Source organism: Ruegeria sp. J8, from assembly GCF_056531925.1.
The window spans coordinates 171,287-214,951 of the sequence record NZ_JBQFMR010000008.1 but is presented as its reverse complement, the minus strand read 5'-3'; the positions used below and the strand labels follow the sequence as shown (position 1 = coordinate 214,951).

The 43,665-nt window shown below is 54.3% G+C and carries 39 protein-coding genes (1 of these 39 running past the window's edge); 30 read left to right on the top strand and 9 right to left on the bottom strand.

Translation table 11 applies throughout. The features are described from left to right. Positions 1–648: 648 nt before the first annotated feature. Positions 649–882, bottom strand: a complete 234-nt coding sequence (locus tag ACR0L1_RS17360; RefSeq protein ID WP_010442296.1) for a hypothetical protein — start codon at positions 880–882, stop codon at positions 649–651. A gap of 135 nt (positions 883–1,017) precedes the next feature. Between ACR0L1_RS17360 and ACR0L1_RS17355 the strand changes: the two genes are divergently transcribed. The 11 genes from ACR0L1_RS17355 (at position 1,018) to ACR0L1_RS17305 (ending at position 10,928) form a co-directional block, all read left to right on the top strand. After that, positions 1,018–1,770, top strand: a complete 753-nt coding sequence (locus tag ACR0L1_RS17355; protein ID WP_480860063.1) for a Crp/Fnr family transcriptional regulator — start codon at positions 1,018–1,020, stop codon at positions 1,768–1,770. 445 nt (positions 1,771–2,215) lie between these two features. After that, entirely contained in the window at positions 2,216–2,524 is a 309-nt protein-coding gene (locus ACR0L1_RS17350; protein ID WP_170336653.1) for a hypothetical protein, read from the top strand. Between the two features lie 3 nt (positions 2,525–2,527). Then, a complete protein-coding gene (locus tag ACR0L1_RS17345) occupies positions 2,528–2,881 on the top strand; it encodes a hypothetical protein (RefSeq protein ID WP_170694906.1) in 354 nt (117 codons plus the stop codon). Then, on the top strand, positions 2,871–3,725 hold the full coding sequence (locus ACR0L1_RS17340; RefSeq protein WP_480502706.1) for a hypothetical protein: 855 nt from the start codon (positions 2,871–2,873) through the stop codon (positions 3,723–3,725). The genes ACR0L1_RS17345 and ACR0L1_RS17340 overlap by 11 nt, the downstream gene beginning before the upstream one ends. A gap of 92 nt (positions 3,726–3,817) precedes the next feature. Then, on the top strand, positions 3,818–5,017 hold the full coding sequence (locus tag ACR0L1_RS17335) for an N-acetyltransferase DgcN family protein (RefSeq protein WP_480502707.1): 1,200 nt from the start codon (positions 3,818–3,820) through the stop codon (positions 5,015–5,017). Beyond that, positions 5,014–6,135: an alanine/ornithine racemase family PLP-dependent enzyme gene (locus tag ACR0L1_RS17330; protein WP_480502708.1), complete on the top strand. Its 1,122-nt coding sequence runs from the start codon at positions 5,014–5,016 to the stop codon at positions 6,133–6,135. Before ACR0L1_RS17335 ends, ACR0L1_RS17330 begins: the two co-directional genes overlap by 4 nt. Before the next feature lie 165 nt (positions 6,136–6,300). Next, positions 6,301–6,435 carry a hypothetical protein gene (locus tag ACR0L1_RS17325; RefSeq protein WP_269149748.1) on the top strand — a complete coding sequence of 45 codons (135 nt, stop codon included), beginning with the start codon at positions 6,301–6,303 and terminating at the stop codon, positions 6,433–6,435. Positions 6,436–6,514: 79 nt separating this feature from the next. Beyond that, positions 6,515–7,087 carry a hypothetical protein gene (locus ACR0L1_RS17320; RefSeq protein ID WP_170521931.1) on the top strand — a complete coding sequence of 191 codons (573 nt, stop codon included), beginning with the start codon at positions 6,515–6,517 and terminating at the stop codon, positions 7,085–7,087. A gap of 556 nt (positions 7,088–7,643) precedes the next feature. Continuing rightward, positions 7,644–8,276 carry a tyrosine-type recombinase/integrase gene (locus ACR0L1_RS17315; RefSeq protein ID WP_170769014.1) on the top strand — a complete coding sequence of 211 codons (633 nt, stop codon included), beginning with the start codon at positions 7,644–7,646 and terminating at the stop codon, positions 8,274–8,276. A 1,639-nt stretch (positions 8,277–9,915) separates the two neighbouring features. Continuing rightward, positions 9,916–10,605 carry a hypothetical protein gene (locus ACR0L1_RS17310; protein ID WP_170717691.1) on the top strand — a complete coding sequence of 230 codons (690 nt, stop codon included), beginning with the start codon at positions 9,916–9,918 and terminating at the stop codon, positions 10,603–10,605. A 74-nt stretch (positions 10,606–10,679) separates the two neighbouring features. Beyond that, complete coding sequence (locus tag ACR0L1_RS17305) at positions 10,680–10,928, top strand: ParB N-terminal domain-containing protein (RefSeq protein ID WP_170353732.1); 249 nt, start codon at positions 10,680–10,682, stop codon at positions 10,926–10,928. Here ACR0L1_RS17305 and ACR0L1_RS17300 read toward each other — a convergent pair. The 3 genes from ACR0L1_RS17300 to ACR0L1_RS17290 form a co-directional block, all read right to left on the bottom strand. After that, positions 10,920–11,933, bottom strand: coding sequence for a fatty acid desaturase (locus ACR0L1_RS17300; RefSeq protein ID WP_480502710.1), 1,014 nt, complete (start codon positions 11,931–11,933; stop codon positions 10,920–10,922). The two genes, ACR0L1_RS17305 and ACR0L1_RS17300, sit on opposite strands and share 9 nt — an antisense overlap. Positions 11,934–12,005: 72 nt before the next feature. After that, a complete protein-coding gene (locus ACR0L1_RS17295; RefSeq protein WP_170430361.1) occupies positions 12,006–12,212 on the bottom strand; it encodes a cold-shock protein in 207 nt (68 codons plus the stop codon). Positions 12,213–12,716: 504 nt separating this feature from the next. Next, positions 12,717–13,106: a MerR family transcriptional regulator gene (locus tag ACR0L1_RS17290; RefSeq protein WP_170499190.1), complete on the bottom strand. Its 390-nt coding sequence runs from the start codon at positions 13,104–13,106 to the stop codon at positions 12,717–12,719. Positions 13,107–13,204: 98 nt separating this feature from the next. Between ACR0L1_RS17290 and ACR0L1_RS17285 the strand changes: the two genes are divergently transcribed. Beyond that, positions 13,205–13,528, top strand: coding sequence for a hypothetical protein (locus tag ACR0L1_RS17285; protein WP_170499188.1), 324 nt, complete (start codon positions 13,205–13,207; stop codon positions 13,526–13,528). Positions 13,529–13,532: 4 nt separating this feature from the next. Beyond that, positions 13,533–13,751 (top strand): GDCCVxC domain-containing (seleno)protein, encoded by a 219-nt coding sequence (locus ACR0L1_RS17280; protein WP_480502711.1) that lies wholly within the window; start codon positions 13,533–13,535, stop codon positions 13,749–13,751. Positions 13,752–14,105: 354 nt separating this feature from the next. On the opposite strand, the gene ACR0L1_RS17275 is transcribed toward ACR0L1_RS17280, so the two are convergent. Then, on the bottom strand, positions 14,106–14,675 hold the full coding sequence (locus ACR0L1_RS17275; protein WP_170773681.1) for a TetR/AcrR family transcriptional regulator: 570 nt from the start codon (positions 14,673–14,675) through the stop codon (positions 14,106–14,108). A gap of 124 nt (positions 14,676–14,799) precedes the next feature. Here ACR0L1_RS17275 and gntH point away from each other — a divergent pair, with 124 nt between their 5' ends. The 3 genes from gntH to ACR0L1_RS17260 are packed head-to-tail and all read left to right on the top strand — an operon-like array spanning position 14,800 to position 19,089. After that, a complete protein-coding gene (gntH, locus tag ACR0L1_RS17270) occupies positions 14,800–15,993 on the top strand; it encodes a guanitoxin biosynthesis MBL fold metallo-hydrolase GntH (protein WP_480860060.1) in 1,194 nt (397 codons plus the stop codon). A gap of 53 nt (positions 15,994–16,046) precedes the next feature. After that, on the top strand, positions 16,047–17,813 hold the full coding sequence (locus ACR0L1_RS17265) for a hypothetical protein (protein WP_480860058.1): 1,767 nt from the start codon (positions 16,047–16,049) through the stop codon (positions 17,811–17,813). 52 nt (positions 17,814–17,865) lie between these two features. Beyond that, positions 17,866–19,089, top strand: coding sequence for a HupE/UreJ family protein (locus ACR0L1_RS17260; RefSeq protein WP_480860056.1), 1,224 nt, complete (start codon positions 17,866–17,868; stop codon positions 19,087–19,089). 488 nt (positions 19,090–19,577) lie between these two features. Here ACR0L1_RS17260 and ACR0L1_RS17255 read toward each other — a convergent pair whose 3' ends face one another. Further along, positions 19,578–20,078 (bottom strand): RES family NAD+ phosphorylase, encoded by a 501-nt coding sequence (locus tag ACR0L1_RS17255; protein WP_480595245.1) that lies wholly within the window; start codon positions 20,076–20,078, stop codon positions 19,578–19,580. A 151-nt stretch (positions 20,079–20,229) separates the two neighbouring features. Between ACR0L1_RS17255 and ACR0L1_RS17250 the strand changes: the two genes are divergently transcribed. Then, entirely contained in the window at positions 20,230–21,771 is a 1,542-nt protein-coding gene (locus tag ACR0L1_RS17250; RefSeq protein ID WP_480860054.1) for a M81 family metallopeptidase, read from the top strand. Here ACR0L1_RS17250 and ACR0L1_RS17245 read toward each other — a convergent pair. Next, entirely contained in the window at positions 21,768–22,679 is a 912-nt protein-coding gene (locus ACR0L1_RS17245) for a LysR family transcriptional regulator (RefSeq protein ID WP_170387145.1), read from the bottom strand. The two genes, ACR0L1_RS17250 and ACR0L1_RS17245, sit on opposite strands and share 4 nt — an antisense overlap. A 181-nt stretch (positions 22,680–22,860) precedes the next feature. Between ACR0L1_RS17245 and ACR0L1_RS17240 the strand changes: the two genes are divergently transcribed. The 8 genes from ACR0L1_RS17240 to ACR0L1_RS17205 all read left to right on the top strand — a co-directional run bounded on the left by ACR0L1_RS17240 (position 22,861) and on the right by ACR0L1_RS17205 (position 32,910). After that, positions 22,861–24,441 carry an ABC transporter substrate-binding protein gene (locus ACR0L1_RS17240; protein WP_480860053.1) on the top strand — a complete coding sequence of 527 codons (1,581 nt, stop codon included), beginning with the start codon at positions 22,861–22,863 and terminating at the stop codon, positions 24,439–24,441. 60 nt (positions 24,442–24,501) lie between these two features. After that, on the top strand, positions 24,502–25,479 hold the full coding sequence (locus tag ACR0L1_RS17235; RefSeq protein ID WP_480860051.1) for an ABC transporter permease: 978 nt from the start codon (positions 24,502–24,504) through the stop codon (positions 25,477–25,479). Further along, positions 25,476–26,399 carry an ABC transporter permease gene (locus tag ACR0L1_RS17230; RefSeq protein WP_480860049.1) on the top strand — a complete coding sequence of 308 codons (924 nt, stop codon included), beginning with the start codon at positions 25,476–25,478 and terminating at the stop codon, positions 26,397–26,399. The genes ACR0L1_RS17235 and ACR0L1_RS17230 overlap by 4 nt, the downstream gene beginning before the upstream one ends. Continuing rightward, positions 26,396–27,373 (top strand): ABC transporter ATP-binding protein, encoded by a 978-nt coding sequence (locus tag ACR0L1_RS17225; protein ID WP_480860047.1) that lies wholly within the window; start codon positions 26,396–26,398, stop codon positions 27,371–27,373. Before ACR0L1_RS17230 ends, ACR0L1_RS17225 begins: the two co-directional genes overlap by 4 nt. Further along, complete coding sequence (locus ACR0L1_RS17220; protein WP_480860045.1) at positions 27,370–28,374, top strand: ABC transporter ATP-binding protein; 1,005 nt, start codon at positions 27,370–27,372, stop codon at positions 28,372–28,374. Before ACR0L1_RS17225 ends, ACR0L1_RS17220 begins: the two co-directional genes overlap by 4 nt. 20 nt (positions 28,375–28,394) lie before the next feature. Next, entirely contained in the window at positions 28,395–29,801 is a 1,407-nt protein-coding gene (locus tag ACR0L1_RS17215) for an amidohydrolase (protein ID WP_170482638.1), read from the top strand. 12 nt (positions 29,802–29,813) lie between these two features. Beyond that, positions 29,814–31,199, top strand: a complete 1,386-nt coding sequence (locus tag ACR0L1_RS17210; RefSeq protein ID WP_170555235.1) for a M20 family metallopeptidase — start codon at positions 29,814–29,816, stop codon at positions 31,197–31,199. Between the two features lie 400 nt (positions 31,200–31,599). Continuing rightward, on the top strand, positions 31,600–32,910 hold the full coding sequence (locus ACR0L1_RS17205; RefSeq protein WP_480860043.1) for an MFS transporter: 1,311 nt from the start codon (positions 31,600–31,602) through the stop codon (positions 32,908–32,910). A gap of 205 nt (positions 32,911–33,115) precedes the next feature. Here ACR0L1_RS17205 and ACR0L1_RS17200 read toward each other — a convergent pair whose 3' ends face one another. Further along, positions 33,116–33,667, bottom strand: a complete 552-nt coding sequence (locus ACR0L1_RS17200) for a 2OG-Fe(II) oxygenase (protein ID WP_170387162.1) — start codon at positions 33,665–33,667, stop codon at positions 33,116–33,118. A gap of 520 nt (positions 33,668–34,187) precedes the next feature. Between ACR0L1_RS17200 and iadA the strand changes: the two genes are divergently transcribed. The 5 genes from iadA to ACR0L1_RS17175 all read left to right on the top strand — a co-directional run bounded on the left by iadA (position 34,188) and on the right by ACR0L1_RS17175 (position 42,181). Beyond that, the gene (gene iadA, locus ACR0L1_RS17195) at positions 34,188–35,354 is read left to right on the top strand and encodes a beta-aspartyl-peptidase (RefSeq protein ID WP_170387164.1); all 1,167 of its coding nucleotides are present in this window, start codon (positions 34,188–34,190) and stop codon (positions 35,352–35,354) included. A 55-nt stretch (positions 35,355–35,409) separates the two neighbouring features. Then, the gene (locus ACR0L1_RS17190) at positions 35,410–36,300 is read left to right on the top strand and encodes a cyanophycinase (RefSeq protein ID WP_170608805.1); all 891 of its coding nucleotides are present in this window, start codon (positions 35,410–35,412) and stop codon (positions 36,298–36,300) included. A 20-nt stretch (positions 36,301–36,320) separates the two neighbouring features. Then, positions 36,321–39,122 carry a cyanophycin synthetase gene (cphA, locus tag ACR0L1_RS17185; protein WP_480536216.1) on the top strand — a complete coding sequence of 934 codons (2,802 nt, stop codon included), beginning with the start codon at positions 36,321–36,323 and terminating at the stop codon, positions 39,120–39,122. Between the two features lie 14 nt (positions 39,123–39,136). Further along, complete coding sequence (locus ACR0L1_RS17180) at positions 39,137–40,873, top strand: Mur ligase family protein (protein WP_480860041.1); 1,737 nt, start codon at positions 39,137–39,139, stop codon at positions 40,871–40,873. A 486-nt stretch (positions 40,874–41,359) separates the two neighbouring features. Then, complete coding sequence (locus ACR0L1_RS17175; RefSeq protein ID WP_480860039.1) at positions 41,360–42,181, top strand: ankyrin repeat domain-containing protein; 822 nt, start codon at positions 41,360–41,362, stop codon at positions 42,179–42,181. A gap of 900 nt (positions 42,182–43,081) precedes the next feature. Here ACR0L1_RS17175 and ACR0L1_RS17170 read toward each other — a convergent pair. Then, a protein-coding gene (locus tag ACR0L1_RS17170; protein ID WP_480860037.1) for a virulence-associated E family protein crosses the window boundary here: on the bottom strand, positions 43,082–43,665 show its 3' end. Its footprint extends 1,681 nt past the window's final position; the window shows 584 of its 2,265 coding nt (coding positions 1,682–2,265); its start codon lies off the right edge, out of view; the stop codon is at positions 43,082–43,084.

Below are 43,665 nucleotides of genomic sequence, written 5' to 3'. Positions count from 1 at the left end.
AAAGCTCTTAGCATTGTTGGTCCAAATTGGGCGTCGAAAGGTGGAGAAAACCCGCCTTCCAAAACGGGATAAGGCAGAGGTAATACAATGGTCTCTGCCACCGTATCGATCCGGCACGCGATGGATCACAATAGGCCGCTTTGGGCTCGAAGTGGACATTCGCCGCGCCAGGCATGAATGACTGCTCTGCGGGACAAACCGGACTTGTGCGATTGCGGCAATTGCTGACGCGGCATTGATTTGCTGTCGCAGCACATTCATCGCTGCGTTGCAGCTGTTGTCGCCAGACCGGTCATTCAAAGCTATGATGATGCGATACTATCAAACTGTAGTTTCGAGGCACATAGGATCAGCAACTTAGACGCCGAACAAAGCCAACGTTTGCGTTGTCGCAGGCAGTGCAGCAGGACAGGCCATGCGGGCCTTCAGCCAGTAAGAAAATTCTCGTTGTGGCTCATGCAGGTGGCGGGGAAGAGGGAGTAATTCGCGGTCGTGGAATTTTTCATTAAGTTGAGATATTGCAGAGATTGGATCTTTGGTTCTTGCTTCGTGTTTGAATTGATCGGGAACGAAGCACCAATAGTGCTTCTATTTGTTGTTATGCTTTTTTGACGAGCGTATTCTTGTTTTTCTGACAGGAAATTAACGTTACTGCCGAACGCGATAGCCGGAAGCAATGATCTTGTTTATCAGAACAGCGGCGGCCTGGTGCATGTCCTTTTCATCGTTATTGCCGACCGCTGTTTCGTGGACAGCAGCTGCGTCATGCAGAACTCCCACAATTTCATGTTCGGGCAGAAGCTCACGATCTTTAATTGCAAGCAAAAGCGCTTCACAAATTGAGAGTGCGGCCATTCCTGAGTGGTCTTGCCGGTCAGCCATGGTAGACGTCCTTTTTTAACAGGCGTCCAAGCAAGGAAGCGCCACAATGAATTGCATCATACTGGCATAGATTGCTGTATACTTAACTGATCGAAAGCAGTCTTGGCGTCGGATAGTTTCGCGGGCTGCTCATCGATGAAGGAAGAACACTTGCGCACTATCAAAAACAGTCCACTCACCCGAAAGCTTTCAAACTTCGTCGCTCTGACTGAGGTTGAACTTGCGGCATTGGCACGCCTGCACAAGCGTCGCGGAACCTTTGAAGCCGGACGTGACCTTGTGCATCAAGGGCAATCAGAGCAGGCTGCCTACATTCTGGCCTCGGGCTGGGTTTGTTCCTACAAAACCCAGACTGACGGGTCGCGTCAGATCGTCGATTTCCAAATACCGGGTGACTTTCTGGGCTTGCGAAGCGTTCTGCTGCACACCTCGGATCACAGCATAGAACCAATCATGGAAATCCAAGCCATTGAAGTAGTAGTGGATGATCTCCTGGAAGCATTTGCGCAGACGCCCCGGCTGGCGACAGCAATTCTTTGGGCGGTCTCCCGAGATGAAGCGATGGTGGTTGAGCACCTGGTCAACATAGGACGGCGCGATGCGGGTGAGCGCATGGCGCATTTTCTTTTGGAACTTGGTGTGAGGCTGACTCAGGTCGGGATGGCAAACAAGACGGGATACACTTGCCCCCTGACACAATACCACCTTGCCGATGCGCTGGGACTGAGTGCCGTGCATGTTAATCGTGTCCTACGGCAACTGCGGGAGAAGGGGTTGGTTACTTTTCAATCCGGGCAAGTGGTATTTGATGATTATGAAGGACTGGTGACGTTGGCCGGTTTTGACCCCACTTATCTGGATCAGGCCGGGCCACTGTTGAAGCAATAAGTTCACCCCTACAGCGATGCCGGGATTTTGATGATCGTTGCCTGTTAGAGACGGAATTCGCTTCGGCAGATTTGGGATTTCACTGAAAAAGAAGCGCAAGATAAATACAGTCCGATTGCGGTACTGGATTTCCTGCGCTTCTCAATTACTCGTTAAGAACACGCCAGCAAATATCCCGCCAACATACATCACGTTGCCGGAATCCAAACATCGTTGCACTGACGCAGGTTAGTCAATTTTTTACAGTACCTGATCCTCGGGCACCAAATGCATTTGAAATTCCAATAAAATCTCAGGTCATTGGTCGAAGACTAACATCGATCAGCGCGCGTCTGCCATTTGCACATTATTCTAAATTACAACGCCAGTACTACCGCAGCGCTTACGAGCGTGTACCGCGGCAGACTGCGCGGGGAAGATCCAACAAACTATATGGAGGACCAAGGTGAGCACGAGATCGTCCAGTTCTTTGGTGACGTTTTCAAATCCGTTCTCTTTGTCCGGCTACCCGGATGAACTTCCTGCAGGCGAGTATGAAGTAGTTGTTGAAGAAGAACTACTACAGGGCCTGAGTTTCGAAGCATATCGCAGAACCGGAACCTACCTGACAGTTCAGGGCAAAGGCAGCAAGCCAGGCCGCACGGAAATGCGCCCAATTGACCCAGAAGATTTTGAACTGGCGCTTAAGCACGACCAGACCTTGGCCACATCTAACAATGACAGCGATGCGGCGCTTTCCCCGCAGGAGGAATAGATTATGAACACGCCCGAATGGCTTAAACCCGGAATCTACGGTGCTCTGATCGGCGGGGTTTTCGTAGGCGTCGTTGGATTTTCATGGGGTGGATGGATGACCGGCGGTAGCGCGGACAAGATGGCCAACGCCATGTCCCGCGATAATGTAATCGCTGCGTTGGTTCCGATCTGCGTCGACATGGCGAGAACTGACACTCAACGCGCCGAAAAAATAACGACGATCAAAGAGGCTTCTTCTTTCAAGCAGAAGGATGCCGTCATGGCGGCTGGCTGGGCAACGGTGCCGGGATCCCAAACTCCTAACAAAGACCTGGCGCAGGCCTGTATCGAGGGGCTGAACCTGGATGGATCGTAACTCAATCACTCAACATTCGGACAACGCCGTTTGCATCAGGGCAAATCGAAAAAATCAGTACCGGTTTTGCGCTCACTTAATGGCTGCGTTGTTTGTTGTCGTCTTCAGCGGTTTGGCGGGCTCCTTTATCTCATCAAGTCCCGCATCGGCCGAAACAAATTCGATCCCGGATAACGCGCATCCCAAAAAGTATGGCGACGGTTGGGAATGCGATTTGTCCTATCGGTTGAAAGGCGAAGAATGCGTGGCCATTGTCGTGCCGGGAAATGCCTACCCCACAAACAGAACCTATGGCTCAGGGTGGGCATGTATGCATGGCTTTGTTGAAGTTGGCGGCACCTCATGCACTGAAGTGATTGTGCCTGAGGGTGGATATCTCGATCCATCAGGTGAGAGGTGGCGGTGCCTGCGTGGATACACAAGAGTAGACGATAGCTGCCAGAAAATCGTGGTGCCGGATAATGCTTACCTAACGAATAGCACTTATGGATCTGCATGGCGTTGCAACCGTGGCTACGAAAAAGACGGAGAAGCATGCGTGGCAGTAGCGGTGCCGGAAAACGCTTTTCTGAACGCATCAACCAGCGGGCGTCCCTGGACGTGCGAGCGTGGGTATTTTGAGCGCGACGGACGGTGCGATGCCGTGTTTGTGCCTGAAAATGCTTTCTACGATGACGCGATCCATGGAGTTGGATGGAAATGCGAACGTGGCTACGAGGCGTCCGGTGATCGCTGCAATGCAATCGAGCTACCGGCAAATGCCCATATCGACCGATCCGGCAATGGGTGGCAATGCCACAAAAACTATCATCGATCAGAAGGGCTGTGTGTTCTGAACCAGTGAGAATTCAGACAGAAAGCCCACTTTCCCAAACTTCACAATTTTTGCCCGTCCTTACCAAGGACGCGCGTTTCACACTCTAAAAAGGAACAAATATGAAACCCGTACCCATTGTGTCGGATGCCAAGCAGTTCATTGCCAGCGATGCGCAAAAGCTGGCGCCTGAACAAGCAGTTTTTCCAGAGCTTCACCGCAAGACACTCGTGACAGATACACCGACTGCAATTGTGTATTGCGAAGGAAACTTCGCAAAGATCGATGGCAAGACGGCTAATGGTCTGGTTCGACATTCACAGGCCTATCGCGTTCTTTCGGTGATCGACAGCACGTATGGCGGTTGTGACAGTGGCAAAGTGCTTGATAATTTCGCAAATCAGGTTCCCATCTTCGATGATCTTGATGCCGCCGTCGCTAATGAAGCTACGATCCCCGACACTTTTATTTACGGAATGGCGCCGGCCAGCGGCAGAATGTCCCTTGAGGATCGCGAAGTTGTTGTGGATGCGATAACGCTCGGAATGAACATCGTGAGTGGACTGCATGAATTTCTTAGTGATGATAAAGAGCTCGCCGGATTTGCCAAAATTCACGATGTCACGATACGCGACATTCGCAAGCCGCGGCCCAATCCCGACCTGCGCCTGTTAGATGGCAGTATTGGAGACGTCCAGGCGATCCGCATCGCGGTGTTCGGCACCGATTGTGCAATTGGAAAGCGTACAACCGCGACAATCCTGACATGTTCCCTTAACGCGCATGGGATCAAAACAGTTTTGGTCGGTACCGGCCAGACAGGATTGATGCAGGGCGCCAAGTATGGTGTCGCGATGGATTCGGTGCCGCCGCAATTTTGCTGTGGCGAGCTTGAGCGCGCTGTTGTTGCAGCATCTGAAGATGAACACCCGGATGTCATAGTGATCGAGGGCCAGGGGGCGCTAAGCCATCCGGCCTTTTGCACATCAGCATTCATTCTGCGAGGCAGTCAGCCACATGCAGTTATTCTTCAACACGCGCCTAAACGAAAACGTCGATGTGATTTCCCCAACATGACTATGCCCGACCCTTGCGATGAAATCACCCTGATCGAGGCTTTTGCGAACACAGAGGTAATTGGCATGACGATCAACCATGAAGGAATGAATGATGTTGAGATTTCAAAGGCCATCACAGATTATAACTGCAAATTGTACCTCCCGGTCACTGACGCTCTGAACCGTCCTTCATCAAACTTGGTGAACATGGTTCTTTCTGCCTTTCCGCGTTTGCAGCACGTACCTGTAACGACGATTGAATGAGCAAGCTGCGTATCGACATTGATCTGAGCAAAATTCTTTACAACACACGGTTCCTTGTCGATCGCCTTAGACCCCGTGGAATTACGGTTACAGGCGTGACAAAAGCCGTGTGCGGTCACCCTGAGATTGCGAATGCTATGCTTGAAGGCGGCGCGACAGGGCTGGCGGACGCGCGGATCAGCAATATCATGCGTATGCGCGATGCTGGAATCTCGTGCTCCATATCCTTGATCCGAACACCCATGCTGAGCCAGGTCGCGCAAGTTGTTGATTACTGCGATGTAAGCTTCAACACAGAGATGGACATTATCGCAAGCCTGGCCATGAGTGCGCTGGGAAAGAACATTACTCACAACATTATCCTGATGGTGGAAATGGGGGATATGCGGGAAGGAATCCCGCCTGAACACCTTGAAAGCACTGTGTTTCAAATTCTTAGAATGGAAGGTATTTCTCTGAAGGGGATTGGCGCAAATTTTGCCTGTCTGGGTCATGTGGCACCCTCTGCAGAAGCAATGGCATTGCTTTCGTCGCTTGCCGTCGATACCGAACTTGCAAGTGGACCCGCTCTGGAAACAGTGTCAGGCGGCGGTTCTGCCAGTTTACCATGGGCGCTTGGCAAGGGGGCGACCGGAAAGATCAACAACCTGCGTCTGGGTGAGGCTATCCTGTTGGGTACCGATCCTGTATCCGGGCACGCGATCGGCGGGCTTTATACAGATGCTTTCACTCTTTGGGCGGAAGTGATCGAAACGAAAGCCAAATCAAACCCAAATCCCGTGCGAATGAACTACCCTATACCTTCAATGCAGTGTGTGACTTTAGACGGTCCTTCGAATACTCGGTCGATCCTTGCGATCGGACTCCAGGACACCGATGCGGCGGGTCTTGTATTCCCTGCGGGCGTCACGTTCGTCGGAGCCACCAGCGATCATATCATTGTTGAAACCACTGATTGTCTGCTTCGCCCTGGTGGCGAGGTGAAGCTGAAATTGAACTATAGCGCGCTCTCGCGCGGCATGGCTGCACCCGATGTAGCAAAAGTCTTCCATGGTGATGGCGCATTGGTTGACTGCACCGCAGCGAACACTGATCGCCCATATTCGAAGCGAAAGTAGCGCGCCAGGGTTGCCGCCGCCTCGGTTCTGCTTCATCCACCCGTCTTATTCTACGGCTTTACGTAGTAAATTGGGCCACCAATACCTATATTGGTGGTACCCGCATTCACTTTTCACACCCTATCTGGGCTCGTGAGTGTTGCGGACAATCAAAGGATCAAAATGATGTCTTTCAAAGACCTTACGACCAGAGCGGCTGCCGCACTGAAGGAAAACGATGCGGACGCGTCAAAAAAAGAAGTGACTTCGAAAGGGCAGGACGCCGTCCCCGAAAAATCAAAGCCTAAACCTCAAAACTGATAATACCCTGCCGGGAGCGGGTGGCTTGTTCTTGTTTACATCTCCGAGCGAGCGGTATCAGCAAAGGAGAACTACCCAAATGAACCAACTAATCAGCAAGACAATCGCAGTCTTTTCCAGGCCGTTTACTTTCCCTGGCTTTGACGAATTACTCCCGGCGGGCGAATACGACATAGAAACTGAGCTTTCCGCACCACCAGATTATTTGGATCCAGAAGCCTGGAAAGCATCAGTGCTAATCTTTCTGCTTCCACGGAAATCTCACCCCGGTCTGGCGCGAACGTTGACCGTTTCTCTTACTGATTTGGAGAGAGCCCGCGCAAGGGATAAATTGTCTGCGAAGGAGTTGTCGCAATTCCTGCTCGACCAACTCTTGGCCGATCCGATGGTGCAACTGATCATGGAAGCTGACGGTGTGTCTGAGACTCAACTTCGGCACCTCTACTCGGAGTCGCTCATTTCTGAGGCAGACGACGGATCATCAGATCAACGAGCCATACCACGAGGATGCGCAAGCGGTTCTCGGTATGCTTTCGCTGTCCAAGCTGCTGAGAACGAAGGAATGCCAGTTCGTCCTATTAAAACCCCTCGGATTACAGGCCGTCCCATCGGACAGTCTGAACCAGGCAGCTCCTTCAATCTCAAGGCTTAGGGCTCGGAACTTTCTTTTCCAGTCGCTGTATAAACCAAAACAGAAATCGAGGCTAAGAACTGATGGAAGACTTCGACAACGACGCAGATACGATCATGGCTCGCGCCCACAATGACGTGCCGCAAGAACGCCCGTGTCTTCGTTGCAGAACGCCATTCTGGAGCGAAGGGTTCGGAGAGCGGATTTGTCGACGCTGCAAGGGGTTGAGCGCGTGGCGAAATGGCGTATCAGTAAGCCCTGGGTTAGCTCGGCGTCGCTGATAACCTGACGCCGGTCTTTCCAGCTTTTCTGATCATGTCTCATTTTATCTTATTAGTGCTGACCCGGGCCTTTTAACGTGGAACCCGATCGGTAATCGGTGCTGAAGACGAAGCGTACGCGCGGTTTGGACTCGAACCGTTCTTATGTGTAGTGATATGGGCTCAAGCCGCCTAATGCACACACTAAACCATGCCAGTATTCATAATCGGACAGCAGGCATTCACGCCGCTTGTACTATTCGGTGGTCAGCGCGGTGCTGTTGCTTGGGTGCGGAGGGTGGATCGGAGTGCAAAAAATGCCAAGAGTCCAACTACCTGCAGTCACCCCAAAACCCAGAGCTTGGAACAAGGGGCGGATCATCGGTCAGAAACGACCGCTACTCCCAAAACAGGTCTGGGCGATCCGTGCCCGGCTCGAACTTTCTGGAAATCTGCGTGATCTCACAATGTTCAACGTCGCGATTGATAGCAAGCTACGCGGCTGCGATCTGGTCAAACTCGCTGTGACCGATCTTGTCAAAGACGATCGCGTCCGTGAGCGTGTTTCGGTGATCCAGAGCAAAACCAAGCGATCTGTTCAATTCGAACTGACGGAAAACACGCGAGAAACTGTATTGGTATGGGTAAAATCACCGGAAATGTTTGCTAGCCGGTTCATGTTTCCAAGCCGATTCCATGATCGACCACACATCTCGACGCGCCAGTATGGCAGGCTGGTTCGAGACTGGGTGACCGGAATCGGATTGGAACCGAGCGGATATGGCACGCATTCGCTTCGCCGAACCAAAGTAGCTGAGATCTACCGCAAGACAGGAAATCTCCGCGCGGTCCAACTTCTGCTTGGGCACACAAAGGTCGATAGCACCGTGCGATACCTGGGCGTTGAATTGGAAGACGCGCTAAGCATTGCAGAGCGCATAGACATCTGAGACAGTTTGGCGAGCGGCGCTGTCGGTCGCCAATCCATAGTGGTTCTAGTTCTTTTAAGCAGGAGTGGGACGTAGCGTGCCCTGAGCGGAAGTGTCAAAATCTTGTTGCGTACGCTCGCAGCACAGTTTTCTCGGCTCAGGCGCAATTTACAGGGTGCGGGACCGAGCGGCCATTTGATCACGCCGCGAGCACTTGTGCAGAAGCGGCGCGAAAATCGCTGCGTTGCAGCCAATGTCATCAAGCCAGTCATTCCTAGTTACGGGGAAGCCTTGATCACATACTCCTCTTTCGCCGCACTCAGGCCAGACAATTTCTTTCGGTAGTTCACCAAGGATCTTGGTCACCGGCAGTTTCAAAAACTACCTGCCCTGGCGGTACTTGCATTGCGACAAGGGAAACTTCCTTGACTCTATTCTGGCTAAGGACCACAAAAGTGCATTGGTGAAAGTTACTCGTCGCCGCGATGCTGCCGGCTTCGATGATCCAATGGCCTTCAGAATAACTGTAGCATATGCCCCAGCATAGGAACGGGTTTCGCTGGGGTCTTCGCTATGAGCTCGTTCCTCACATGCATTCGCAACTGTCACCTGACATGCGCCAGCCATCGCGTGACCCATGAAAGAAAGCGCCGTATGAACAACACATGGCTCATAAATTGCGTGCTTGATGCCCGATAGATCAGGTCTCAGGCTCCGTTTCAATCAGTCATTCATCCTGTTTGCGCGCTGCATTCTTTGTTTGATCCCGACACTCTTGGTGTTGTTCTCAGGGACGCAGCTTCCTGCCCAAGTCGCAGGCAATGCCGATGGATCGGTTTGTGACCAAGGTTTCGAAAACAAGAACGGATCGTGCCAAAGAATAGACTTACCGGAAAACGCATATTTGACGGGTAGCTCCTTTGGCAGCGGCTGGGAATGCAATCATGGTTTTCAGATTGTCGGAGAACTCTGCGAGGAGATAAGAGTTCCTGAAAACGCCTATCTTGCATCAACCGGAGACCGATGGGAGTGCAACCGGCTGTTCCAGCGCGTCGAGGACGAATGTGAAGAGGTGATTTCACCTCAAAATGGGTACGTCGAAACCCGGTTTGGCGTGCAGGAATTACACTGCAACTGGGGATTTCGTAAGGAGAACCAGGATTGTGTTGCAATAGAAGTTCCAAAAAACGGTCGTCTGAGCGACAAAAGAAGCTCGGATGGGTGGGTATGCCTCAGAGGCTACAGGGCAGCTGAGAGCGGCTGTGAGCCTGTGGCCGTTCCACTGCATGCATACCTTGCACCTGAAACCTATTCCGGATGGAAATGCGAACGTGGTTTTCGCGCAAACCGGGACAGGTGCGTTGCGATCCTTGTCCCTTCAAATGCTCACTTAAATCGAAGAGGTGATGGTTGGGAATGCAAACGGCCATTCACACGACAGAACGATACGTGCACCGAAAATGTGCCGCGACAATAGGTTGGTGGAAATCAATATCGACCGACATATCCGGAAGGACCAAGCCGTGAACCATAACTCGATTAACGAAAACTTGGGTAAAAGCCTCAAGGCTGAAAAGGCGCGTCGCCGGTCCTACGGGATTAAAATATCTGTGGCGTCGGCGGTGCTTGTTGCGGCCATAATTGTGGCGGTGTTTCTCTGATGCGTAAAAATGCCCCTCAAGTAACTCTTCCCAGTTCAAAGATGTCAGCTCATGGTCTGGAACAAAGAGCGTTTCAGGACCGCAGTGTTCGTAAGTCGCGGAACGCTGACGTATCAGGAGTGATTGAGGAAGAATTTGGAAAGTACTTGATTAAGGCTGGCGTTCTGAGCGGCAATAGTGTTGCACGGGCATTTCCCAAGCCGCCGGCTAAAACGCAGGCAATGATTGCCGACGCAGTTGGAGAAACACCAGCATTGGCCATTGAGGCCTTAAAAGAAATTCTCGAAGAACGAGACAGAAAGCGTAGCGGTCAACGCCGTTTGGAGGGAAACTCCGGCACCTTCGTTCCTAGTGAAAGAGAATATGCAGAGGCATTACGCCAGATCAGGCTCACCGCCGCGCAGGTCACATTGCTCAAAGCACTTACAATCGCAGGCAAGGACGGTCTGACCATTGGTCACTTGTCTCAGGCGGCCGGTTACAAATCGCGCGAGGCCTCAATCAAGGTCTTTAAGAAAATCGGTCTATTGATTGCGGAGTATCTAGAGCTCGAACTTCCCGAAGGCGGATCGGTACAGAATGATGGCGCCGCTCAGGTCCTGGCATTTTCTCACATCGAAAGTGACGACGAGCCAGCAACTTGGATTATGCATCAGGAACTGCGCGACGCTGTTCGTTCGGTTCTATGACGTACGCTACAGCCCCAGCTCCTGTAGCGAACTTCGAACCGGAACAAATGCACGAAAGGTTGCTCACGTAGCTTATGTTGGAGAAAAGACCATATCCGCTCGACCTGATCTATGTACCTGTGAAACGGGCGAAAACGCTTGATCAACAAAAAGTTCTGACGCTGGCCGAAGATATCCTGAAGAATGGCCAGAAGACCCCGATCCAGATACGCGCTGACAACAAAAGGTTCGTGCTGATTGAAGGTCTTCACCGACTAGAGGCTATCCGCGCCCTCGGCGGTGATACTATTGAAGCCTATTTGGTCCGCGCCAGACTACACTAAGCTCTTTTTGGGATTGGCGTTTGACAAAGCCTCTGAAAAGGTCATCAGGCGCTGACTTTTTTCATCCCAAAGATGCAATCGCGCACAATGAAGGCTCTGATATAGAGTAATACGCTGGCAGTTTTCCAACTCAGAATGGTCACGCAAAACTTCGTTTAGCCGATAGAACGGTATGCGGCTGGCGAGGTGGTGAACATGGTGCACACCAATGTTGCCAGAGAACCACCGCAAGATGCCAGGCAAGGCATAGTGAGAACTACCATAGAACGCGGCGTTCTGAAGGTTCCAGCCCTCTTCCCGGTCCCAGGTCGTGTGTTCGAACTGGTGTTGAATGTAGAAAAGCCAAATACCAATCGATGATGCGACAATCACGGTTGGCAGGAAAACACACGCCACCACCTCAAAGCCTCCGGCCCATAAAATCAGAGCCAAGAACCCTGCAATTGCGGCGTTTGTTCCCATCGCACTTGCCCAATACAGCCAGCCCGACCGCATGAAGCCAACAGGTAAGCGGTATTGAATAAAGAACGTATAGATCGGCGCAACACCGAACAGGAAGACGGGGTTCCGGGTCAGACGATACGCGGCACGCCCGAACCAATTCCGTTTCAGGTATTCCTCAATGGTCAATGTAGGGATGTCACCCATACCACGCCGATCAAGGTTACCGGTTGAGGCATGGTGAATCGCATGGCTTTGCCGCCAAACGTCATAGGGTGTCAGGGCAAGAACACCCAGAACCCGGCCGGTCCAATTGCAAACAGTGCGACTTCTAAAGAAAGATCCATGACCGCAATCATGCATAATGATGAAGATACGGACCAGAAATGCGGCATTCAGGACGGCCAGTAAAAATGCGATCCAGACACTAAAATATAAAGCCATCCACGCTAGAGCCCATAGCGCGAATAAGGGGACAACGGTGATCGCAATTTCATAAATACTGCGCTTTGCATCGGCAACACGGTATTGCGCGAGCACCCGCGTCCAGTCTTTAGGTTGCAACTGACTTTTTCTCCAAGGGCTTTTAGCAGCCCATTGTGCAAACGGGCACCCCATAAGGGTGCCCGTAAAAGGTCAGGCCAGTGCCAGATTGGCGGCGCTGTCGCGTCCGTCACGGCCAGCTTCGACGTCAAAAGTGACCTTCTGGCCGTCTTTCAATTCGCTGATGCCGGAACGTTCAAGTGCTGAGATATGCACGAACACATCGCGCTTACCATCTTCAGGCTCGATAAAGCCAAAACCTTTGGTCGAGTTGAACCATTTTACTGTGCCATTTGCCATGGTCGAAGTCTCCTAATACTTGCCGCCCGCATTATTGCGGCGACTCGGCGTGGTCGGTCTGAATCGAAAGACTGAACGCCGAGTTTGGGAGACAGCAGGTCGAAAAAGAAAAACGTAAGCCTTGTGTATATGGACTTTGAGTACACACGATACAAGCCTTGATACAATGGAAAGCAACAGAAGATCTGAGTCTGCCTAGCCCAATTTGGGACAAAGATAAGCAGAACGCATTGCTCTGCGTTTCGGAAATCAGAGGTCGGCTTCTGATAAAACCTGCCGAATGCGTATGCAGCAAACTGATTGCTCAGGCACGGCAGGTAGGGCTCACTGTCCGAAATCGCCGCGTGCTTCAAGAACACCGTGGCCAGGCACAAATGTTCGTTGATTGATTGAAACATTACTAAATCAACGAGTTGACCTCTCTAACGAACGGTAGATTCTGCGCGGCCCGAATCTTGGGTCATGCTGCGTTGGCATAGGGCGACTGCGAGCCTCAAAGTGCCATTAGTAGGTCCGTATCTGCGTAAGCATCGGGCAAGAAACGTTACCGATGTTACAGTTGGCCGTAAGTTCATTCAGGGCGGCCTCCAATCGCTTAAGTTCGATTATCTTCATACGCACATTGGAGATATGAAGCTCGGCCAGTTCCTTAACGGATTGGCAATCCTCGCTATCACCTTCGGACAGGTTGAGAAGCACCTTTGCATCGGCAAGCGCAAAACCCAAGTCTCGGCACTTCCTTAGAAAACAAAGCCGTCCCACATCGTGCGCAGAGTACATGCGTCGATTATTCGATGCCCTTTCTGGTTTCGGCACGATCCCTTCGCGTTCGTAGTAGCGGATAGTTTCAATTCCGACACCGCTTTGCCGGGATGCCTCCCCAATCGCAAACATGTGAGATTTCCTGTCTTGATCCTGTAGTGGCTACAGAAGTTATACGAGAGGTTGTTGTCTCTACAACTCCGCGCGACGTAGTCCATCAGGGAAACAGAATGCAGAAGTATCTTAGCCTCAGCTATTTGGGATCGCTATCAGCGCTTGGCGTCGCGACTTGCTGCGTTTTGCCCATGATGATGATGTTACTGGGGCTGGGCGGCAGTTGGTTGGCAATCTTTGGGAAGGTTGCGGCAGCGAGTTACTATGTGCTGACGATTTCAACGGCACTCGTCGCGATATCGTGGCTGGTATCTTATCGGCGCGGTTCCTTACCGACGTTAAAATGGCGGCTTGCAGGAACAACTCTAATCACCGGCGTGGCTTGGGTCGTTGTGTTTAACGAGGCACGGATTAACGATTACCTGATCATGCAGATGTGAGACTATGACAAAACAAACTGTAGTCCTAGAAAGCACCCTGATTTGCCCGAAGTGCGGCCACAGCGAAACCGAGCAAATGCCAACGGATGCTTGCCAGTGGTTCTATGAATGCAAGTCGTGCAAAACAGTTTTGAAGCCGTTGGAAGGCTACTGTTGTGTTTACTGTTCATATGCGACGGTCCCGTGTCCACCAATTCAGCTAGGCGATAGCTGTTGCGGATGAAGTGAAGGACGGCTTTGTTGAGCAAACTGTGAACTGCCGCCGCGAGCATCGCTGCTATTTGCATGAATGACAGTTCTTTCCGCTGCTTGGCCGCACAAGATATTCGGCAGTTGCAATGTTGTTACTGCTACAAGCGCATGCAGCAATAAAATCCAGGGTACAGGTTGGACTCATAGCGGGCATTCGCCGCATCTAGCACCTAAGTCTGTTAAGCGGACGAAGCGGACCTTGATGGTCACAGACTGAACGTCGGCTTCTGGCATTGTTGCGTGATCTGTTTCTACAGGGCAATTAAAAATTGTCTGTCCGTTTCGAGCAAACTTACAATGCCGGGCAACTTTTTTGTTCTATCTTCTACTTTCCGACAAGAATTGCGTGTTCCCGTTCTATAACCTTTTCCCAATCGCCTTGCGTTTTCAGACCGGTCGAAGAGTCTCCCATTAGCGAAGTCACCATCAGTCTTCCGCGCGCTTTCGCTTCTTCTTTCGAAAACCCGGCCTGTTCAAACATCCAGGCGGCGAAGTGGAACCGTTTGCCGATGGTTCTTTGATACGATTCTTTCACCTTCTCATCGGTGTTCGCCCACACTGAGACAGCGTGATCCGGCAAGGCGGCGTCCTCTTCTATGACCTTTTTCATAAGAAGAAGAATGCGGTCTTCCGGGGGACCGCCAAATGTCTTTGCCTGTGCGATCACTTTGTCAGTCAGTTCCTGCTCCCAATATCTGAGAACCTCATCCAAAAGCTCTCGGACGTTCTTGAAATGCCAGTAAAAGCTACCGCTTGTCAGGTTCAGTCGCTTTGCCATTGGCACGACTTTTATCGCGGAAACGCCACCCTCGTTGAGGACTTTGTAGGCCAGCAATATCCAGTCTTCCTTGGTCGCGGCGTTTTTGGGTGAGGCTCGGGTGGCAGTTTCTGACATTCAGATTATAGCATTCATTATTTGACATAGAGTAGTCTATGGTCGTACCGTAGAGGAGTCTATGGGCAACTGGGAGTTCACGACATCGTGCTCTCAGAAACGCCATGCAGAAATGGGGGGATCAATGAAAAGCATTATGAATTCCACGACTGGCGCACTATTGGCTTTGGGTTTGTCGTTGGCTGGCACCGCTTCAGCGCAAAATGCGCTGCCGACTGGTCGAACTGCTTCTGTAATAGAAAATGGTGTTTATCCAGCGTCATACTTTCCCAACACTGAAATCCTTGGCGCGGATGAAATGCGTATCACGGCATTGGGGACGGGTATGCCAAACCAAACCAAGGCAGCCGTCTCGATTTCGTTTTATGTGGAACTTGGGAATGGGGACGTTTTTCTTTTTGACGTAGGAACTGGCGCAACGGGAAACCTGTTCTCGCTGCGACCGGACTTTGCGAAGATCGACAAGGTCTTCTTCAGCCATTTGCATGTTGACCACGTTGGAGATTTCATGGCCCTCCACGTTGGGGGGTGGCTTTCAGGCAGATATACCCCGCTCCGCATCTTCGGCCCGTCCGGATCAGAAGATGAACTGGGCACTAAAGCCTATGTTGATGGCATGTCCAAAGCTTACGCCTGGGATTTGGCCACGCGAACGGGCGCACTGCCCGATGACGGCGCCAAGCTTGAAGTCACTGAATTCGATTACATGCAGGAAAACGAGATCGTTTATCAGGAGAACGACGTCACGATCCGGTCTTGGCCTGCGATCCACAGCTTAGATGGCTCGGTAAGTTATTCTCTGGAATGGAATGGACTGAAATACGTCTTTGGCGGAGATACTTACCCAAACAAATGGTATGTAGAATATGCCAAAGGGGCGGACATCGCTTCTCACGAGGCGTTTCTTCCACCTGATGCTTTGGCCCCGTATTTTGGCTGGGACATGAAACAGGCGACCTATGTAGCTACGCGCGTTCATACCGAACCTGCGGCCTTTGGCAAAGTCATGTCTGCGGTCGAGCCGCGTATGGCCCTCGGATATCACTCTGTTCTTTCACCAGAAAATTATCAGGCGATTTTGGAAGGCGTCCGTTCGACTTACGATGGGCCTCTGACGCTCGCACGAGATCTACAGGTGATCAACGTGACCAAGGACCAGATCGTTGTTCGGGAAGCGAGTGTTGATGACTATGCGTTGCCACCCGCTGTGAGCGACGAGTACATCAATGCCCCGCGTTCAAAAGAAAAAGAGCCGTCTGACAAAGTCAATGCGGGAAAATGGGAGGGTTACACGCCACCGCCAATGCCGGATAATTAACCTTCAGGGTGAACAAAATTCCGATTTGGCAGTACCCGTACCGACTATTCCTGATGCTGGGCCTGGTGGCCTCAGGTGCACAGGCCGTTTCGGCGGATGTCGTTCTGACAAACGGTTCAGAAGTTGCCCCCAATATTGCTGTCCTTCATGTCAAAGAGGATGGGGTCTACGTCGACCTTGAGATCTATGTCGAAGATATTCCGTTTTTTGCGGATATGTTGCCAATAGGATGGTCATCAGATTTCGTCGGGGGTGAGCCGGAGGCTGAACAAGATACCAATCAAGGTTATGCGCAAGCCGAAAGCCGGGCGCTTTCGATTGTTGCAGGCGACGAACGGGTCCTAAACGCTGATATCAGAAAGGTGGAATACCGAACGCGCATAGACCGGGCCGCGCCGCTTGCAGGTCAGCGCGATCCATTCTCGGGGCAAGTTGTTCCCAGCCCGCCAAAAGATCCGCGCGTTTTATTCGCGGAAGTGTTCTTTCCGTTTCAAAACTTAGTTCCCAAGGAGCTGACTATAGTGCCGCCATCGCGGCTTGGTGAACCACTGGCGACTATCGGGATGCAGGTTTTTGACCGTGAGGTTCCGGTCACGGATTTCAGCTTCTTGTCAAAGCCAGCAGAGTTAAAGATTCACTGGCCTGATCCGTGGGATAGCCGCTTTTCTGCTGAAAGCCTGAATCGAAAAGCGCAGGACGGGACATCCACCTTTCTTTACATCGAACCTCGTGAAGTTCGTCATGAAACACTGATCCGCTTGCGTGAACTAGCGCCTTGGATTGATGAAACCACGGAAGTGGGTCAAATGCTTTCGCCACAGCGCAGCGCCTTGATCGTAAACGAAGCGGCGTCCTTCCTGGCGTCTCGTAACCCGGTGACAATTGATGGCAAATTAGTGCAACCGTCAAACGCTACAGCAAAACTCCTGGAGCTAACATCGCAGGGTTATCAGGTTGTCGAGCCTGGAAAGGAAGTGTCTGTGAACAATGCGTTTATCGGAGCTATCCTGTCGTTCTCATCGGCAGACCTTCCCGATCAGGTGACGGTCACATGGGATATGTTTGACGAGGAAATTTCCCGCGTTGCGACCATTTCAAACGATATCGCCGGGCCATTCTTTGGAGCTGTGAAACCGGCAGATCCTCAATTTCACTGGCAGAACCACTTGCTCCAATACGAAAGAGCATCTGTTACTCAGATTCCAGTTGAGCAGAAGACACGGCAGAACCCGGCAATGGCTTTGATCTCCGGTATGATCAGTGCCGCATCAATTGGTTTTTTCCTTCTGTGCAAGGGCAAAGTTGCAAAGCGCGTCAGTTGCGTAACCATGATTGCCGCAACATCGGCAACCGTCGCATTTTCGGGATATTTGTCGGAGGTACCGTGGAATAAGCCCGAGCCCCCTAAGCCGCAGGTTGCGGAAGATATACTGCGCTCAATGGTCGAGAACTTGAGCACGGTGACTCTGGAAGTTTCGCCGGCCGCAAGAAAGTCAGAGCTGGCACATATTGTGACGGAAGCGTCTCTGAGTGACATCGCAACAGAGGTTGAACGTGGTCTCGCGATCCGAACGCCAGGAGGCAGTCTTGCAACGGTTACTGATATCAGCGACCTGAAATTGGAGCGCATTAACCCGACCCTCAAGCCGGGAGGATTTAGTGCCCTGACCAAATGGACAGTGAAAGCACAAGGCGGTCATTGGGGGCACGCCCATATGCGCGCCGTTACGTTTCGGGTGCTGGCGGAGGTCATACCTGAGTCAGGCCATTGGAAGCTGGATGGATTAACTGTAATCGAGGCTCGCGATCCAAATGCATAAGTATTTAAGATCACAGGTTTTTGCTTTTGGTGCTCTGTTTGTCGGAGTACTCTTGTCACTGACGCTATCAGCCTCGGCGCATTTTTTGCTTAACCTCAACGTTCGAATTTCGCATGTCGAGCATTTCGAAGACGGCCTACGTATCTACATGCGCACGCCTATGCCTTATCTGGTTGCAGATAAGGTCGGTGATCAGAATGGTGATGCCTTGCCGGATGCTGCACCATTCACGACCAATGCCATGAGCGACGGTCAGTTGGTCCACTTTGTCGACTTGCAGGCTGCCATGCGCGATCCCAATGGGCTAGGGCAACTCGCAGAAGGTGGATTACATCTGTTGGTCGACAATCGGCGCCTAAGAGGAACAGTTGAGACCATTCGCTTGCATCGCGTTGGAAATGAGCCCGGATTCGCAACTTTGGCCGAAGCTCAGAAGGCCGTGGAAACCGAAACGGCCCTCCTGCCACCGCTTTTTGTTGGTGACACAATTGTCGATCTCGTCCTGTATTATGACACTATCGGCCCGGTGCAATCGTACAGCATTGCCAACGTGCTGGACCCCGATTTGCCGGATCAGGACCAAACGGCCAACCTCATTCTCGACTACGCGTCAGACACACCTCAGATTTTCCGATCTCGGGGTCTGATGACTGAACCATTGCTGATTCAGAAGAAGGGGTATGGAGGATTCCTGAGTTTCGTCTGGGAAGGCATACGACATATCCTCGAAGGGTTGGATCATGTTTTGTTTGTTGTGTGTTTGGTCATTGGGGCGCAGACACTCAGGGCGCTATTGCTGCGTGCAACCGGTTTTACCTTTGGGCATAGCGTAACCCTGTCGCTGGGGTTTTTCGGGTTTGTACCATCGGGCGCGTGGTTTGTTCCTGCCGTCGAAACCGGGATCGCGCTTTCTATCATTTTTGCAGCCGTCGCGGCGTTTGTGAGTTTTAAGGACAATGCGCGCTCTGAAGCCACGATGGTGCTTCTGACAACGCTGATTGGCCTCTTGCACGGGCTTGGGTTTAGCTTTGTGTTGCACAATATCTTGCAGATCACATCTCCAAACATCTGGCAAAGCCTGCTTGCTTTCAATCTTGGCGTCGAGCTTGGCCAAGTTGCCATTATTCTTGCACTCTGGCCTGCCTTGATAATGTGTCGGCGCGTGAACTCCAGTTTGTGGATGTCCCTAAGAGTGGGCTTAGCCGGTGGATGTGCGGCTATCGCTTCCTATTGGACCTTTCAGCGAGTTGCCGAAGTTTATTCCGCGTTGGCTTAAAGTCATTTCGATGGCGCGTGCCGCGCTGGTCACCTGGGAGAAAAGCGGACATTCGGCTGTTCCGCAGCATAAGACAGATTGGGCTCAATCCGGTCGTTCTCTGCACTCGGCGTGAACGACCGCTTCGCGGACGAACAAGACAGTCGGGTCGCAAGCCTCAACGTCAACAAACGGCCGATACTGTTGAAAAACTCCAAAATACAGAAAGCGGCGACTTTCGCGAAACGGCGATCAATCGAGAAAGTCCACTGCCACCATCATTGGCGGGCTTTGAGACTGCCGCTGGCCGCCAGCATCAGATGTTGGCCGACCCCTCAGCTGAAAAATTCTTCCGGGCCTGTACGGGCAATTTTTCACTCGGAACTGCGCAAAACAGGAGTTTTTCAACAAAATAGGCCCTTAACGGATTATCAGCAGCCTTTAGCATTACTGCGGTCGCAATCCGCAAAGCCGCCATTCGCTGCGACAGGAAAAAGCAAAGCGAAAAGTCATCGATAGTCCGGCAGGACGGTAACCGGTTTCACTTCACTACGCCGAAATACGCCAGGTGCGCTCGCCTCGTTCCATCGAAAAAGAGTGATGTGCCAAAGGCCCGGGCGCCTTCGTGAGGGATCAATCAATCCGATATGCCCGTCTGCTCTGATCCGATCAGCAGCGAACCATGAGGACGGATCCCTACCGGCAGCTACGAGTTTGCGCCAGGGTTGACTGGCAAGCGCATAGATATCTGCGGCTTCGGGGCTGCGCAAATCGAACAACGCGCATCGTTCCACCTCGAAAGTCAACACAACCCGCGGGCGATCATCCTTCCTGACGTCCTGACCAATAGCGACTTTTGCGCTTTCGACATCAGGGCTCAGATACAAAGCGTCCTGCCCCCGGCGATTGAACCGGGCGGGTGGGCGATCCGGTGCGCCGCGCATGAGGTGAACGTCTGGGTCATCGGCCCAAACAATCTTTACGAATTCTCCGGAAACTTCTGTCAGCATAACGGGTGGCACTGATCGTTTGCGCGTCGCGTTATAGGAAAGACGCAGGGCGGCAGGGGTTTTCCTAGAAAAGAGAAGACGCATGATACCTTGATTGAAATCACCTACTCATGTTTCCTCGCATTGTGTTGCATTTCCAAAGGCCTCTCGCATGAAGGTTCCAAAGATCGCCCTCCTTGGCGCGATTCTCGAGTCAAATCGTTTTGCACCGCCGGCTGATTTGTCGGACTTTAAGTCTCTGACATGGCTTTCAGGCGATGCTTTGATGTCTGAAGCGAGATCCGCGACACCAAAGCTGGCAATAGAATTTGCAGCCTTTGTCAGGGCGATGGATGCTACGGGCGACTGGACGCCGGTACCCTGTATCTTGGCAGCCAGCCACCCGGCGGGTCCAGTACGAAAATCTGTAATCGAAGAGGTCATAGCGACTTCGGAAGACATGCTGCGCTCAGCTGGCCCTGTTGACGCAGTCTACATCTGCAACCACGGCGCGATGGTTGCAGAGCATGACCACGACCCCGACGGTTTGTTGATGTCACACATTCGGGGAGTTGTAGGACCGGACATACCTGTCATTGCGACACTCGATCTGCATGCAAATATCTCACAACGGATGGTCGATGCCTGTGACCTGATCGTCGGCTATCGGACCAATCCTCACGTCGATCAGATAGAACGTGGCGAGGAAGCCGCCTTTTCGCTGCGCCGGGTTTTGGCGTCGGGCGTTCGGCCCCAAACCGCGCATGTCAAACTGCCTCTTGTTCCGGCATCCGTGACCCTGCTAAGTGCCGAGCACCCGTATGGCACGCTGATCGACCATGGTCAGCGACGACAAGCCGAAGGTCGAGGTGAGATTCTAAACGTATCGATCTTCGGTAATTTCCTTTTCTCCGACACACCCGACAACGGTCTGAGCATCGTTGTCACCGCGCGTGAGGACCAGAAGGCGGCCAATGCACTGGCGGAAGAATTGGCAGACATGGCCTGGTCATTGAGGAAGGATTTCGTTCGGAAACTGACATCCGTGACGGAAGCGATCTCAATTTCCGCTGACCAAGCGCGCACGCCTGTGATTTTCTCCGATGCCGGTGACAATCCTGGTGGCGGCGGCAGTGGCAGGACGACGGAACTGTTAGCCGCTCTTCATGCGGCAAAAGTCGAAGAATGCCTATTCGGTTCCTTTTGTGATCCGGAACTTGCGAACGAAGCCCATGGCATCGGTGTCGGCGGCAAATTCAGGGCACGATTCAACCGGTCTTCCGATTCCAGCGCTTTCTGGGCGCAATGGGATGTGCCTTTTGAGGCGGATGCAGAGGTCTTGGGTCTCCATAATGGAGATGTGGTAGGTGAACTGGGCATGACGGCAGGTCGGAGATTGGCCCTAGGGCCATCCGCTGCGCTTCGTATTGGTGGTATCACCGTGGTGGTGATCACCGATCGCACACAGACTGCCGACCCCGTGTTCTTTCATATGTTCGGGCTGGATATTGCGTCTGCCCGGACTGTTGTTGTGAAATCCAGAGGCCACTTTCGGGCCGGGTTTTCCAACTGGTTTGGGCCAAACCAGGTATTTGAGGTCGACACGGGCGGGCTTACGTCGCCAGTTCACGACCGCTGGCCGTTTGCGAATTTGCCACGACCGAACTTTCCGATGGACGTCGACACCTCGTGGTCGGCTAAGATGCTGCGCTAGACGGGCTCTGAGTATTTGTCCTGCGGCGTCGTCAACTTGACAAATTGCATGAACTGGCGGGCAAGCTGAGAAGGTGGCCTGCCTGATGGAAGTACAAAGCTCGTGTCATAAAAAATGGCGGCGTCAAATGGCCTGACGACGACACCTTCCATCCCTGACGACAACAACGGGAAGGGATTGATCAGCGTCACGCCCAAACCCTCGCGGACGAGCTCCAGTGCGGCCATGTTCGTTGCCGTTTCTGCGACTTGTTTCGGCCGAATTCCAGCGCGCGCAAAGATCTTTTCTGTGATCGCTCGCGTCCCCAGCCTTCGCAGAAACTCGATCAGCGCGACGCCTTCAAGGTCGTGCGGCGTCACCACTCGTTTTTCCGATAGCGGATGGTTGCTCGGCATGGCGCAGACCACCTGACTGCGGCGCCAAGGCATGAGATGAACACCAGTTCTTTGGATCATCGCACTCGTCAAACCAAGATCATAGCGGAGGTCGAGAATGCCGGCGACCAGCACGTCCGTGGCCTGAATATCCAATTGAAGCTGCTTTCCTTCATTCTTCTTGAGAAAACTGGCCACCCTGGAGATGACAAAGTGATGTGCCAGAGTCGGCGGCACGATTAGGCGTAACGGCTCGTTATCCGGAGTAGCCCATTCTGCGCCCTCAATGTCCGCCAGCGTCTCGAAAATTGGGTCCAGTTTTTCGTTGAGACGCAAGGCTTCGTCTGTTGGGTCGATACGTCCCGATCGCCGGAGAAAGAGCGATCGCCCAACACGGGCCTCGAGTTGTGATAAGGACCGGCTCACGGCAGACTGCGAAATCCCGAGACGCCGCGCGGCGCCGATGGTTGTCCCAGTCGTGATCACGGCTCTTAGCGACTCGAACTCGCGCAGTCTGTGTCTGTGTTCTGTCATGCTACATTACTCCCCCGGTACGAGCGGCTGAACATCCAAACTCTTGGATTGGTCTATGCAAAGACGCATAGTAATAAGTATTGGCAATGATTTTTGCGGTAGCTAGCCTTTTTTAATAGGGCGCGGGATCGGCCAAAGATTCGCCCATTCACAAGCGCCAAACAAACAGGGAGTCTTTTTGATGAGGAAACTCACATCTGCGACAGCCGTCGCTGTCAGCATTTTGGCTTTCGGCGCCAGTGCTGTTTCGGCCGAAAAACTAACGATCGGCCTCGCTTCGGAGCCGACGTCACTCGATCCGCATTTTCACAACCTGGGTCCGAACAACGCGATGTCCGTGCACATCTTTGACCGGCTGATCGCGCAAGATGAGAAGCAGCGCCTATCGCCGGGTCTTGCCGTGTCATGGGAGCCGATTGATGAATTGACTTGGGAGTTCAAGCTGCGTGAGGGCGTAAAGTTTCACGACGGAAGTGACTTTACGGCAGACGATGTAGTCTGCACCATGGCGCGCGCGCCGGACGTACCGAACTCTCCATCGGGATACGGCACCTATCTCAAGGGTAAGGAAGTCGTCAAAATCGATGACTACACGGTGCATTTCAAAACGGCCGCACCTTATCCGTTAATGGGCAACGACATTTCCACGATCCCTGTGATCTCAGAAGTGGGCTGCGAAGCAACGACGGAAGACTTCAACGCGGGTACGGCCGCCATCGGCACAGGGCCGTTCAAGTTCCAAAGTTACACGCCGGGTGAAAGCATCGTGCTGGTACGGAACGACGACTACTGGGGTGATGCACCGATCTGGTCCGAGGTGGAATTCCGCCCAATCACGTCCGGTCCGAGCCGTGTTGCATCGCTTCTTGCCGGTGACGTGGACATGATATCGGGCGTACCAACGACCGATATCACAACACTTCAGGGCAATGACGGTATCCAGTTGAGCCAGGGCGTGTCCAACCGAGTGATCTATCTTCACATGGACCAATTCCGCGAGGATTCACCCTTTGTGAAGGCCAACGGTGGCGGCGATATCAAGAACCCCCTCATGGACGTCCGCGTCCGTAAGGCGATCAGCATGGCGATCAACCGCGATGCAATCGTTGAGCGTGTCATGGAAGGGGTTGCCCTGCCCGCCGGTCAGCTTCTGCCCGAGGGGTTCTTTGGCGTGTCTGACAATTTGGACGTCGTGGCCTATGATCCAGACGGTGCTAAAGCGCTTCTGGCTGAAGCCGGTTATCCCGATGGATTTGAAATGACAATCCATGGGCCGAATGACCGTTACATCAACGACGCCAAAATTGCCGAGGCAATTGCGCAAATGTTGACCCGTGTTGGCATCAAGACAGCCGTCGAAACCATGCCGCGTTCGGTATACTTTGGGCGCGCTTCCAAAGGCAGCCCAGAGGGTCTGCCGGAGTTCAGCTTTATCCTCGTCGGATGGGGCGCGGGGTCCGGCGAAGCGTCCTCGCCTCTCAAATCGCTGATCCACACCCATGACAAGGATGCGGGCTTTGGATCATCAAACCGTGGCCGACACTCGGATGCTGAAACCGACGCGTTGATCGAAGAAGCCCTACGAACAGTCGATGACGCAAGGCGGCAGGAACTGCTCGCCGCGGCAACAGAGCGCGCGATCGAGAACGTGGCGATCATTCCGACGCACTTCCAGGTCAACACCTGGGCGGCCAAAAAAGGTCTGAGCTACATCCCTCGGACCGACGAATACACTCTCGCGACAGGCGTCGTGAAAGAGTAACCGCAATGCATCCGGGCCGCCTTCGCAGCGGCCCGCAGCCTTTGCCCAGGGAATGTCCTCATGACCGTTTTTGTCATTCGCCGATTGCTGCAAGCAATGCTTGTTGTCTTCCTGATGTCGGTGATTGTCTTTTTTGGCGTCAACATCGTTGGTGACCCGGTCTACATGCTGGTAAGCCCCGACGCGGATCAGGCTGACATCGAAGCGGCCATTCGACGGCTTGGATTGGATCGGCCTATTTGGGAACAGTACTGGTTGTTCCTCAAAGGTGCGGCACAGGGTGACCTCGGCGATAGCTTCGTCTTCGGTGAGCCCGCGCTCAAACTGATCCTGCACCATATGCCTGCCACGATGGAACTGGCCTTCAGTGCACTCTTCCTTGCCATCGTGATCGGAATTCCATTGGGGCTTTATGCCGGGCTCTATCCCGACAGCCCGCTTTCCAAAGGCGTTATGGCTGGCTCGATTCTCGGTTTCTCGCTGCCGACCTTCTGGGTCGGACTAATGCTCATCATGCTGTTTGCCGTAGAACTTAGATGGGTACCTGCGACAGGTCGTGGCGACATCGGCTCGTTTCTTGGGATTCACAGCAGCCTTTTTTCGCTCGATGGGTTGAGCCACATCTTCCTGCCTGCTCTCAACCTGGCACTTCTTAAGATTTCGCTGGCAATCCGTCTCACCCGAGCGGGTGTCCGGGAAGCGTTGGGACAGGATTACGTTAAATATGCCCGGGCCAAAGGGCTTTCGACCCGACGCATCATTCTGGTGCATGTAATGAAGAACATCATGATCCCGGTAGTGACCGTCATGGGCCTCGAATTCGGCAGTTTGATCGGGTTCTCGGTGGTGACTGAATCAATCTTCGCGTGGCCGGGAATGGGCAAACTGCTGATCGACGCAATACTGCAATTGGATCGGCCTGTCGTCGTCGCCTATCTGATGATCATCGTACTGTTCTTCGTGCTGATCAATCTGATCGTCGACATACTTTACTCGATCCTCGATCCGAGGGTTCGTTTGCAGGATCAGGGCGCATGACCGACACCGTCACAGATCATTCGCTGACCACCGCCAAATCCCCTAAGGTCGAGACGCCGTTCCAGCGATTTCGGGCCGAGTTCTTCGAAAGCAGGATCGCGACAGCGGCGCTCGGCATATTCCTGATCATCGTTCTTTTGGCCATCCTGGCACCCTGGATCACACCGCAGAACCCCTACGATCTTGGTCAGGTCAGCGTCATGGATGGACGCTTGCCGCCAGGTTCCGAAGCCTTCGACGGATATACAATGTGGCTCGGCTCGGACGGGTCTGGGCGCGATCTCTACTCGGCAATTCTCTATGGTTTGCGTATCTCTCTGACCGTTGGGCTTGCATCTGGAGTGATTGCCCTTCTGATCGGTATGGCGATCGGTCTGGTCGCGGCATACGCTGGTGGCCGGACCGAAGCGTTCATTATGCGCATCGTGGATCTTCAACTTTCGTTCCCGGCATCGCTGGTTGCGCTGATGATGGTTGCGGCACTTGGTAAGGGTGTCGACAAGATCATTCTTGCCCTCGTAATTGCGCAATGGGCCTACTACGCCCGCACGGTGCGCGCGACCGCGCTTGTCGAGCGTGGAAAGGAATATGTTGAAGCCGCACAATGTCTCGGCATTTCGCGTTCGCGGATCGTCTTTCGGCATATTCTCCCGAATTGCATGGCGCCTCTGATTGTCGTTGGCACGGTACAAACCGCCAGTGCGATCTCATTGGAAGCGACGCTTTCGTTCCTTGGCGTAGGACTTCCACAGACTGAGCCGTCGATCGGGGTGCTGATCGCAAATGGATTCGAATACATGCTTTCAGGACGCTACTGGATTTCCGTTTTTCCCGGCGTCGCGCTGTTAATGACGGTGGTGTCCATCAACCTTGTTGGCGACCAGTTGCGCGATGTTCTGAACCCGAGGTTGAAGAGATGACTGAAGTACTCGAAGTCAGCGGGCTGAAGACCCACTTCTTCACGCACGCGGGTGTGGTAAAGGCCGTAGATGGTGTGGATTTCACCGTCTCCAAGGGCGAGGTAATGGGTCTGGTGGGTGAGTCCGGGTCGGGCAAGTCGATCACCGGGTTTTCCATCCTTGGGCTGATCGAACCTCCCGGGCGCATCGTCGATGGGTCAATCCGTTTTAATGGTGACGAGATCGCGAACGCACCGGAAGAGCGACTCAAGACCTTGCGTGGCAACCGAATCTCGATGATCTTTCAGGATCCGATGATGACGCTCAACCCGGTCCTGCGCGTCGATACGCAGATGATCGAGGCCATTCTCGCCCATGAAAACGTAAGCCGCCAAACCGCTTGGGAAAGAAGCCGTGATGCGCTTGGTTTGGTTGGCATCCCATCGCCGGAAGAGCGATTGCAAGCCTATCCGCATCAGCTTTCCGGTGGGATGCGGCAGCGCGTGGCGATTGCGACAGCCTTCTTGAACCAGCCGGACCTCATTATTGCCGACGAGCCGACGACAGCGCTCGACGTGACAATTCAGGCGCAGATCATCCACGAGGCACAGAAGCTGACGAAACGCACGGGAACCGCGATGATCTGGATCACGCATGACCTTGCCGTTGTGGCAGGGCTCGCGGACCGGATTTCGGTGATGTACGCAGGACGGATCGTTGAGCAAGGCGGTATCGACGATGTTATCGACCGTCCGTTGCATCCCTATACGGTAGGGCTTCTCGGATCGGTTCCGACGGCGAACCGGCGTGGGCAGCGTTTGTTCCAGATCGAAGGGATGACGCCAAACATGCTCGCCCTGCCTGAAGGATGCGCCTTTCGACCGCGTTGTCAGGCCCTAACGGCAGCGTGTTCCAAGCGCCCCCCGATTAAGGACGTGGATGGCCGCAGCCTTCGCTGTTTCAATCCGCAACGCACCAAGGAGACGACGCTTTGACTGAGCCGCTCGTTGAAATCCGAGGCGTTTCGAAGCGCTTCACCAAACGTTTGGACGTCGCGGGGAAAATCGCTCAGCGACTTGGCGCAAACATCCGGGAAGAAACGGTCCATGCTGTCGATAACGTGAACCTGTCGATTCAAAAGGGTGAGGTTCTGGGATTGGTCGGCGAATCCGGCTGCGGCAAGTCCACTTTGGGACGTGTTGTTGCCGGCATTCACCCTGCAAGTGACGGACAGATGTTCTACGGAGGCAAAGATGTTGCGACGTTGAACGGCACCGACAAACGCGCGGCGACCCTCGCAATTCAGATGATCTTCCAGGACCCCTTTGCCAGCCTAAATCCGCGAATGCGCGTCGAAGATATCATCGGCGAAGCACCGCGTATGCATGGGATCGTCAGCAAGGCAGGGAGTGCGGAATACGTGGACGACGTGATGCGCAAGGTCGGCCTCGACCCGTCGCTCAAGCGGCGTTACGCGCATCAGTTTTCCGGCGGTCAGAGGCAACGGATTGGAATTGCACGTGCGCTCGCCGTGAAGCCGAAGTTCCTTGTCTGCGACGAAGCCATCGCTGCGCTGGACGTGTCGATCCAGGCGCAGGTTATCAACTTGTTCATGGATCTGCGCGAAGAGCTGGGCCTGACCTATCTGTTCATCAGCCATGACCTGAGCGTCGTCGAACACATCGCCGACCGCGTGGCGATCATGTATCTGGGCCGCATTGTCGAGAGCGCATCGACTGAGGAAATTTTTTCGGACCCGCGCCATCCCTACACGAAAGCGCTGCTTGCAGAGGCTCCGCGCCTTGATCAGCGCCGGCGTGATTTTGCCCCGATTGAGGGGGAAATTCCGTCGCCGTTAGATCCGCCATCTGGATGTACCTTCCACCCGCGTTGCCCGGTGGCGACCGCTGAGTGCCGCACCACTGTTCCTGAACTGAAAGCGGGGCGCGGCGGGCGCGAAACGGCTTGCCTGCTGGAACACGCCGAAACCGTTTGAACGAGAAGCTGGAGAGCCCCTTGAAAAACGCCGATCCGATCTGGGACCACGTCGACCGCCATCGTGATGATTTTATCGCCTTGTCAGATCGAGTCTTTGACACGCCCGAGACGCTTTATGCCGAGTACAAGTCCGTCGCCGAACATGTGCAGATGTTACGCGCTCAGGGGTTCAAGATAACAGAGAACGCAGCTGGCATTCCTACGGCCGTGATTGGCGAAGCAGGAGACGAGGGTCCGGTGATTGCCATCCTCGGTGAGTTCGATGCGCTGCCATATCTGAGCCAGGCGCCGGGTGTGGCTGAACATCAGCCGCTTGAAGAGGGCGGCAACGGGCATGGGTGTGGTCACAATCTGTTAGGGGCCGCCGCACTCTTGGCCGCGACGGCGGTGAAAGACTGGCTGGCCGAAAACGGCATCAAGGGCCGTGTGCGATACTATGGCTGCCCCGCTGAAGAAGGGGGCGCGGCCAAGACATACATGGTGCGTGAAGGACTGTTCGATGATGTCGACGCAGCCATCTCGTGGCATCCAGCGACCTTCACAGGCGTGAATGAGGCCAGATCGCTCGCAAACACCCGGATCGATTTCACTTTTCATGGAAAAGCTGCCCATGCGGCGGGTGCACCGGAATTGGGTAGGTCGGCGCTTGATGCGGTTGAACTGATGAACATCGGTGTAAATTACTTGCGCGAGCACATGCCCGACAGCGCCCGGGTGCACTACGCCTATCTCGATGCAGGTGGTGTTGCGCCGAATGTGGTGCAGGCCAAGGCCACGGTGCGCCAGCTCGTCCGCGCCAGTTCGCTACCCGACCTCGCCGATCTGGTTACGCGTGTCAGAAAGATTGCAGATGGTGCGGCGCTGATGACCGGAACGCAGGTCACAAGTCAGGTCTTTTCCGGCGTTTCAAACCTGCTTGGAAACCGTCCTTTGGAAGAAACCATGCAGCACGAGCTAGAGAAACTCGGACCCGTCGCCTTTGACGAGTCAGACCTCAGCTTTGCCCGTGAGATTCAGACTACATTGACCACGGCTGACATCAACACGACCTTCAAGCGGATCGGAGCTAAGCCCAAAAAGGATCTCGCACTCTGCGACTTCATCGCACCTCTTGATCGCCACAGCGATGGTGGCGAAGGCTCAACAGATGTCGGGGATGTAAGTTGGGCTGTTCCGACGGTTCAGGCTCGGGTCGCGACCTGCGCAATTGGAACGCCATTTCATACCTGGCAAACAGTTGCACAAGGCAAGGCACCCGCAGCGCACAAAGGCATGATCTACGCCGCAAAGGCAATGGCCGCGACAGCCTGTCGACTGGTTGAGGACCCGTCACGCATCGATGCTGCGCGCGCGACGCATCAAGACCATCTGGGCGAAACGCCGTACACATGTCCGATCCCTGCAGACGTGCGCCCACCTGTCTGAGGGAAAGTGAACATGACCCGCGCTGCTGCCATAGACAACGTCGCCGAATATTTTGACAGCGGTCGATTTGCAACCGATCTTAGCGAACTGGTTGCCCATGAGACGGAGAGCCAGACACCAGAGAAAGCGGCGGAACTTCCGCGCTATCTTGAAGAAGCCCTCGTTCCGCGCCTGCACAGTCTTGGGTTCTCCTGTGCAATACACCCGAACCCTGTGCCAGATGCAGGTCCTATCCTTGTCGCTGAACGCATCGAGGACGACACAGGCCCAACGATCCTGTCCTATGGGCATGGCGACGTGATCCGCGCCCAAACCGATCAGTGGCGCAACGGGCTTTACCCGTTTCGTCTTGTGGATGAGGGCGATTGCCTCTTCGGACGCGGTACCGCTGACAACAAGGGACAACACCTCATCAACTTGGCTGCGTTGAGCTCCGTCATCGACGCTCGTGGATCACTCGGCTTCAACATTCGAATCCTTATTGAAATGGGTGAGGAGATGGGGTCGCCGGGGCTGTCGGAGTTTTGCGCCACGCACAAAGAAAACCTTGCCGCGGATGTCCTGATCGCATCGGACGGACCACGCCTTCAGTCAGACACGCCGACGATGTTCATGGGTGCACGGGGCGGCAATTCGTTCGACCTCATCGTTGACCTTCGAGACGGCGCGCATCATTCCGGTAACTGGGGCGGTTTGCTTGCCGACCCCGCGATGATCCTTGCGCAAGCCCTCTCGACGATCACCGATGTGAGGGGCCAAATCCAAATACCAGAGTGGCGGCCGACCAGCCTAACCGAAGACATCCGGCATACCCTGCGCAATTTGCCGGTAGGCGGAGATGGCGGTCCGAAGATTGACGAAGACTGGGGCGAAGAAAGTCTGACACCGGCCGAACGGGTCTTTGGCTGGAACAGCTTTGCGATCCTCGCAATGAAAAGCGGTGTCCCCGAAGAGCCGGTTAACGCGATCTCGGGATATGCCAAGGCCGCCTGTCAGCTCCGCTTCGTTGTTGGCACCGATCAAGCCGGTATCCTGTCGGCCCTTCGTCGCCACCTTGATGCAAGAGGATTTCAGATCGTTAAGATCAAACCTCACGACCGCGGATTTTTCGATGCGACGCGGACATCGCCGGAGCATCCTTGGGTGTCGTTTGTCGCGCGTTCGCTGGAAGAAACGTCTGGAAAGCGGCCACATATTCTGCCAAATCTCGCCGGTTCCCTGCCCAATGAGGTCTTTTCCGATGTGCTCGGCCTCCCAACGATTTGGGTGCCTCATTCCTATCGTGGCTGTTCACAGCACGCGCCAAACGAACACGTGTTGAAGTCGGTGTCGCGTGATGCATTGCGGGCAATGGCCGGTCTTTTCTGGGATATTGGTGACCTTGCCAGGCCACTCTGACCGCGCGCCACAAAGGCTTTCATCCATACCTGGATCGGGCGGGTATCGCACTCCCGACTTTAACTGACCACTATGCGGACAAAACCGACTTTTGTAGCCACGACTATTGCTCATACTGAAAGTGCTTGCATCCGCAGCGGTAGATTTTTCGGTTGAGCAATGATTTCCGGTATGCGGCCATTCTGCTGGGCCAATCCAGCCCGAGTTCAAGCTATCCTTTCGGTGTAATCAGCGTTGAAAATTGAACGCCAGCGAAGCGGGCTCCCAAAAAGAGAAAACGAAATTCCGTTTTTGAATTTTTGTAACTTGCACGATTAGCAAAAACGACATCGGGTCGCTGGCAGGAAAGATAAAATGAGGAAACAGGTTTGACTAGTTCCCAGTCCATTGAGCACTTCTCATGCACGAACGTCGAATACCAGAATGGCTTCGCCATGCGCCAGCACCCAGCGTGCGGGGATTCGCCATTCTGGCGGGAACGGAGGCGATTGCCAGGGGTATTTTGATCTCTGTCTTTCCGGTAGCGATGTACAACGCGCTGAAGGATGCGCGATTTGTATCCGAAATTTATTTCGCCATTGGCGCGGTATCACTCTTGATCGGTCTTCTGGTTCCCTACCTGATCCGGTTTGTCCCACGGAGATGGGTCTATGTGTTCGGCACTCTTTCGTACGTCGCGGGTGCGGTTGTGACGACCGTTGCGACCCCTGCTGCCGTTATTGCGGGGCTCGCACTCACAACTTTCGCCGTTGTGACGACATTTGTGTGCTTCAACGCCTATGTACTCGACCATGTTGCCAGGATTGAACTGGGACGTTTTGAGACATCGCGGCTTTTTTACAGCGCGCTGGGTTGGACGGCTGGGCCTGCACTTGGCGCGATATTGTACGAATGGTGGCGACCTGCGCCGTTCCTGATTGCAGCCGGTGCGGCGATTGTCATGCTGCTCATCTTTCTTGTTATGCGCCTCGGAAACGGCAGGCTCATCACCAGAAGCCAAAGCGCTCCCGCAAATCCGTTCGCCTATTTCGGGAGGTTTTTTGCGCAACCGCGATTGGTTGCCGGATGGGTATTCGCAGTCGTTCGTTCCTGTGGGTGGTGGATTTATGTCGTATACCTGCCCATCTATGCGGTTCAGAACGGGCTAGGCAGCCAGCTTGGAGGGATTGCTTTATCGATTTCCAATGCCGCCCTGTTTTGCACTCCACTGATGCTTCGTTTCATGCAGCGCAGTTCGGTACGCGCAGCAGTCAGAACCGGATTCCTCATGTCCGGGCTGCTGTTTCTTTTTGCTGGAGTTCCATTCGGAATCCCTGAAGTCACAATCGCATTCTTAATGATGGGCTCGATTTTCCTGATCTTGCTCGATGTTTCCGCTGGTTTGCCGTTCCTTATCGCAGTCAAACCTTCCGAACGAACTGAGATGTCAGCAATATACTCGAGCTTTCGCGACGTTTCGGGTATTATTACACCTGGTGCCGCCTGGCTGGTTCTTCTCGCTGCACCGCTCTCTGGCGTGTTCGCTGCGGGTGGCGCAGGTTTGCTTTGGACGTGGGTTCTGGCTCGTAAGCTGCACCCCCGGTTGGGCCAGACACGCATATCTGTCGAAAGTACTTCAAAGGAAGCAGGCAAAGTTGCTTCTGATATGGTGAGCCTGCCAAACTTAGTCCATGAGAAATCAGTCGCCAGTCGCTTACCGACTGATACATAATAGAAGCCAGCCATTGAGTGACCAAAGCAACTCAGGCGTCAGTACCGTGCAGCTTCTAGGATTTAGTAGAGACGTTGGACTACAAGAAATGCCATTTCAGCGAATGTGTTAAAGGCAAGCTTAACTCTTTCGACTCTGTTTCCTACACGAAAGGAACCGTTAGCCTTGTAGTCTCGGACTCTTAATCAAACGAGTACGGAAATCATCACCGAAACGTCGGGCCATGCGCCCAGACCGTCAACGAATACCGATCACCATTCTCAACCGGTGTCACCTGATGCAACAAGAAGCTGGGAAAGATGGTCGCGCTGCCCTGATGTCGGCTGGCCGTTACAGCATAAGCGCCCGGCATTATCTCCAAGTCTCCGCCGTCGTACATTCCGGGTTTGCTGAGTTGAACCACCAGCGACAGCTTTCTTTTTCGGGCAACAGGCCCGTCGCCGATATCGGAATGCCACGCAAAATGACCACCATCTGATGCTTTATAGCAGGCAATCTGCGGACTTTCGGCGAACTCGCTCAGATCAAAGCCAAACTTGTCGGTGTTGGAGCGACGGACAACATTGATCAGGCGTGACATCACCCAATCAGAGCCTTCGACGTCGTCCAGCCAGGTCACATCCGCTCTGCGCAGATTATGATCCTTGTTTTGCCCGACAAGCAGAGCCTCGTTCGCCGGGGCTTTTTGTGATGCAGCAACAATCTGCTCACATTCCCGCGCGGTAAATGCACCGGGAATCGAATGAACTTCCAGCATTCTGTACACCATTTTTGATTGGAACTGGATTTTGCCAAAACGCACAGATGGCGCTACGCTGTTTTCGACCTAAGAGGCTGAAAGCGACGTAATTTTTCTACAATCTCAATTGTTTTGGGTCCAGGAATCCGGATTTGGAATTCACCCTAGACGTTCTCGGATCCCAAACGGTATACGATGTGCGGCTATCGCCTGCTATTGGACCTTTCAGCGAGTTGCCGAGGTTTATTCCACGCTGGCTTAAGGTCATTGCGATGGCGCGTACCGTGATGGTCGCCCGGGAGAAAAGCGGACATTCGGCTGTTCCGCAGCATAAGACAGATTGGGCTCGGAGCAACCGTTCGCCGCAACCCTTAAACACGACTACTTCGCGGACAACCTTGCCATCCGCTTCATTTTTCTCATTGTCTGCTAGTGGCGTACGACCGACATCTACGCTTTCCCCGAAAAAGGGGATGGTTCTTCTGCGGCCATTTGGTGCAAAGAAGGACGTCTTCGCTCCTACTGACGGATTTGCAACGTGTTGAAGCTCATCAAGAATGCGCGCCTCTATTCACCTGAACCTGTTGGTTTGGGCCATATTCTCACTGCGGGTGAACGCATCATTTACCTCGGCAGCAATAAACCCGAATTGCCTGTCCAGCTTCAGGCAGAGATCATTGACGTCGAAGGCGCAGCGGTTGTTCCGGGTTTTATTGATGGGCATGCGCATATAACTGGCGGTGGCGGTGAAACCGGACCAGCCAGTCGGGTGCCGCCGCTTGTCCTGTCCTCTTTCACGCGTGCCGGTGTCACTTCAGTCGTTGGAGTATTGGGCACGGACGATCTGACCCGCAACACGCAGACGCTGGTGCAACAGGCCTATGGGTTGCGCGAAGAAGGACTTTCAGCCTGGTGTCACACCGGTGGCTATCACGTCCCACTGACCACCCTCACCGGTTCAGCCCGTGGAGACATTGTGTTCCTTGATCCGGTCATCGGTGTTGGGGAACTGGCGATCAGTGATCACCGGTCGAGCCAACCGACATTGGACGAGTTTCTGCGGATCGCAAGCGAAGCGCATGTCGCAGGCCTGATGACTGGCAAGGCGGGGATTGTGCATTGCCATATGGGAGATGGCGAGCGAGGGCTGTCAATGTTGGAACAAGCTATCGCGACCTGCGAAATCCCCGCACGCGTCTTCAATCCAACCCATGTCAATCGCAACAAACCACTCTTCGAACAGGCCGTGGCGCTAGCACGGCACGGATGTTACATCGACGCTACCGCATTCCCCTGCGGACATGTCGAGCCGGGCATCTCTGCTACTGAGGCCTACATTCAGTTTCGCGATTTGGGCGGTCACGCCGACCGGTTCACCATCAGCTCTGACGGTGGTGGCTGCCTGCCCGCCTTTGACCATGAAGGCAATCTGACACGGTTTGGTGTGGGTTTGTCGGACACTTTGCCGGACACGCTGCGCGAACTCACCAACAGAGGAGTACCAATGCCCGAAGCTCTGGCTCCGCTGACCTCAAATGTCGCCGACCTGCTGAAGCTGCACCAAAAAGGTCGTCTGAACGTGGGTATGGACGCTGATTTGGTCGTTCTTGACGAAAACACTGCCGTGCGGCATGTGATGGCCCGGGGGGAATGGCATGTACGCGACGGCCAGATAGCCCGACGCGGCATGTATGAACAGGTTTGAGCGTCCGCGCGGTCCCCGGTGGCTGCCCGCTATAGCACCGGAAGGTAGTTAAGATATGTGCCCTGCACCCGTTGATGCAGAAACCCCGCGCGGGTTCATCATTCCGATCGGCGGCGGTGAAGACCGCGTCAAGGAAATGCAGATTCACCGAAAGTTCGTAGAACTGTCCGGCGGTGCCGACGCTGATATCATCGTAATCCCAACAGCCTCGATGCTGGAAGAAACCGGACCGGACTATAACCGCATCTTTTCCGAGCTTGGTGCAGGCAAGGTTGAATTCCTGCCTATCTCGCGCCGCGCCGATTGCGACAACCCGGATTACGCGGGGATGCTGGATCGTGCTACCGGAATTTTTATGACCGGTGGGAACCAGTTGCGCCTGTCAGCGATTCTTGGAGGCACGCTGGTCGCCCAGAAAATCCGGCGCCGAAACGCGGCAGGGGTGCCGGTTGCAGGAACATCGGCCGGTGCTTCGATCATGTCCGAGCATATGGTAGCAGGTGGCAGCAGCAACTCTGGTCCAGCCGAAGGTAACATCACGCTGGCTCCCGGTATGGGTCTGACCAACGCCGTCATCATTGATCAGCACTTCACCCAACGCAACCGCCTGGGTCGATTGCTAACCGCTTCATCTTTTAACCCTTTTCTAATCGGATTGGGCGTTGACGAAGACACGGCGGCCTTCATTGGGCCCGATAACGTCTTTGAAGTAATCGGCAGCGGAACGGTTACCGTGGTGGATGCCAGCCATTTGACCCATTCTTCGATGTGGGATGCCCGTCGCGGCGAAGCACTCAGCCTTCTTGGACTTCGGCTTGACGTTCTGGGTGAAGGGTGCCGTTATGATCTGACGGCTCGCCAGGCTTTTCCGCCGGATGAGCATATGGCGTTCTGCACATTGCCGGATCTGTCCGAGGATGAGGCCGCCAGCGGGGGGAAACAATAAGCTAACCAACGGGGAGCCTCATGAAAATAATCTCGACCAATGTCTTTGTCGGCCCGAATGTCTGGGCAAGTTTTCCGGTCATTCGCCACGTCATTGATCTGGGCGTTCTGGAAGATTGGCCTTCGGCCAAAATTGGTTCCGAGTTTATTGATGCATTGACCCAGGCCCTTCCCGGTCTGGCGGAACATGGCTGTTCCTACCGCGAACCCGGTGGTTTCATCCGCCGATTGCGCGAAGATGAAGGCACTTGGCTTGGTCATGTTTTGGAACATTGTGCCATCGAAGTGCAGAACGTGGCCGGTTCGGATGTAACCTTTGGCCGCACGCGCGGCACAGGCGAACCCGGCCAATACAACATGGTTTACGAATACCGCCAGCGCGATGTTGGTTTGGACGCAGGCAAGCTGGCAATGCGGCTGCTGATGCATCTATTGCCGCAATCCCTCAAGGAACAGGTGGACTACGACTTCGACCCGGAATTCAACTGGGATGACGAGTTGCGTAGCTTTGTGCTGCGGGCGCAGCGCAAGGAGTTTGGTCCCTCTACCGGCTCATTGGTTAAGGCCGCGCAAGAGCGTGACATCCCTTGGATCAGGCTGAATTCTGGGTCACTGGTTCAGTTCGGGCACGGCAAATACCAGAAACGCATTCAGGCAACCATAACCTCTGAGACCAAGCATATCTCGGTCGAGATTTCCTGCGACAAGGAAGACACCCACAATCTGCTGAACGATCTGGGCCTGCCTGTGCCGCAGCAACGCATGGTTTATTCCGCGCGTGAAGCCGTGCGCGCCGCCGCACGGATCGGGCACCCGGTGGTGGTCAAACCGCTCGATGCCAATCATGGGCGTGGTGTTTCGATCAACCTGAACTCGGATGAAGAGGTCGAGGCAGGCTTTGCCGAAGCCAAGGAACATTCCCGCAGCCGCGCCATTCTGGTGGAAAGCTTCATCACCGGGTTCGATCACCGGATGCTGGTGGTGAACAACAAGCTGGTCGCTGTAGCCAAGCGCGTGCCGGGCCATGTGGTAGGCGATGGCACGCACACGATTTCCGAACTGGTTGACATCGTGAACCAGGACCCGCGCCGTGGCATCGGGCACGAAAAAGTGTTGACCATGCTTGAGATTGACAATCAAGCCAACCGCCTGATGGAGAATGCGGGCGTTAACGAAGAGACCGTTTTGCCGGATGGCGAAGTTTTCTATCTCCGTTCGACGGCGAACCTGTCGACTGGCGGCACGGCCATTGATCTGACGGATGTGGTGCACCCTGACAACCGTGACATGGCCGAGCGTGCCATCATGGCCGTCGGGCTGGATGTGGGCGGCGTCGATTTCCTGATCGACGACATCACCAAATCCTACAAGGATATCGGCGGCGCGATTGTCGAGGTGAACGCCGCCCCTGGTTTCCGGATGCACGTGGCACCGTCCGAAGGTCAGCCGCGCGACGTGGCGGGCAAAGTGATCGACATGCTGTTTCCGGCCACGGAGGAAACCCGCATTCCCATCGCGGCAATCACCGGAACCAACGGCAAGACGACCACTTCAAGGATGTTGGGGCACATCATGAAAACCAGCGGCAAGACCGTTGGCATGACCTCGACCGATGGTGTCTATGTGGACGGCAAGCTGAGCGTCAAGGGCGACATGACCGGGCCTAAGTCGGCACAGATCGTGCTGCGTGATCCTGCGGTCGATTTCGCCGTGATGGAAACCGCACGCGGCGGACTTGTGCGCTCGGGTCTGGGCTATCAGCGCTCGAACGTAGCGGCCTGCCTGAACGTCTCGGCAGATCATCTGGGTCTTGGCGGCATCAACACGGTTGAGGAACTGGCCGTTGTCAAACGCGTGGTGGTGGAAAGCGCCACCGACACCGCAGTTCTGAATGCCGATGACATCAACTGTTTGAAAATGGCCGACTATGCCGGTGCGGATCAGATCTTTTATGTCACCACCAATCCGGGGCACAGCCTGGTCAAGGAACATATCAAGGCAGGCGGCAAGGCAATTGTGCTTGAAAAGGGCATGAATGGTGACATGCTGACCATTTATGACAACGGTCTTCATATCCCGGTGCTGTGGTCGCATCTGATCCCAGCGGCATTGGAAGGCAAGGCCATTTTCAACGTCCAGAACGCGATGTTCGCCGCCGCGATGGCCTATAGTTTCGGAGTGGATCTGGACAATATCCGCCATGGGCTGCGCACCTTCGACACCAGCTATTTCCAGGCACCCGGGCGGATGAATGTCTATGACGAGCATCCCTTCAAGGTGATCCTCGACTATGGCCACAACCCTGCCGCGCTCAAGGCGATGGCGGCTCTGGCCGATCAGTTGGAGGTCAAGGGCCGAAGGCTGTGCGTTGTTGCGATGCCCGGCGACCGGCGCGATGAGGATATCATCGACGGGGCCGCCGCATTGGCCGGGCATTTTGATCATTTCATCTGCAAGGCAGATGACCGCCGCCGGGGCCGTGGACACGACGAAGTACCGCAAATGATGCGGCAGGCCCTGATCGACAACGGCGTCGATGATGCCGCGATCACGATCATCCCGGATGAGGTCGAAGCGGTGACTGCAGCGTTGGAACAGGCCGCACCGGGCGATCTGCTGGTGATTTTCGGTGATGACACAACGCGCTGCTGGAAGCAGATCATCTATTTCAACTCCGATAGCGAAGCGCCGGTCACAGAGGCTGCGCCGGTGGCAAGCCCCATCGACACCTCGTTCGAGGACATGTTCGAAAGCGACCAGAACCTGATCCGGGATGCGCGCGGCGTGCGCCTGGCCCGCGACATCAGCGAAGACGCGGATTAAGCGGGGGTACCGGAATGGACCGGATCGAAGAGCTTGAAAACGCGCTGACAATTGAAAGCGCGTACGCCGATCATATCCGGGTAGACGATGCCCGACGCTTGACCGGGCCGGGGCTGTTGTGGAACCGCCCCGGCGCGGTGATGGATGTGTTTTTCACCGATACCGGCACCGCGCAGGTCACTGCTTTGTGGGAAAAACACGCGCGCCGCGTGCTGGACGCACTTGGCTGGCAGGATCAGGACGTAACCCACCGCAGTTTCACCGGTGGCGTCAATCTGGCGATTTCAGCACCGATGGATCAGCTCTATTCCGCTATCTTCGCGGTGCAAACCGTCTGGCATTTCTGTGCTGCCGAACTGTTGGCATCCGAGCCCGGCGATTTCGATCAGATGGTTGCGGATGTCAAAAGCGTTATGGAGAAGGAAGCCAATCCCGCGCTGATCGCCCTGATTGCGGCAGCAGAAGCGCATGGTGTGGATATCCTGTGCGATGATGACGAAGTGTCGATCGGGCACGGTACTGGCAGTCAGACCTGGCCGGTCGATGCGCTGCCTACCCCCGATGACTTGGACTGGTCGGCTCTGCACAATATCCCGGTGGCCTTCATAACCGGAACCAACGGCAAAACAACCACAACCCGTTTACTTGAGGCGATCGCGCGCGCTTCGGGCAAGGTTGCCGGGCTGACCTCGACCGAATTTGTGCGGGTGGGAGACGACATTCTCGACCGTGGCGATTATTCCGGCCCCGGCGGCGGGCGAATGCTGTTGCGTGACAAAAGGCTGGAGGTCGCCTGTCTGGAAGTCGCGCGCGGAGGTATCCTGCGCCGGGGTCTGCCGACCCGCGCGGCAACGGCAGCGGCGGTCACCAATGTGGCAAACGACCATCTGGGGCAATACGGGGTCAACACGGTGCCGGAACTGGCTCAGGCCAAATTCGCCGTGCATCGCACGCTGGCCGAGGGTGGCGTGCTGGCACTGAATGCCGATGACTTGTATGTCCGCGCAGAAGCGGAAAATACATCCGCAAATATCTGGTGGTTCTCGCTGGATGCGCAGAACAACCTTGTCCGTCAGGCGCGTGATGCGGGCAAGTGCTGCGCCTATGAGCAGGAGGGAGATATCGTCTTTTTCGACGGTGCGGTCGAACAGGTAGTCATTGCAGTTTCCGATGTTCCCCTGACCATGGGCGGCGCTGCGAAATACAATATCCTGAACGCGCTGGCGGCCCTGTGCCTTGCCTTGGCACTGGACTTGCCCGTTCAGGGGGCTCGGGATGGGTTGGCCGGGTTCAAACCCGACGCCAAGGACAACCCCGGACGCTGCAACGAGTTTAGTTACAATAATGCGCGTGTTTTTGTGGATTTTGCGCATAACCCGCACTCGATTTCGGCCGTTTGCGATGCGCTGTCAAGCCTACCGGCGAAACGGCGTTACATTATGCTCAGCCATGCTGGCGATCGGTCGGATCAGGATATTCGGGACGTTACCGCGACGGCGTTAAATTTCCGGCCCGACGTGGTCGTCGCAGCCGAACTGGAAGGGTATTTAAGAGGTCGCGAATTGGGAGAAATCCCGGACCTGATCAAAAAATCCGCCTTAGAACAGGGATATGACGCGCAACAAGTCCTGAGAGCATCTTCGCCCTCTCTAGCTGCCTCGATGATATTGGAAAAGCTGGAACCGGGTGATCTTGCCTTGCTGTTGGTCCTGTCCGAACGCGACGCCGTGCTCGCGATGCTCGACGGATAAACAGAGCCGGGTGCCGGTGTCACGCAGTTGTAGCTAGCACACGGCGATGTAAGCGCGCGAAAATGCAAACAGGCAGGGAAGTATGCACCAAAAATGTTGCACCTTCGACCTGAGACCGATCGGAGGCGGACTACGGTGCAGAACCCGCCAAGTGATCGTTGCGCAGTATCCGGTACTTTGGGCTCAGTGGAGACTTTGAGTGAATTCCACTCAACGACCGCAGTGCGGAAAATGCTGTCGTTCTGTGCGAAGCAGCAGGCCCTCGAAATTGACTCCGAGCCGACATCCATAAATTGACTCAATTGCTGCGGATGCAGCCCGCTTAGCCATCATGCGTTGCGATGGTGGTAATACTTCTTTTGCGAGCGACCACAAAGCTGACGAACTGGCGCGAACGTCGCACAGGAACCCATTTCTTCCGTAGAATTTGGTACAACGACTCAATCTGCTTATGATTGGCTTAAGCCGTTGAATTCGGAGGCGCATATGTTTCGACTAATAATAGTTACTCTGTCGCTGTTCATCTTTCCGTTTGAGAAGGCATTGGCGGAAATCATCCATCTTCACGCCAAACGTGGAAATATTGAGGGCGTTCTCGCGGAGCTAGAAAAGGGTGTGCCGCTCGAACTTCGCAGTACGAACATGACAAGTGCACCGGGCGTTACACCGCTTTTTGTTGCGGCAAAATTCGGCCATACTGAGTTGGTTGAACTTCTTCTTGAGCGAGGTGCCGATCCCACAATTTTTTTCTATCAGGGAAATGATATTTATACGGTTGGAACCGCTCTCCACCATGCGGCCGGGTATGGTCATATCGAAGTAGTAAAAGTGCTCATTGAGGCTGGGGCGGATCCAGCCAGCTATGAACCATATATCTCAACTCCTTTGCATCAGGCGCTGAGAGCGGGGCACATAGAAATCGCCGAGGTGCTCATCGAAGCGGGAGCGCCACAGCGAGTAGAGAGCCAACCGATTGCCGATAAGTTGCAAGGTGCCAATGTTTCAAATGGAGAGTTTCTAGCCAAGGGGTGCGAAGTCTGCCACGGCAAACCTTCGTCGACGGGGATAACAGGTGATAATGGGCCCAACTTTTGGGGAGTATTCGAACGACCCACTGCGTCCGATCCCGAGTTTTCTTATTCAAGTTATTTGCGCGAATTAGGTTTGGTGTGGGATGCAGATACACTGAATAGCTATCTCGCTAGCCCATATCAGTTTTTACCCGGGACGACCAAAGTGATGCTCGGAATTGAAAATGAAAAAGATCGCGTGGATATCATTGCATATCTCGCAACATTGAAAGATTGAGCTGAATTCGGATGGCGACCAGTTTGTCCCGCTTTGCTGGGAGATGACAAAGTGTAGCGAACGTCTGCATTTCACCCACTCCGAAAATTGTTTGCCATGAAGCATCGGTCACATTGGGCTCAGTGTCGTCATCTGACGGTTTTAGTCGGATGACGGCTTTACCCCGGACTGCGGACATCACTGCGTTGATTCCAAGGGCGACAACTTCGTGTTTCAAGGGTGTCAGGAGGATAGTCCATGTCGCATCTATTCTGGCCGGACCAAGAGCTTCTCAACCGCATCAAGCATATGTTCCTAAAGCCACGGGGGGTTGCTCGTGGAGACGACCGAAAGCTTCTCAGCGGCGTCATCCATGTAATTCGCAATGGCTTGCGTTGGTGGGACGCTCCATCCGACTATGAGTCCAGAACCTAGGAAGCAATCCTAGGGTTGGATCTTTGATTGCTAGCTGGCACGAGTTGCTGGAACAATCTACGAAGATCGAAATAGGTCTGTTATCGCTGGATGCCCCAAAAACTACGGAAAGCCGGGGCTCCGCGCACCCCCCAGGGGCGGCTTTCTTCTCGGAGGGACCCAAGCGAGGTTTCTCCTTAGGTCATAGCCCCCCATAAGCACCTTTCCCGCCTACATCGCCACTGCTTGCCACCCACATGGGGGAGCCTCCCCTGCAGGAGGGGCCACGGGAATCGACAACCCGGGGAGTGTAGCCTTCGTGACCCTGTGACCCGTAGATCGCAAATCTCTCCGTGGTACTCTCAACAACCTTTTCAGACCCTCTCGGGATCACTCCCAATCAACCTTCCTAATATTAGGGGTCACAAGGGTCACAATAGTGTAACAGCATGATATAAAATAGGATTGCGTGACTCCTCCAGCGGTGTATGAGGGGCGCGGCAGGGGTCACAACAGTTCATTTGCCCCTCGCATCCAGACTTTCCCGCTCCGCGTGTGGATCTTTTCGAAGCCCATTGATTTTAAGATGACCCCAACCCGCTTGGAATTTGCCATGGTTTGGTTTACCGGCTTCAGCTCCAAAGCATCGCTGAAAACTTCCCCCATGCGGATCACGCAGCGGTCGACGCGGTCATCATCTACGTACCGCTGGATCTTTTCTACCCAAGGGTCGATCTCTCGGGCTACGTCCTGCACCGGGCGGGCGTGTGCGACCTCGAACTCCCGATCCATCCACCATGGTTCGCCGCCCTTGAAGGCGGCCACAGCTTCGGCAAAAAGCTGATCGCGCTCAGTTCGCAGCTGCGGAATATCGATCAACCCTGGAACCTTAATTGGCCAGAAGCGCCGGCCCCCTGTGGGGTCGCGCAGGAACTCATCATCATTGGACGTCCCGATAAAGATGCACGTGCGTGGAACGTTTGTATAGAATTTGCTCCATGGGAAGCGCACACGGTCGATCTTGCCCGACAGGAACGCTTTTTGGTCTTCTTGATCCGTTTTGCGGCTTGGGGCCAACTCCGCCATCTCAA

Bases quoted from the DNA above. Each gene is read 5' to 3' on its own strand.
- ACR0L1_RS17360 (WP_010442296.1), bottom strand. From the start codon at position 882: ATGGCTGACCGGCAAGACCACTCAGGAATGGCCGCACTCTCAATTTGT.
- ACR0L1_RS17355 (WP_480860063.1), top strand. From the start codon at position 1,018: ATGAAGGAAGAACACTTGCGCACTATCAAAAACAGTCCACTCACCCGA.
- ACR0L1_RS17345 (WP_170694906.1), top strand. From the start codon at position 2,528: ATGAACACGCCCGAATGGCTTAAACCCGGAATCTACGGTGCTCTGATC.
- ACR0L1_RS17340 (WP_480502706.1), top strand. From the start codon at position 2,871: ATGGATCGTAACTCAATCACTCAACATTCGGACAACGCCGTTTGCATC.
- ACR0L1_RS17335 (WP_480502707.1), top strand. From the start codon at position 3,818: ATGAAACCCGTACCCATTGTGTCGGATGCCAAGCAGTTCATTGCCAGC.
- ACR0L1_RS17330 (WP_480502708.1), top strand. From the start codon at position 5,014: ATGAGCAAGCTGCGTATCGACATTGATCTGAGCAAAATTCTTTACAAC.
- ACR0L1_RS17325 (WP_269149748.1), top strand. From the start codon at position 6,301: ATGTCTTTCAAAGACCTTACGACCAGAGCGGCTGCCGCACTGAAGGAA.
- ACR0L1_RS17320 (WP_170521931.1), top strand. From the start codon at position 6,515: ATGAACCAACTAATCAGCAAGACAATCGCAGTCTTTTCCAGGCCGTTT.
- ACR0L1_RS17315 (WP_170769014.1), top strand. From the start codon at position 7,644: ATGCCAAGAGTCCAACTACCTGCAGTCACCCCAAAACCCAGAGCTTGG.
- ACR0L1_RS17310 (WP_170717691.1), top strand. From the start codon at position 9,916: ATGCGTAAAAATGCCCCTCAAGTAACTCTTCCCAGTTCAAAGATGTCA.
- ACR0L1_RS17305 (WP_170353732.1), top strand. From the start codon at position 10,680: ATGTTGGAGAAAAGACCATATCCGCTCGACCTGATCTATGTACCTGTG.
- ACR0L1_RS17295 (WP_170430361.1), bottom strand. From the start codon at position 12,212: ATGGCAAATGGCACAGTAAAATGGTTCAACTCGACCAAAGGTTTTGGC.
- ACR0L1_RS17290 (WP_170499190.1), bottom strand. From the start codon at position 13,106: ATGTTTGCGATTGGGGAGGCATCCCGGCAAAGCGGTGTCGGAATTGAA.
- ACR0L1_RS17285 (WP_170499188.1), top strand. From the start codon at position 13,205: ATGCAGAAGTATCTTAGCCTCAGCTATTTGGGATCGCTATCAGCGCTT.
- ACR0L1_RS17280 (WP_480502711.1), top strand. From the start codon at position 13,533: ATGACAAAACAAACTGTAGTCCTAGAAAGCACCCTGATTTGCCCGAAG.
- ACR0L1_RS17275 (WP_170773681.1), bottom strand. From the start codon at position 14,675: ATGTCAGAAACTGCCACCCGAGCCTCACCCAAAAACGCCGCGACCAAG.
- gntH (WP_480860060.1), top strand. From the start codon at position 14,800: ATGAAAAGCATTATGAATTCCACGACTGGCGCACTATTGGCTTTGGGT.
- ACR0L1_RS17265 (WP_480860058.1), top strand. From the start codon at position 16,047: ATGCTGGGCCTGGTGGCCTCAGGTGCACAGGCCGTTTCGGCGGATGTC.
- ACR0L1_RS17255 (WP_480595245.1), bottom strand. From the start codon at position 20,078: ATGCTGACAGAAGTTTCCGGAGAATTCGTAAAGATTGTTTGGGCCGAT.
- ACR0L1_RS17250 (WP_480860054.1), top strand. From the start codon at position 20,230: ATGAAGGTTCCAAAGATCGCCCTCCTTGGCGCGATTCTCGAGTCAAAT.
- ACR0L1_RS17245 (WP_170387145.1), bottom strand. From the start codon at position 22,679: ATGACAGAACACAGACACAGACTGCGCGAGTTCGAGTCGCTAAGAGCC.
- ACR0L1_RS17240 (WP_480860053.1), top strand. From the start codon at position 22,861: ATGAGGAAACTCACATCTGCGACAGCCGTCGCTGTCAGCATTTTGGCT.
- ACR0L1_RS17235 (WP_480860051.1), top strand. From the start codon at position 24,502: ATGACCGTTTTTGTCATTCGCCGATTGCTGCAAGCAATGCTTGTTGTC.
- ACR0L1_RS17230 (WP_480860049.1), top strand. From the start codon at position 25,476: ATGACCGACACCGTCACAGATCATTCGCTGACCACCGCCAAATCCCCT.
- ACR0L1_RS17225 (WP_480860047.1), top strand. From the start codon at position 26,396: ATGACTGAAGTACTCGAAGTCAGCGGGCTGAAGACCCACTTCTTCACG.
- ACR0L1_RS17210 (WP_170555235.1), top strand. From the start codon at position 29,814: ATGACCCGCGCTGCTGCCATAGACAACGTCGCCGAATATTTTGACAGC.
- ACR0L1_RS17205 (WP_480860043.1), top strand. From the start codon at position 31,600: ATGCACGAACGTCGAATACCAGAATGGCTTCGCCATGCGCCAGCACCC.
- ACR0L1_RS17200 (WP_170387162.1), bottom strand. From the start codon at position 33,667: ATGCTGGAAGTTCATTCGATTCCCGGTGCATTTACCGCGCGGGAATGT.
- ACR0L1_RS17190 (WP_170608805.1), top strand. From the start codon at position 35,410: ATGTGCCCTGCACCCGTTGATGCAGAAACCCCGCGCGGGTTCATCATT.
- cphA (WP_480536216.1), top strand. From the start codon at position 36,321: ATGAAAATAATCTCGACCAATGTCTTTGTCGGCCCGAATGTCTGGGCA.
- ACR0L1_RS17180 (WP_480860041.1), top strand. From the start codon at position 39,137: ATGGACCGGATCGAAGAGCTTGAAAACGCGCTGACAATTGAAAGCGCG.
- ACR0L1_RS17175 (WP_480860039.1), top strand. From the start codon at position 41,360: ATGTTTCGACTAATAATAGTTACTCTGTCGCTGTTCATCTTTCCGTTT.